Annotated in this window: 54 protein-coding genes and 1 riboswitch (1 of these 55 running past the window's edge); of the genes, 10 read left to right on the top strand and 44 right to left on the bottom strand. The window is 48.4% G+C overall.

The features are described 5' to 3' along the window. From GGC63_RS05675 to GGC63_RS05665, 3 genes are all read right to left on the bottom strand, one after another. On the bottom strand, positions 1-91 hold the beginning of the coding sequence (locus GGC63_RS05675; RefSeq protein ID WP_225948025.1) for an ABC transporter transmembrane domain-containing protein. Its footprint begins 2,048 nt before the window's first position; the window shows 91 of its 2,139 coding nt (coding positions 1-91); it begins with the start codon at positions 89-91; its stop codon lies off the left edge, out of view. Positions 92-257: 166 nt separating this feature from the next. Further along, on the bottom strand, positions 258-815 hold the full coding sequence (locus tag GGC63_RS05670; RefSeq protein WP_192701489.1) for an NADAR family protein: 558 nt from the start codon (positions 813-815) through the stop codon (positions 258-260). A 224-nt stretch (positions 816-1,039) separates the two neighbouring features. Further along, positions 1,040-1,606, bottom strand: a complete 567-nt coding sequence (locus GGC63_RS05665) for a TetR/AcrR family transcriptional regulator (protein WP_192701488.1) — start codon at positions 1,604-1,606, stop codon at positions 1,040-1,042. Between the two features lie 226 nt (positions 1,607-1,832). On the opposite strand from GGC63_RS05665, the gene GGC63_RS05660 reads away from it, so the two are divergent. Further along, positions 1,833-2,819, top strand: coding sequence for an ABC transporter substrate-binding protein (locus GGC63_RS05660; RefSeq protein ID WP_192701487.1), 987 nt, complete (start codon positions 1,833-1,835; stop codon positions 2,817-2,819). 187 nt (positions 2,820-3,006) lie between these two features. On the opposite strand, the gene GGC63_RS05655 is transcribed toward GGC63_RS05660, so the two are convergent. Then, positions 3,007-3,561, bottom strand: coding sequence for a nucleoside kinase (locus GGC63_RS05655; RefSeq protein ID WP_192701486.1), 555 nt, complete (start codon positions 3,559-3,561; stop codon positions 3,007-3,009). 333 nt (positions 3,562-3,894) lie between these two features. Between GGC63_RS05655 and GGC63_RS05650 the strand changes: the two genes are divergently transcribed. Further along, positions 3,895-4,626 (top strand): TylF/MycF family methyltransferase, encoded by a 732-nt coding sequence (locus tag GGC63_RS05650; protein ID WP_192701485.1) that lies wholly within the window; start codon positions 3,895-3,897, stop codon positions 4,624-4,626. A gap of 103 nt (positions 4,627-4,729) precedes the next feature. Here the strand turns inward: GGC63_RS05650 and GGC63_RS05645 are convergent, their stop codons facing one another. The 13 genes from GGC63_RS05645 to GGC63_RS05585 form a co-directional block, all read right to left on the bottom strand. Then, complete coding sequence (locus tag GGC63_RS05645; RefSeq protein ID WP_192701484.1) at positions 4,730-5,227, bottom strand: DUF1854 domain-containing protein; 498 nt, start codon at positions 5,225-5,227, stop codon at positions 4,730-4,732. Continuing rightward, entirely contained in the window at positions 5,227-7,416 is a 2,190-nt protein-coding gene (locus GGC63_RS05640) for an ABC transporter ATP-binding protein (RefSeq protein ID WP_192701483.1), read from the bottom strand. Before GGC63_RS05640 ends, GGC63_RS05645 begins: the two co-directional genes overlap by 1 nt. A gap of 418 nt (positions 7,417-7,834) precedes the next feature. Then, a complete protein-coding gene (locus tag GGC63_RS05635; RefSeq protein WP_192701482.1) occupies positions 7,835-8,377 on the bottom strand; it encodes a hypothetical protein in 543 nt (180 codons plus the stop codon). A 70-nt stretch (positions 8,378-8,447) separates the two neighbouring features. Next, entirely contained in the window at positions 8,448-8,843 is a 396-nt protein-coding gene (locus GGC63_RS05630) for a DoxX family protein (RefSeq protein ID WP_192701481.1), read from the bottom strand. A gap of 104 nt (positions 8,844-8,947) precedes the next feature. Beyond that, positions 8,948-9,298, bottom strand: a complete 351-nt coding sequence (locus tag GGC63_RS05625) for a VOC family protein (RefSeq protein WP_192701480.1) — start codon at positions 9,296-9,298, stop codon at positions 8,948-8,950. Positions 9,299-9,349: 51 nt separating this feature from the next. Beyond that, positions 9,350-9,754: a GNAT family N-acetyltransferase gene (locus tag GGC63_RS05620; RefSeq protein ID WP_192701479.1), complete on the bottom strand. Its 405-nt coding sequence runs from the start codon at positions 9,752-9,754 to the stop codon at positions 9,350-9,352. Positions 9,755-9,760: 6 nt separating this feature from the next. Continuing rightward, on the bottom strand, positions 9,761-10,486 hold the full coding sequence (gene thyX, locus GGC63_RS05615) for an FAD-dependent thymidylate synthase (protein WP_192701478.1): 726 nt from the start codon (positions 10,484-10,486) through the stop codon (positions 9,761-9,763). 412 nt (positions 10,487-10,898) lie between these two features. Continuing rightward, a complete protein-coding gene (locus GGC63_RS05610) occupies positions 10,899-11,546 on the bottom strand; it encodes a DUF1266 domain-containing protein (RefSeq protein WP_192701477.1) in 648 nt (215 codons plus the stop codon). Between the two features lie 22 nt (positions 11,547-11,568). Next, positions 11,569-13,545 (bottom strand): J domain-containing protein, encoded by a 1,977-nt coding sequence (locus GGC63_RS05605; protein ID WP_192701476.1) that lies wholly within the window; start codon positions 13,543-13,545, stop codon positions 11,569-11,571. Beyond that, the gene (locus GGC63_RS05600; RefSeq protein ID WP_192701475.1) at positions 13,545-15,245 is read right to left on the bottom strand and encodes a molecular chaperone HscC; all 1,701 of its coding nucleotides are present in this window, start codon (positions 15,243-15,245) and stop codon (positions 13,545-13,547) included. Before GGC63_RS05600 ends, GGC63_RS05605 begins: the two co-directional genes overlap by 1 nt. Before the next feature lie 155 nt (positions 15,246-15,400). Next, positions 15,401-15,910, bottom strand: coding sequence for a hypothetical protein (locus GGC63_RS05595; protein WP_192701474.1), 510 nt, complete (start codon positions 15,908-15,910; stop codon positions 15,401-15,403). Then, positions 15,903-16,328: a histidine phosphatase family protein gene (locus GGC63_RS05590; RefSeq protein ID WP_192701473.1), complete on the bottom strand. Its 426-nt coding sequence runs from the start codon at positions 16,326-16,328 to the stop codon at positions 15,903-15,905. Before GGC63_RS05590 ends, GGC63_RS05595 begins: the two co-directional genes overlap by 8 nt. Positions 16,329-16,484: 156 nt before the next feature. Next, on the bottom strand, positions 16,485-16,952 hold the full coding sequence (locus GGC63_RS05585) for a DUF2306 domain-containing protein (RefSeq protein ID WP_192701472.1): 468 nt from the start codon (positions 16,950-16,952) through the stop codon (positions 16,485-16,487). A 131-nt stretch (positions 16,953-17,083) separates the two neighbouring features. On the opposite strand from GGC63_RS05585, the gene GGC63_RS05580 reads away from it, so the two are divergent. Beyond that, complete coding sequence (locus GGC63_RS05580; RefSeq protein ID WP_179135890.1) at positions 17,084-17,254, top strand: hypothetical protein; 171 nt, start codon at positions 17,084-17,086, stop codon at positions 17,252-17,254. A gap of 33 nt (positions 17,255-17,287) precedes the next feature. On the opposite strand, the gene GGC63_RS05575 is transcribed toward GGC63_RS05580, so the two are convergent. After that, positions 17,288-17,461, bottom strand: a complete 174-nt coding sequence (locus GGC63_RS05575; RefSeq protein WP_179135889.1) for a hypothetical protein — start codon at positions 17,459-17,461, stop codon at positions 17,288-17,290. A 32-nt stretch (positions 17,462-17,493) separates the two neighbouring features. Continuing rightward, positions 17,494-18,195 (bottom strand): PIG-L deacetylase family protein, encoded by a 702-nt coding sequence (locus GGC63_RS05570; RefSeq protein ID WP_225947983.1) that lies wholly within the window; start codon positions 18,193-18,195, stop codon positions 17,494-17,496. Positions 18,196-18,326: 131 nt separating this feature from the next. Between GGC63_RS05570 and GGC63_RS05565 the strand changes: the two genes are divergently transcribed. After that, positions 18,327-18,581, top strand: coding sequence for a hypothetical protein (locus GGC63_RS05565; RefSeq protein ID WP_192701471.1), 255 nt, complete (start codon positions 18,327-18,329; stop codon positions 18,579-18,581). A gap of 40 nt (positions 18,582-18,621) precedes the next feature. Here the strand turns inward: GGC63_RS05565 and GGC63_RS35310 are convergent, their stop codons facing one another. Further along, positions 18,622-18,786, bottom strand: a complete 165-nt coding sequence (locus GGC63_RS35310; protein ID WP_225948024.1) for a DUF3973 domain-containing protein — start codon at positions 18,784-18,786, stop codon at positions 18,622-18,624. Positions 18,787-19,005: 219 nt separating this feature from the next. On the opposite strand from GGC63_RS35310, the gene GGC63_RS05555 reads away from it, so the two are divergent. Beyond that, a complete protein-coding gene (locus GGC63_RS05555; protein ID WP_192701469.1) occupies positions 19,006-19,620 on the top strand; it encodes a nitroreductase family protein in 615 nt (204 codons plus the stop codon). A gap of 321 nt (positions 19,621-19,941) precedes the next feature. Beyond that, positions 19,942-20,172: a hypothetical protein gene (locus GGC63_RS05550; protein ID WP_192701468.1), complete on the top strand. Its 231-nt coding sequence runs from the start codon at positions 19,942-19,944 to the stop codon at positions 20,170-20,172. Here GGC63_RS05550 and GGC63_RS05545 read toward each other — a convergent pair. From GGC63_RS05545 to glgB, 5 genes are all read right to left on the bottom strand, one after another. After that, positions 20,167-21,006, bottom strand: a complete 840-nt coding sequence (locus GGC63_RS05545) for an HAD hydrolase family protein (protein ID WP_225947982.1) — start codon at positions 21,004-21,006, stop codon at positions 20,167-20,169. The genes GGC63_RS05550 and GGC63_RS05545 overlap by 6 nt on opposite strands. A gap of 91 nt (positions 21,007-21,097) precedes the next feature. Beyond that, on the bottom strand, positions 21,098-22,528 hold the full coding sequence (gene glgA / locus GGC63_RS05540; protein ID WP_192701466.1) for a glycogen synthase GlgA: 1,431 nt from the start codon (positions 22,526-22,528) through the stop codon (positions 21,098-21,100). Between the two features lie 63 nt (positions 22,529-22,591). Then, on the bottom strand, positions 22,592-23,692 hold the full coding sequence (gene glgD / locus GGC63_RS05535; RefSeq protein ID WP_225948023.1) for a glucose-1-phosphate adenylyltransferase subunit GlgD: 1,101 nt from the start codon (positions 23,690-23,692) through the stop codon (positions 22,592-22,594). Positions 23,693-23,707: 15 nt separating this feature from the next. After that, the gene (locus GGC63_RS05530; RefSeq protein WP_079909018.1) at positions 23,708-24,874 is read right to left on the bottom strand and encodes a glucose-1-phosphate adenylyltransferase; all 1,167 of its coding nucleotides are present in this window, start codon (positions 24,872-24,874) and stop codon (positions 23,708-23,710) included. 4 nt (positions 24,875-24,878) lie between these two features. Continuing rightward, positions 24,879-26,804, bottom strand: a complete 1,926-nt coding sequence (gene glgB / locus GGC63_RS05525; RefSeq protein ID WP_192701464.1) for a 1,4-alpha-glucan branching protein GlgB — start codon at positions 26,802-26,804, stop codon at positions 24,879-24,881. Positions 26,805-27,134: 330 nt separating this feature from the next. Between glgB and GGC63_RS05520 the strand changes: the two genes are divergently transcribed. The 3 genes from GGC63_RS05520 to GGC63_RS05510 all read left to right on the top strand — a co-directional run bounded on the left by GGC63_RS05520 (position 27,135) and on the right by GGC63_RS05510 (position 29,953). Further along, positions 27,135-28,259: a peptidylprolyl isomerase gene (locus tag GGC63_RS05520; RefSeq protein ID WP_192701463.1), complete on the top strand. Its 1,125-nt coding sequence runs from the start codon at positions 27,135-27,137 to the stop codon at positions 28,257-28,259. A gap of 125 nt (positions 28,260-28,384) precedes the next feature. Continuing rightward, positions 28,385-29,248: a class I SAM-dependent methyltransferase gene (locus GGC63_RS05515; RefSeq protein WP_192701462.1), complete on the top strand. Its 864-nt coding sequence runs from the start codon at positions 28,385-28,387 to the stop codon at positions 29,246-29,248. Between the two features lie 3 nt (positions 29,249-29,251). Further along, positions 29,252-29,953 carry an RluA family pseudouridine synthase gene (locus GGC63_RS05510; protein ID WP_192701461.1) on the top strand — a complete coding sequence of 234 codons (702 nt, stop codon included), beginning with the start codon at positions 29,252-29,254 and terminating at the stop codon, positions 29,951-29,953. 408 nt (positions 29,954-30,361) lie between these two features. Here the strand turns inward: GGC63_RS05510 and GGC63_RS05505 are convergent, their stop codons facing one another. From GGC63_RS05505 to GGC63_RS05490, 4 genes are all read right to left on the bottom strand, one after another. Then, complete coding sequence (locus tag GGC63_RS05505; protein ID WP_079909013.1) at positions 30,362-31,111, bottom strand: ABC transporter permease; 750 nt, start codon at positions 31,109-31,111, stop codon at positions 30,362-30,364. Next, positions 31,104-31,865, bottom strand: a complete 762-nt coding sequence (locus tag GGC63_RS05500; RefSeq protein ID WP_318780988.1) for an ATP-binding cassette domain-containing protein — start codon at positions 31,863-31,865, stop codon at positions 31,104-31,106. The genes GGC63_RS05505 and GGC63_RS05500 overlap by 8 nt, the downstream gene beginning before the upstream one ends. 230 nt (positions 31,866-32,095) lie before the next feature. Then, positions 32,096-32,932, bottom strand: coding sequence for a bifunctional 5,10-methylenetetrahydrofolate dehydrogenase/5,10-methenyltetrahydrofolate cyclohydrolase (locus GGC63_RS05495; RefSeq protein ID WP_192701460.1), 837 nt, complete (start codon positions 32,930-32,932; stop codon positions 32,096-32,098). 63 nt (positions 32,933-32,995) lie between these two features. After that, positions 32,996-33,077: riboswitch (ZMP/ZTP riboswitch) on the bottom strand. A 38-nt stretch (positions 33,078-33,115) separates the two neighbouring features. Further along, positions 33,116-33,523 (bottom strand): MarR family winged helix-turn-helix transcriptional regulator, encoded by a 408-nt coding sequence (locus GGC63_RS05490; protein WP_079909011.1) that lies wholly within the window; start codon positions 33,521-33,523, stop codon positions 33,116-33,118. A 260-nt stretch (positions 33,524-33,783) separates the two neighbouring features. On the opposite strand from GGC63_RS05490, the gene GGC63_RS05485 reads away from it, so the two are divergent. After that, a complete protein-coding gene (locus tag GGC63_RS05485) occupies positions 33,784-33,951 on the top strand; it encodes a hypothetical protein (protein WP_179135885.1) in 168 nt (55 codons plus the stop codon). On the opposite strand, the gene gyrA is transcribed toward GGC63_RS05485, so the two are convergent. From gyrA to GGC63_RS34365, 15 genes are all read right to left on the bottom strand, one after another. Then, complete coding sequence (gene gyrA, locus GGC63_RS05480; protein ID WP_192701459.1) at positions 33,948-36,383, bottom strand: DNA gyrase subunit A; 2,436 nt, start codon at positions 36,381-36,383, stop codon at positions 33,948-33,950. The genes GGC63_RS05485 and gyrA overlap by 4 nt on opposite strands. Positions 36,384-36,390: 7 nt before the next feature. Further along, on the bottom strand, positions 36,391-38,364 hold the full coding sequence (parE, locus tag GGC63_RS05475; protein ID WP_192701458.1) for a DNA topoisomerase IV subunit B: 1,974 nt from the start codon (positions 38,362-38,364) through the stop codon (positions 36,391-36,393). A gap of 61 nt (positions 38,365-38,425) precedes the next feature. After that, positions 38,426-39,418: an ABC transporter permease gene (locus GGC63_RS05470; RefSeq protein ID WP_192701457.1), complete on the bottom strand. Its 993-nt coding sequence runs from the start codon at positions 39,416-39,418 to the stop codon at positions 38,426-38,428. Further along, a complete protein-coding gene (locus GGC63_RS05465) occupies positions 39,411-40,373 on the bottom strand; it encodes an ABC transporter ATP-binding protein (RefSeq protein WP_192701456.1) in 963 nt (320 codons plus the stop codon). Before GGC63_RS05465 ends, GGC63_RS05470 begins: the two co-directional genes overlap by 8 nt. A gap of 46 nt (positions 40,374-40,419) precedes the next feature. Continuing rightward, positions 40,420-41,244 (bottom strand): GDSL-type esterase/lipase family protein, encoded by an 825-nt coding sequence (locus tag GGC63_RS05460; RefSeq protein ID WP_192701455.1) that lies wholly within the window; start codon positions 41,242-41,244, stop codon positions 40,420-40,422. A gap of 262 nt (positions 41,245-41,506) precedes the next feature. Next, positions 41,507-42,880 (bottom strand): peptidoglycan DD-metalloendopeptidase family protein, encoded by a 1,374-nt coding sequence (locus tag GGC63_RS05455; RefSeq protein ID WP_192701454.1) that lies wholly within the window; start codon positions 42,878-42,880, stop codon positions 41,507-41,509. A gap of 102 nt (positions 42,881-42,982) precedes the next feature. Continuing rightward, a complete protein-coding gene (locus GGC63_RS05450) occupies positions 42,983-44,827 on the bottom strand; it encodes an ABC transporter ATP-binding protein (RefSeq protein ID WP_192701453.1) in 1,845 nt (614 codons plus the stop codon). Then, positions 44,824-46,671 (bottom strand): ABC transporter ATP-binding protein, encoded by a 1,848-nt coding sequence (locus tag GGC63_RS05445; protein WP_192701452.1) that lies wholly within the window; start codon positions 46,669-46,671, stop codon positions 44,824-44,826. Before GGC63_RS05445 ends, GGC63_RS05450 begins: the two co-directional genes overlap by 4 nt. A 336-nt stretch (positions 46,672-47,007) precedes the next feature. Continuing rightward, positions 47,008-50,685 carry a dynamin family protein gene (locus GGC63_RS05440; protein WP_192701451.1) on the bottom strand — a complete coding sequence of 1,226 codons (3,678 nt, stop codon included), beginning with the start codon at positions 50,683-50,685 and terminating at the stop codon, positions 47,008-47,010. Positions 50,686-50,818: 133 nt separating this feature from the next. Then, entirely contained in the window at positions 50,819-51,091 is a 273-nt protein-coding gene (locus GGC63_RS05435; RefSeq protein WP_028548615.1) for a hypothetical protein, read from the bottom strand. Between the two features lie 38 nt (positions 51,092-51,129). Further along, positions 51,130-51,795, bottom strand: a complete 666-nt coding sequence (gene nth, locus GGC63_RS05430; protein ID WP_079909001.1) for an endonuclease III — start codon at positions 51,793-51,795, stop codon at positions 51,130-51,132. 222 nt (positions 51,796-52,017) lie between these two features. Next, positions 52,018-54,753: an S-layer homology domain-containing protein gene (locus tag GGC63_RS05425; RefSeq protein ID WP_192701450.1), complete on the bottom strand. Its 2,736-nt coding sequence runs from the start codon at positions 54,751-54,753 to the stop codon at positions 52,018-52,020. A gap of 52 nt (positions 54,754-54,805) precedes the next feature. After that, positions 54,806-55,348 carry a GerMN domain-containing protein gene (locus GGC63_RS05420; RefSeq protein WP_192701449.1) on the bottom strand — a complete coding sequence of 181 codons (543 nt, stop codon included), beginning with the start codon at positions 55,346-55,348 and terminating at the stop codon, positions 54,806-54,808. A 13-nt stretch (positions 55,349-55,361) separates the two neighbouring features. Continuing rightward, positions 55,362-56,990, bottom strand: a complete 1,629-nt coding sequence (locus GGC63_RS05415; RefSeq protein WP_225947981.1) for an N-acetylmuramoyl-L-alanine amidase family protein — start codon at positions 56,988-56,990, stop codon at positions 55,362-55,364. Positions 56,991-57,293: 303 nt separating this feature from the next. Continuing rightward, the coding region (locus GGC63_RS34365; protein ID WP_318780987.1) for a group II intron maturase-specific domain-containing protein at positions 57,294-57,671 on the bottom strand (378 nt) is incomplete at its 5' end.

Here is a 57,671-nt window from a genome sequence, read left to right as displayed (position 1 = left end):
CTACTGCATAGGCGACTTCTATGATTATACTGAGAATAAAGATTACGCTCAGCAGCTTATATTTCATTACATACTGCAGTAATGTGGACATAACGTTCAATCTGGATCGCGCCTCCCCGTTATACTAGATTACCGCAGTTTAAACTGGCTGTAAACGGCATTACAGGTAATGATAGGCTGATGGCTCCGGAATTACTATATGGAAGAGAAAAAGATCTTTGCGGATTAGCACAAAGATCAGGTATGTTGGCCTTGATTTACACTAATTGCTTGGACAAATGGTCCCGCACCTCGGTTAAAGCAAATCCGAGCAAATTTTTGCCTTGCCAATTCATTGGATTATGCGCACGGGGATCATCCTTGGCTATCCCGATTCCCCAGATCCGGTCGACGGGGCTTGCTTCCACCAAGATTCGATTGCCCGTTGTTTTCATGTAATTCCAAAGCTCCGGATTTTGCTCAAACTTCGCCATATTCCCGCGTTTAACAATCTCATAGCATCGACTGTCCCAAACCCTGGAATCAAAAGATTTGACTGCCCGGCCGTACGCTTTCATCTCCTTCGGATAGATTGTGTTCATTATGGCTTCTAACATGTTATTGTCTCCGAATAATCGCGCCTTCTCCGCCATCATATACTGCTCTGTACAGCAGTAGGTCACACCTTCCACAGTAAAATGGCTGCTCCACCACTGGCTAAAGCAGCTTGCATTCACAGTGCCGTTTGCCGCCGGAGTATGCCCCCAGAAGAACACGAACTTTGGCTTTTCCCCTGCTTGCCAAGCCTTTTGTAAATCCTCCATATTGTAGATCATCAAATCTCCACTCCCTTGCCATAACTCGATCGACCCGCTGTCCCTATATCTCAACAAACACTAGCACTAACGAAACAGTTTTATTCAACTTATGGATATTTATTATTTCTAAATTGTTATTATCATATTGTTAATATCAAAATATAGGATTTAGCGAGTTTTGTCAACAGGTTTACACCGCATTTTTCCATTGGCTCAATAAATCCAAACATATCACCTTAGATCTATAGATGCTTCCGAATCGAATCGGTGAAATGACTTACCATCCGTCCGATTTCCTCCGGCGCCAGGTGAAATTGATTCAAGGTCCACTCCATCAGCATCATATGAACCACAGAGGATAGCGACTTATGGGCATAGAACCGGTAGGCACCTTCAGTGACCTTGGTGTTCTCCTGTATCATTTGTTCAGACAACTCGTCAAAAAAATCGCATATGCTTTTATACATAAGCTGTCTGATTTTGCGGTCCTTTAATTCTATGTTATGCAGCAGCGAGGAAGGAGCATTGGCTTTCCAATGACGGAACAGAGTGACGAACATCTCCTCGTCGAAAGCAGCCGGTTTTGCTGCGTTATCCCGCATTCCCTTCCATAATCCATGCAGGTATTGAAGGAGAATCTCATCCTTGTCCTGGTAGTTCCGGTAAAAGGTTTGTCTGGCAAGCCCGGCTCTTTCTGTAATTTCTGTTACCGATATCATGGAATAGGGCTTCTTCTCCATAAGCTGGAATAAAGCCGTTTGCATCCATTCCTGTGACCGTAAAGCCTGTTTGCCGGTTTGTTCATTCAAAGTGTGACACTTCCCCTTATCTGTCCATTTTGATAAAAATCCATGCAGCAAGCATTGCGTGATCATTATTTTTATATTAATGTTACAACTATACCATAAGTTACACGTGTAACCTTGTGCTTTTTCGTAAACGACTGTTCCGTTAATCCAAGGGCTTCGTCTGCGTATTTTTAAATGATAATGATTATCATTATAAATTAAAGGGAAATGAAAGGGGATTTTTCTGTTGTTACGTTCAAAAAAATGGGTGTCGCTAACCATCATTCTTGTCTTGTCCTTGCTGCTTTCAGCCTGCGGCACCCCATCAAGTCCGACAGCAACCAAAGCACCTGAAGACAACAAAGCCACAGCATCCACACCGGTTACACGCACGGTCAAGCATGCTATGGGAGAAACGGCCATTACCGGTACCCCCCAGCGCATAGTCGTGTTGACGAACCAGGGAACGGAATCTTTGCTCGAGCTTGGGATCAAGCCAGTCGGGGCTGTTAAATCGTGGATTGGTGATCCGTGGTTCGATCATATCAAGGACCAAATGACCGGGGTTCAGGTTGTAGGGGACGAAACCCAGCCGAATCTGGAGCTTATTGCAAGTCTCAAGCCGGACCTCATCCTCGGAACCAAGGTTCGTCAGGAAAAGGTGTACCCTCAGCTATCCAGCATAGCTCCTACCGTGTTTACAGAAAATCTCGGCGACAGCATGGTTGAGAATTTCAAGCTGTATGTTCAAGCCTTAAATAAGGAAGCGGAAGGCAAAGCAAGCCTCGACAGCTATAACCAAGCGATCCAGCAGGCCAAAGCGGCGCTTGGCGATAAAACAAAAATGCGCATTTCATTGGCGCGTTTCCAACCTGGAAAGGTTCGCGTCTATTACAAAAATAATTTTGCCGGGGTCATATTGGAGCAACTGGGCTTTGCGCGACCCGAGTCGCAAGATAAAAATGATTTCTCCGCCGATATTACTACGGAGCAAATGTCAGTGCTGGATGGTGATGTATTCTTCTATTTCACTTCCGATCGTGAAGGAGAAACCGGGGCAACCAAGACAGCTGAAGAATGGCTGAATAGTCCTCTCGGCAAAAACCTGAACGTCGTCAAAAAGCAGCGGGCCTTCAATGTCAATGAGCCTATATGGAACACATCTGGCGGCATCCTGGCAGCGAAGCTGTTAATAAAGGATATTACAACCAGATTCGAGAAGCTGAGCCTTTGATTTTCTACAACCCAGGCTTTCTTCGTGGGAATATTCTTCTCATCGAAGAAAGCCTTTACCGAGAATAAAGGCGAACGTAATCGCTCCTCCAAAGGATCCCCCACCTATTACCTTTCGCATTTTTCTGTACGATAGGGTTTCTCGACAGCCTGACCGTTTTTTTAACAAGGAGGTTTGATTAACTATCTTATCCCTCAACCTTATCTTCTGTATCCCTTTTGCGACCATCCCATTTACTTAAGACGTATCGTTTAATTTGCTCTGCTACTTGTAAGGGCGGAGTCGATGTAGTATCAATCGTGGGCATGGGCGGGTTGTATGCAGTTTCTGCGTTATGAATAAGCCACTGAGCAAACTCTTCATGCTCCTTTAGCTTATCCTCAGTCCAAATTGCTTTATCAGCCCGGTTACGCAAACGGTGGTTACGGGTAGCATCGTCACAATGTAAGTTAATAAAGCATACTTCACTGAATTTACTGTAAGTATCACACTTCTCAGCTGCCCAAGGCATCAGCGTGCCGCAAATGATTGTTCCTCTTCCGGATTTTGCAACCGCGTTGGCAAAATGGAACAAAATGTTAAACCTATCCTGGTGTTCCAGTTTGGAAGCTGTTGTTCCGAAATTATCAAGATCCGTGCTGAATACATCAAATTCAGGCATTATAATACGCAGTTCTTGCATAACCGTTGTTTTTCCAACTCCACTTGCTCCAGTGACAATAAACAAAGGAATTTTCGTCATCAACTGCCCCCCTAATGATTACATAACAATAGTTTATATCCATAATCACTCCTCTGGAAGGGAAGGTTTGATTTAAGCTATTCATTCCCTATGCTTGGGTGATGCTCTCCAACTATTCCAATCGGCTTAACAACTGCTGACAATATTTCATTTCTCCTTGTAGAGGCTCTCCGGATTATGACAAGTTCTCCGGCAAGCCTTTTTATGTTTGGTATCGTTTCCCGTCAATCAGCATAGCTTTTTGTGACTTTATACGGCAATAGCTTATACACATTTGGAAATAACGAATATATTGGTTTTATCGTAGCGAAATGTGGAGAGGATGTTGCCTGCATGACCGCTGTTTCAGCACAAGAGCTTTACTTGGAATTATTAAAGAAAACCATTTTATATGAAATATGGATCGAGCATGAACAAGGGGCTACCCCGGAGAACCGAAGACAAGGGCTTGATTGGCCTGCTATAGCTCACAGTATGATAGGCCGAATCCGGATGGACCAATTGCATGAATGCATGAAGTCGGTCATCGCTGATAACATTGAGGGAGATTTTATTGAAACGGGTGTCTGGCGAGGCGGCTCCTGTATCTTTATGAGGGGGTTCCTCAAAGCCTACGGTATTACAGACCGAACCGTATGGGTTGCCGATTCCTTCGAAGGGCTGCCTGCCCCGGACCTCGTAAATTATCCTGTAGATGAAGGCGCCATCTTCCATACCATTGACTACCTGAAGGTATCCCTTTATGAGGTTTGCAGCAACTTCCACAAATATGATCTCCTCGACCAGCAGGTTCGCTTCCTCAAAGGATGGTTTAAAGACACCTTACCTACTGCACCCATCGAAAAGCTGGCTATTGCCAGATTGGACGGAGATATGTATTCGTCTACGATGCAAAGCCTAACAAGCCTCTACCCAAAACTGTCTGTCAGCGGCTACCTTATTATTGATGATTACGGCTTACCCAACTGCGCGGCAGCCGTTCACGACTTTAGGGCACAGTATAACATCGTCGAACCTATTGTCCCTATTGATTATTATGGCGTGTATTGGAGAAAATCGAGATAACACCTACCAGAAAATGGAAGGATAATCAACGTGAAAGAATGCAAAATGTAAAAGCTATTGCCTCCTTAAAGAGAGCAATAGCTTTTTGGCATTTGAACCTGACCTACAATATTTTGCTCCACTGCTTACGGCTATGCGAGTCCAATGCGTTGATATCCTCAATCTCGCAGCGGCGGCCCTCAATGTCGGAGATTAAATAGCGTCCCGGTGCAGGTGATTGGAGATGCTCATGAAGATTGCGCAGAGCCAGTGTCATCGGTCCTAGCGTGGTCTCCACCTTCCAAATCCATAATGCCGGCTTCTGGGCTATTTTCTCAATATGAGTTATTCGGGGAATCAAATACCGCAGATTCAACTCTCTCTCCGCCTCTTCCCTGCTGCCCGCTTCAAGCTCGCTAAGCTTATGAATGATGCCGATTTCTTCCTCTTTGGGGGTGCGTACGGAGATGTATTCGGTCGGCCTTGAGAACGGGTAGGCACGGTATAAGAGAACTTCCGGATATTCTACCCCATCGATAACAGCCATCAGGACGCCCCCCGCGCTTCTTCCGAGCCAGACGTTACGGGAATCCAATAGAACAATTTCATATGGATCGCGCATCAGCTCTGCACCCCCTTAATTTTGGACAGCTCTCTCTGGGCTTCTACCAGCTTGTAATAGGCTCCCTTTTTTTCAATCAATTGCTCATGGGTACCTATCTCGACAATTTGTCCTTTATCCAGCACAACGAGCCTGTCAGCGTTTCTTAACGTAGAAAGCCTGTGGGCAATCGCAAACGTGGTGCGACCCTTTACAAGGCGGGAAATGGCTTCCTGAATCTGCCTTTCGGTCTCGGTATCGACCGAAGCTGTCGCTTCGTCCAGAATAAGGATCCGCGGATCATGCACAATGGCTCTCGCAATGGCGATACGCTGCTTTTCACCACCGGAAAGACGATGCCCCCGCTCCCCTACCTTCGTATCGTAGCCATCGGGCAGCCGGACGATAAAATCGTGGGCATTGGCGATTTTGGCCGCTCTCATGATCTCTTCCGGCGTAGCATCCGGCTTGGAATAGGCGATGTTCTCCGTGATGGTTCCATCGAACAGAAAGGTCTCCTGCAGGACCACGCCGATTTTTTTCCGCAGATCCTCCTGCTTAATCTTCTTAAGCGGGATCCCGTCTATTGTAATATGTCCCTGGTTCGGATCATAGAAGCGGCAGATCATATTGATTAACGTTGATTTCCCTGCACCGGAATGACCGACCAGACCGATCATCTCGCCGGGGGCTACGTTCAGGTCGATATTTTTCAGTACCGGATGATGAGCCTCGTAGCCGTAAGATACTTGATGAAGCACCACTCGCCCCTCTACCCAATCCATCAGAACCGGCTCAATATCGTCCGGTACATCCGACGGCGTATCCATAATCTCGAAAACGCGGTCTGCGGCAGCCATTGCTCTGCTGGTCCAGTTCAACGCTTGACTGAACCATTGAAGCGGTCCGAACAGCATGCCGAGATAAGCGGTAAAAGCCATCAAGGTACCGAGCGAAATCTCATCACGGAGCACCATCCAGCCTCCAAAATACCACACCAATATAGCGCCAGAGGTCGAGATCAGGGCAAATAAAGGAAATACCCCCTGCCACATGCCGTCGGCACGAATATTTTGCTCGACCAGATCTTTATTGGCATCACCGTATCGTCTCATCTCCGTCGGCTCTTGACCAAACGCTTTCACGACGCGAATCCCCTGCAGCGCATCACCCACCAGCATATTCAGCCGATTAATGGCTCTCCAATGCCTATACCAACGCGCGCGGATTGTCGGCCAAATGATCATGGAGGTTATGACGATCAGTGGAGTAGGAATAATCGCATAAATGGCAAGCTTCCAATCCAGGCTGGCCATCATCGTAATGATCGCGGCGAGCATCAGCACCTGGCCTGTAATCCACATGACTCCGTCCGTTAAAAATTGCCGCATGGCCTCTGCATCGCTGTTAACCCGGCCGATAAACTGCGAGGTTTGTCTGCGATCGAAGAACCCTAGGGACAGCCGCATGAGCGAGGAATAAATATCTTTGCGGATATCCCCCATCAGCTTGCCTCCGACCCATACTCCCATATAGCCCCTGAGGGTTTGCATCAAGGACAGCATGACTCTGGCTCCTGCGAGTCCAAGCACAAACCAGAGAAGCGCGAGTCCGAAGCTCTTGGGCTGCAGCACATCGTCCACTATGATCTTGGTAAGAAATGGCGGTATTAGCTCCATTAAAGTCGCCGCAATAAGCATTAGTGCAGCCGTCGTCATCTGTACGCGGTAAGGCTTCGCATAGCTGAGAAGCCTCGCAGCCACCTTGCCTTTATCGGTACAGACGGAGCATACCTGTGTTCCCTCTAGCAAAGGTGTTCCGCATTGGGAGCATCTTCTGGGCAAATCCTTCACGGATGCCACTGGAAGTTCCTCCTGGTTTGACAGCGCTTTAATCAGCTTCGCTGCGAATCCGAATTTTCCCGCATGGCTGGAGGTATACCGGATAAGGGCTATCGGCCCTTTTGCCGTATCGGCAATTAAGGTGCCACCTCCTATCGCCGACACAAGACGGCACTCGGTTATCCCCGATATGGGCAACTCCTTAAGACCCACTCCTTGCGCATTGAAAACCCTTACTTCATCATCCATAACAATGAGCCAACGCTCACCGTAATGACCTTCCTCATCCACATCAGCCAACGCGGCGAATAAGGGCTGTGCCGGCAGACTGGCTTCAATGGCCTGCGGAAGCTTTTCCAAAATGGACATGAATTCTTCTCTCCTTTACCTGAGCGCATCTGGTTTGAAACCGATTCTGATGTCTCTGCAGGGAGCTAATCTTCGAATCGCTGAGAGTCATTGACTCCTCTGACCTTACTTATCTTATGATGCCGGCTTGCAAAATACCAAGGGAAAGATCACTTATAACAAAATACCCCAAACAAATAACAAACATACGTTCCCCATCGAGTATTTTAACAAAACGCCTTGGGGTTGTAAACCATTATTTTCCTTATCTTCTTAATTAGTGCATCATGAACCCCTATACATGACCCATGCCTTATGGAATAATAAGGGAAATATGTCTAAATGTCGGGAGGATAAAAATGCCTTAGGGAGAGTTCAATGAGGCTGGAAACGATTCGGGTTATCGTGGACCGAATATGAGCCAATACTGGACTGAATCTTATCTTAAGGCATATTTCCCGATGACTGCCTCATCCCATATCTGAACCTCGATATATCTCTCCGGTCCGCAGGTGCCGTCCGCATTCCATTCCTGGGGAAATCCGAACTCCTGAATCAAACCGAATATTTCTGATTTGGTATAGACGTTTCCTCGGTACGGCTTGCCGTCGTTATATCTCATAGCAGGAAATAAGTCCCCATAAGTGAAGCTTATGCTGCGATCATCAAATTCTCTCAAAGCGATCCGGAGCTCGGCCCCGCTTTTATACCATTCCTTGATCCAGTTACACGGACCTAGCGTCATATAATGAGGATAACGATTTAGCGGTTTTCCGCCTTTCGCTATAAACAGTTCTCTGGCTTTATGCTCCAATTCACGTCTAACGGCCAAATAGGAATCCGAGCGCCGACTAGCGAACAACGCGGGGTCCTGTTTTAAGTCATTCATGACTTTATGCGCCTCTTCATCGCTTAAGCTGGATAAGTTACGAAAAGCCCCCCTATCCGCTTCGTAATAGTGATATAAATAATGGTCGTTCATGGCAAGCCCCCCTTTGTTAATGGTAACTATCTGCAAAAAGGACCTCTCCAGTGGAGGGTCCTTAAGCTTTTTATGCTTGAATGAAAGGAAGAAGCTTTCGCACTTTGTCATCCCTTAACCAAATGCCCCCCCAGGTCAGAACTGCCAGATAGATAGGGAATAAAGTATGGGTGAACAGAGGCGCATCCATCCGTATATGTGTCGCAACCACACCGCCAAAATAAGCAGTCAGCAGCAATGCACCCAAAACCGATGTGCGCGGGATCGCGTATAAAATAGTCGGAATCAGCCCCAAAATTCCTATTACCATAATATGATGCTCGGCATAGCCCAGAGTGACGGTTCCTTCAATAACCGGAGCGGGCTTGATCAATTTGAACACACCGTCAAACAGCATAAACAGAATCGTTACCCAGCTCAAGATTCTCCCCGTCCACAGCCGGCCTTTTGAGATCGTTACATTCATGGTCATCAACCTCTCTTACAATTTTGATAAACCCATCATAGCATGCAACTATCGTCCGTATTTCTTATGGATTGCGGTTTTTAAGAATCAGGGCAAAAGTCCACTTAAGTATGAGTGAGTATATTAATCAGTTTGCCGAACGGATCCCTGACATAAAAGCGGCGGACACCCCAAGGTTCATTGGCAGGCCCGTATTCAATACGAAATCCCGCTTCCTTCATCAGGCCATAAGCAGCATCAACATCATCGACCTCGATGGATAAATCAGGCGTTGGTGTCGAGGAGCCCCCTGAGGATGCAACACTAATCTGAACATTCATCTCCTGATTGGATCCATAGGTCGCAATCCAGCCATGATCCATCCATAAATCAAGACCAAGAATGTCGTGATAAAAGCTCTTGGCCGCAGCAATATCCTGAGCAGCTATATTGGCTACAATACGTTTGACGATCATTCTAATCACCAGCCTCCATTCATTGGCAACTTCGTATGAACCTAGGGCACTCTAGTTTTTCTTCCTTTTTATTACAAAAGCCTTATCGGCCCGTTCAAAGCCTATTTTTTCATAAAATCCGACTGCCTTGGGAGCCGAGGTCAGCACATACTGAATTTCTTCTTCCCCCAGCTTCTTTTTTAACCTCTCGATAAGCTGTCTGCCGATCCCCATTCCCTGATAGGCGCGGTCTACAGCCAAGTCCGAAATATAGCAGCAGTACGCATAATCAGTTACCGCTCTAACTATACCGACTAGCTTGGAGCCATCCCTTACGGTCAATATTTCATCTGCATAAGCTATCATCCGTTGAATCCGTTCCAAATCATCAACCGGCCTGCGAATACCGGAACGCCTGAATAGCTCCGCGACCTCTACAGCGGTACATCCCGCATTATCTTGGAAGCTCAGCTCCATCCCTGATTACTCCTGGCCGGTAGCAGCATGTTGCTGCATTAGCTCTGCTACGGAATAAGGAAATAACGGCTTACTCAGCTCCAAAATAGCTTTTGCATATTCTTGAATTTCCTTCTGAGCGTCATGCTCCAGCCTTTGATTCAGAAAATGACACACGGATTGCAAAGAAGCCGTCCAATACCAACGAACATAAATACCGTACGATGGCAAAAATAACCGTGCCTGCTCTGCACATACTCCGTTATTGAGCGCCTCTTCATATTTTTGAATGCCCAGCTCGATATAATCGATTAATTTCTGTGTCATCTTCATGCCGATTTCTTTATCTATCGGTTCGCCGCTTCCTTGCTTGGAATTGGCCGGCTTGCTTCTCCATTCATCATCCCGGGGAATATAGAAGGTCGGCTCCTCCGTAATATATCTTCGACTGGATTCATTCCAGCCTTCCAGGCTGTCACCCGTCCCTTCCATATGAGCGGAACCGACAACATACTTCCACCATTGTCTAGCCACCATTAACGGGGCGTAGACCTCAAACTGCAGCACTACATGTCTGAAAGGCGACGTGTGGCCCTCTCTTGCCAAAAATTGAAGTAACCGGATATCCTTAGGCTCCAGCTCCTTCGATTCTTTGGCATACGACACGCGCGCTGCGTTCACGACCGATAAATCCGATCCCATATGATTAACAAGCCTTACGTAACCTTTATCCAGCACTTGAATAAACGACATGAAAATATGCATCTCCTTCTTGACGGTTGATAAGTCATGAATAATCGATGTCAGAACAGGGAGATTATACCATACTCCTCTTGCTTTGTGTCCATGCTTTCTTTTATCTCCATCTTGCCTTTCTTTTCCTATTTTCCCAAAAAACAAAGAGAGGCGGTAATCCGCCTCCCTGGTTGTTGAGGAACTTTATCATACGAAAAATGCAAAGGTTATAGGTGGGGTGTCCACTGTAGGAGCGATAGCGTTCGCCTTTGTTCTCGGGGAATTCCCGCTATATGGCGAATATAATCAAAATTTCCCGAGAACAACAGCGACCGGAGGGGGATACCCTACCGGGGTACCGACGCAATTTTTCAAGCCTCCCAGGTTTTTCAACAAACCCAGAAGGTAACCCGCCTCCTTTGTTCCCCCGCTACTTTAAAATCGCCTGCCGCAACGGACTGTAATCAGACACCAGCAGCTTAGTGATAATCGCCTGGTTTTCACCGATATAATCACTGCTTTGAAGCGTGGAATTAAAAGCGCCGCCAACGGTAAAGCTGATCAGATAGTCTTTCCAATTCGAATATTGATTTTTAACCAATTGGATAATGTCTCCTATATAAGTCCATTTTTCATCCTCGGTTAAATAATCCATCTTATGTCCCGCGCAGCATTTAAAGACAGCCCACGTATAGTCGTTCGCCGCTATACCTCCAGCTGGCATTCTCCCAAGATAGCTGTTTACGATGGACAGCTTAAAGCTTTGGGCCGTATCCCCTTTTTGCGATTCCAGATACCGCCTTCTGTCCGTTTCCGAAAGGGAGGACAGCAGAAGGGCCATATCATCAAATTCTTTTCTTTGACCCGTTGCTATGGACCATTCTATATTTTTTTTAAGCTCATCTGAGCTTCCGACCCCCCAGTGGGTAAGCATGTTGCGCATAAAGCTTCTTTTCGAATAAATCCATTCCGGATTCTGTACATGGTAGTCTCCGTCGCGCCCTACAATGCACATCGCCGTCAAGGCCTCTACATAAGGCTGGGAAGCTAATTTGATTTGCTCAGCAGCAGGGTTCATTGTCGATCCTCTCTTTTAACCATTAAGTATAGCGGAGGAACCTCCACACTCTTCTTACTTCTTTAGATAATGAAATGTAGTACAGAAGCAAAATAAAAGTATATACGTAGATGCGGAACGGAAGAATGGACCGGGTAGGAACAGGCTTCTTCTTTTTTGAATCCAAATATTTTTCATATAACGGATTCTGTACCGCTTTAGGGAATTTCTTTTTCCACTTATCGTATTCTCTCAGCATCTCATCCGATTCCAGCGGACGGACAGTTCCACTGATTTCAATCGATTTGTTATCATAGATGTCTTTGGCCTGCCTATAATTGCTGACGATAAGAATAGGGTCTCCATTCAAATAACCGATGTTCAGGTAGCCTTCCACCTGGGATGACAGCCCCTCTTTTTCTACCTCGGCTGTTGAAAGGTACAACGTTTGAGGCTTTCCGTTAGCGTCCTTCGTCACCACTTCATTAATCCCCATGTAAGCCGCGTTGGACAGCTTCACCTTCACGGCATTGACTTTCGGAGGAAGAAGCTCCAGATCGGCTGTTGAGGTAATGGTCTTTAGTTCCACAGGCTTTACGAGATTGGCTATAAAACCAAGGGGAGTTTCCCCCGTATGCTTCACAAAGGAAGAATAAATGAAAATATGAAGCGCAAGGATCGCAATCAGAGTGAACCACTTTCCTCCGATGAGCAGGAATGCGCTTCGCTTCAGTCTAAATCCCAGCGGAGTCCTTCCAAGCTCCACCTTAAGCCGCTTCAGCTCCGCTCTCTTGCCGCTTCCTCCCTTCCTTCGCAGCTCTTCTGTTTTTTGCGCCTGAATTTCCGCTATGGAAAGCATAGCTTCGATATCATTAGGATCCGCTTGCAGAAGCCTTTTATAGACTTCCAGCGCCTTGTCAGGCTCCCCAAGCTTTTTGTATGAATTCCCGGCAAGGGAAAGAGCGAGTGTGTGGCTTGGAGCTTGCTCGAGAACCCTGGAGAGATCCTGCAATGCCTCCCTGGCATGTCCCTCTTCAAGCCTAACCCGATCCCGGCTCAAATACGCTTCCAGCGAATCCGGTATTACCTTCATTAATTGGTTGCATGCATACAACGCATTTTCCCAATGACCTAACCGTATAGAGCATTCCATTTGCAGCCGAATGACATCGGGATCGGAGTCGAACCGTTCCTCCGCTTGGTTTAGCAGGCTTGCGGCCAAATGATAATTTTGCTCCAGAAAAGCAAGCAGCCCTTTTTCCCTATAAGCCAGAAAAGCGTCATAGTCCAGATCCGAAGCTTGGAGAAGAACCGAATATCCCCTGTGCAATGGCTGTTCATGTGCTACAGCGTAGGCATATACTTTGGGGTAATGCCCCTGAAACCAATCCGGATCCTGGGCGGCCTGCTCCTTCCAATGAAACGCCTGTTCGAGAAGCCTCCATACGTCTTCCGGCAAGTAATAATGCTCTTCCTCCAAAAAGTCAAGCAAGCTTTGGGACAGGCTGCTTTGTAAATTAACGTTCCATACGACATCCGCATTCAACAGCTCTATCCAAGCATTCGTATCTACCCGCGAGTTAAAGTTCTGGTATAATGACTCCACCTGCGATAAAAACGATTCTACCGGACTTTTGGCATTCAGAGATTCATTCCGTTCAATATAGGATAATAGCCTATGAACATGATAAGGCTGTTCCGATTCCTCATCATATTCCTCGTCCTCATCGTCGTCCTCCTCCCATTCGTCCTCCTCAGGCTCTTCATTCCTTCCATAGGCTTCTGCTTGCTCGGTATCCAAGGCTGCGGAGGCCTCGAGCTTATGTTGTTCCTGTTCGGAGCTGCGCTCCTTGCTTCGCTTTTTAGCCCATTTTACGGCTTGATCATAAGCCTCCCTGAGCCTTTGATAGCCCTCCGGGTCTTCTTCGGGATGATGCAACTTCAGCTTGGCAGCATACGCTCTCTTGATGGCAGCTACATCGTCCGTCGGCTCCACCCCGAGTATGTCCCACAATTGCATTAAAAGTCACGCCACCTCTCCAAATGCTCTAACTGCTTCTTGAGTGTTGAGGCAGCCTTTTTAACCTCCTGCTCGTTTTGAGAAGCCAGAACCCGTTCGAATTGCTCCAGCAAAAAGGCTATTTCCGCCCGCTTCTCACCCAGCGCTTCCTCATACAGCCTTTCTCCCATGGCAAGAAGCAGCCTGTTCTCCGTTCGTTCCCGGGGGTGAATCTTGATATCCTGCAGCTCCTTCAATCTGTTCTCGATTTCCTGCTGCGTCAGCTTGCCCGGATTTTTCTCTATGATGGTCTTCTGCTTGACCCCATTGCTAACCGAAGTCACCTCCACCTCCAAAATCCCGTTAATATCATAGGTGAATCTGACATCGATCGCTTGCCTGCCCGCTTCATCCGGAGGTACTTGAACAGACAGCTCGCCAAGCTTTATATTCTGATCAACTTTACGGCTTTCCCCTTGGAATACAACGACCTGGATCGCTTTTTGCTGATCGTGTATAGTGTAGAACCTTTCCACCTTGCTCACGGGAATAGGTGTGTTGCGTTCAATGATCGGACTGAAGTGACCGTCGTCAAAGTGGCCGTTCCCCAATCGCTTCGTTATTTCGATACCTAATGTATAAGGGCACACGTCCGTCAGAACGACTTCCTTCAGCGCTTCGTTTCTTTCCTTAAGCGCAACCTGGATGGCAGCCCCGAGAGCTACTGCTTCGTCCGGATTGATCTGGCTGAACGGCAGCCTGCCGAATATTTTGCTGACAACCGATTTGATAATAGGCATTCTCGTTGCCCCACCGATAAGAATGACCGCATCCAACTCATCCGGCGAGAGGGAAGCGTCCCGCAGCGCGCGTTCGATGGGATGCCGCAGACGAAATATGAGCTGGCCGGCAATTTTCTCAAAGCCGGCACGATCCAAAGTCAGCTCGTACTCCTGATCCTGCCAGGTAAAGCTCATTTGTCCCGTTGGATTGCTGCCCAATGCACGCTTGCACAGCTCCGCCTGCTTGAATAGCGCGGAACGCGCCTTGAAATCCAGCTCCTGGTAGTCGATACCCTTGGTTTCGTAAAAATAGGAAACGAGGAGCTGCGTAAAATCCTCGCCCCCCAAATAGTTATCCCCAGCTATGGACTGCACCTCCATAACCCCTTCGAAAAACTCCAATATCGATACATCGAAGGTGCCTCCGCCTAAATCAAAGACAAGGAACTTTGTATCCGACCGTTCCTGGTGCAGTCCGTAGGCAATGGCCGCCGCTGTTGGCTCGCTGATAAGCCGCTCTACCTTAAGACCGGCAATTTCCGCCGCTCTCTTGGTAGCCTTCCGCTGCGTATCGTTAAAATAGGCGGGAACACTGATGACCGCCTCTGTCACCTCTTGACCTAGGAACGCTTCCGCATCGGATTTCAAAGATTTGACGACGAACGAAGACAGCTCCTCAGGGGTAAAGGAGTACCGGCCAAGACGAAATATTTTCTCCGTCCCCATGTACCGCTTAAAGGCGGCTGCTGTAAGTTCCGGATGTGTGATTAACCGTTCCTTCGCGATTTGCCCAACCAGAATTTCTCCATTTTCATCTACACTGACTATGGAAGGGGTCAAATTTTCCCCGAGCACATTCGGTATAATCTTGGGCCCTTCTTCAGTCCAATAGGCAACCAGACTGTTCGTGGTTCCCAAATCAATACCAATCATTGTCATTGCCTGTTACCCCGTTTCAAAATTTTGTTGTATTAGGAAAACTCTCTCGTTTCCATAAAGATGTTTATCGGAATTTGAAGCTTGTTTTTAAAGTCTGCCTACCTGGGGAGCCTATTTTTTAAGGTAATCGGCTTTGGATCGAATTTCCTCTTGGCCTATACATGACTTACTCTATGCTTCACAATGCCTCCAATCCAATAGCCCAAGCAGATAAATGCCGCCCCTAAGATGGTATCGGCAATATGGTATTCCGTTATGTAACTTCGGCAGTAAAACGGAAGCTCCTCACACATGAGGTTGTAGCCTGCATACGGAAATCCCCATCCGTACCATGACTGCGGGAAGCCCTGAGCCAGCAGGGTTGCCAACAAGACAATCAGAAGCTTGTCCGCCACGGTCGTCACGATAACAGCATGAACGAAATCCTTCCAGGTCGCTCTCTTGCACATGCCGTTCAACATGAGACCTGTGACGGTATACGGAATCAGGCAAAAGATAAAACCATAATAAATCCATGAGACTGACCGTGAATGGTCTGCCGGGATCGGTGAAATTAAAGAATAAGAAGTGCCGGCTATAAAGTAAGCAGGAACATAAGCAAACAGGAACAGGCTTCCCAGCAAGAAGGATCTGACTATAATATCCTGGATCTTGATCTTATTCATGAACGCTACTCTCCGTCATATGTGAAATCAATAAGCTTGCCTTGGTCTCCCATAGCCGCGTTTCTCCCTTTGGCCAGCAACCGTCGTGAAGCATATAATCCTTCCACAGCTCGTGAATTTCATCGGCCGAAGCTGCCTCCCATTGATCCGGTGTCCATTCGTAAAGGTCAAATTCTACCAGCAAAGGCTTGCCCAACGTTCGGTTCATGATGGCAGCTGTCTGAAGCGCCCGCGTATACGGTGAAGATAGGAACAGATCGCACTCTCGTAAATACGGATGACAGTTCATCACTTGCTCAGCTTGAAGCACTCCAGTCGCTGTCAACGGAACGAAGTCTCTCATCGCTCCTTGCAATTGCTTCTCCTCTTTCAAGCCCCAATCCGGCTCTCCATGTCTGACGAGATAAAAAACTGCCATAGCTCGTTCCCCCTTATTAGGCTTATACACCCTATCATAGCACATACCAGAAATGGTCGTAATATCCAGCAGCGACAAAACCGCAAGGTGGGCCTAGCCTCAAAGCCGATTCGGCTGCTTTGCGGGAGCCCCGAAACGAAAAAAAAGCCTGATTCCTCAAGCCTTCGTCCTTCGTTTATATCGTCTCCCCACCATAACAATAAGCGGGGTTCCTATAATGGTGGGCAGGAACCAGATGGCCAGAATAGGCAGCTGATTCAGCACAGGAATGTGATGTCCGTTAACGACTAGTACAGCGGTTATGATCCCGATATATGAACCGAGCATCCCGCCGATATGTTGTCCTATCCATCCGGGACGTCGTCTTTTTTTGGCGATATACCCGTAATAGGCCAGCCCGTATGAAAAAATGGCGATGTAAAACAAATAGGCGCTCTCCGCCCAATGCATGATAGCCATGATAACGGAGCTTAGAAGAATAACGACGTAGCAAGCGTGATAAAGCTCACCCACGGTGGTATGCAGCCCTTTTCTTTTTTGGGCGAAAGCAGATATCGCGCCCGTTGTAAGGCATATTGTGCCTGCTACGATATGGAGCGTCAGGATCAAACCATAGGTATTCACGTCTAATAACTTCCTCATTTCTTATGTCGGTTCGCTGGTATTCCCTTGACCTTCCAGTTCTATTCTTGAATTGGCTGCAATTAATTGCTACGATAGTGCTCTACGCAAATTACATACATCAGGTGAAATCAATGGATTCGGAAAAATTTTACGAAGAACTGAAGCTTTATCGCGGTGAGGACAGGGCCAAGCTGTTGATGCAGCAGGTAAGGTGCATTCTGAACGAGAATCAGCACCAAAAATGGTGGCAAAAAATATCGCTGTTCAAGAAGCCGAAGACGGAACCCAAGGGATGGGAATAGCAGGAGGGGACCCCCTCCTCTCCTGTACTTCCATCAATTTTCAATGCTGAATACAACCGATCTATTCAGTTCGTCTTTATTTCTGGCAAATTCGTCTTGATCCATAACAACATATTCGTTCGAATCCGGAAACCATATGACGTAATGGGACTTCTCGGTTTCCCTAAATAATTTTTTTGCCATATCGATAGCATATTGTCTTGTCAATTGAATCTTCTCCCCTTTTGGTTCAGCCTCTATCAGATGATCCCATCATAAATCGACTGCTCTAATCTTGCAGGGTACCAAGCACCTCTTTCCCACGCAAGAACAAAGGATTCATACCGGCGATTCTCCGGAAACGACTCCAGATCGCCGAAATATCTCTGAATCGCATAAATTTGCGATTGATGCGCTCGCAGCGCTTCTGCTTTCATGGACCAATATGGTTCCGTATCCAACGTAATAGAAGGATGATGGCCGCTCTCTTGCAGCGTGCTGGAGGCTATGTAATAAAGCTTCTGAACCGATGGGCATCGCCCGCTTAGAACGGCCGAAGTCGCTATTTTGGAAATCGTCATATGGTCGGGGTGAAAGTTGCCTCCGTCCTTCGGAAAGGTGACGACCACTTGAGGCTGATGCTCTTGAATAAAATCAACCACACGCCCCACGAACTCGTTCTCCTCTACCTCCTTTAATTTCCCGTCAGGGTATCTCAGGTGCTCGACTTTGCTTATACCAATAATGTTAGCCGCACCAGCCATCTCCTGCTCCCGAAGCGTTCCAAGCTCCTCATTCGTCAAATGGGCTACATCGCCATTCTTTTTTCCGGCATCGCCTCGGGTAGCCAGCAGAAGTACAGGATTCTCCCCGTTCTCTGCAAGCTGTTTAATTAAACAAGCGCACATAAAAGTCTCATCATCCGGATGCGCAAAAATAAAAGCGGCCGTTCGACCCATCATCATCATCTCCTCACACTTATTATATCAATTCTGCTCGATAGAAATAAGAGTAGAAGAGCTATATGAATCCCGAACCTTCATTAATAGAATCGCATATAGTATATCATGTCCCGCTAGAAAGGAGGGTTATTATGTCCCATTCCCATACCTATAACCAATGCAAAAAGTATATGCATCGAAACGTCCGGATCACAACCGTACAAGGAGATACCTATGAAGGCAAAATCATGAAAGTAACACATGATAAAGTATATATTCAAGCCATTCGTCCGAGCGGACGCAATCAAGCTACCATTTCCTTTTTCCCGTTCATCATTCCATTAGTATTATTTGATTTGCTGGTTATCGCTTTATTGGACAGACCCCGCTTCGGTCCTATCTATTAATAGCACGAAAGTCCCTCTTCGTGAGGGGCTTTTTTGATTCTTATGCAGTTGCAGGCTGATCTTCTTTCGCGTAAAGCTTGCCTAATCCGCAAAATCCTGCAGGATACAGGTTGGATTGTACATAGTGAAACCCGCTTTTAAATACAACTTCTTCCTTTGTATGGTGAAAGGAATGCAAATATTTACAACAGATACAATAATACATGGCCGCACCTCTTTTTTTCTTTATCACTTCCATTTACACATACTTTTATGAAGAAAATATGATAATTATGCAGATTTTTGTGAAATATCTGTAAATCATGGCAAATGGTTCTCGCTGTAATGTATAGTTTACTATAAGAAGTTATTATTGTGCGGTTGCTTACTAATGATAAGTATGTTATATTACATATAATTCCTATTGGAAAGGTGGTATTATTGTATGAGTCAATCCAGTTTGGTTCTTAATCAGGTTCAAGAAGAGGTTCAAGCCCATCGGCAATCCGAGTATCCCATTAACCCGGTGTTTCTGAATCGATGGTCGCCTCGTGCCTATTCCAATCAGCAAGTTTCGGATACCGACCTTTTCACCGTTTTGGAAGCCGCTCACTGGGCTCCGTCATCCTATAACGATCAGCCTTGGCGGTTTATCGTAGCTAAAACAGAGGAGCAATTGGCCGTATTCCACCAATTTCTAAATGAATTCAACCGTTCGTGGGCCGATAAAGCCCCTATCCTGATATTGGTTGCTTCCGACAAAACAAGAGCTAATGGAGATGCGAATCCGGCTCACACTTTCGATGCCGGCACAGCCTGGGGTTACTTGGCGCTGCAAGCCAAATTGCTCGGTCTGGCTACCCATGCTATCGGCGGCTTCGATAAGACATTGGCGCGTTCTTTATTGAATGTTCCGGAAGAATTCGAACTGCACGCCGTAGTAACGCTGGGCTACCAGGGCGACGCGAGCTTACTGCCAGAGCCTCTCCAGCAGCGCGAGGTACCTAATAACCGCCGGCCGCTTCAAGAGGTTATTTTTGAAGGAAGCGTGTCTAAATAAAATATCACCGCAAAAGCGATTGCCTTAGCATTGAAGCTGATACAGGCACGTTACGCGAGCCCCGAAAATAAGAATTCTATCATGGTATACGAAAGCGGAGCATAGGCTGCTCCGCTTTTTTTCATTCATTACGGCTATTTATCTTTCAACCTCTCATTTTTAAGTGCTTGTCTACACCATACCACAAAAGAAAAAATTTGAAGCTTCCATACAAGGCTTGCTCTATTACGAAGACATATTTGTGAAAAAGAAATCATATAATGAATATCATGTCCAATTATGGAACAAGCATGAGCCTATAGCAAAAAAAGGGGAGCGTGATTGCACGTGTGGGAAAGCGTACTAAAAAAAGACCAATGGGAAATTCAAGTCGATCAAGATCACAAATCCATCCTGCTTAACGTTTCGACCCATCCGTCGAGTGAAGAAACCGTGTCTTTGCAATTGGATCAATCCGAGCTCTTCGAGCTCATCCATACGTTTTTGTCTATCAATCGTTCGTTTAATAATGAAACGATGTATTATGATGACCTGGCTGCCGATCATTCATGACGGAATCAAGCCCATCACATAATTAGCTACACCGTCTTCCTCATTCGAACCAATAATCTGATCCGCAATCGCTTTAAGCTCCTTCTGGGCATTATCAACGGCAATGGCGGTTCCGGCTGCCGCAAATAATCCGATATCGTTCAAATTATCGCCGAAGACAATAATATCCTCCGGGTCGCAGCCTAACCGTTGCGCCCACTTCAGCAGCCCCTCCTTTTTATTAGCTTTGGGGTGGCTGACTTCAAGAAAATAATGATCTGCAATATAGGCATCCGGCATGAAATGAAGATGAACAAAGTCCCCAAACTGTTGGCGGATCGCATTCATCAAAGGCTCGAGCTCTGCTTTATACCCAATATAGGTAAGAGTTAGCGTAGAATACCGATCTGAATGATGTAGCTCCGGAAGCTCCCGGAATCTCGGATCATTAGGACGGCTGGAGACGAACTGCAATTCTCCCTTGCGCTTCAGCGGTTCATGAAACACCCGCTCCTCGAACGGTTCGTCTAAGGCGAACCAAAGAGGACTTAAATCAAACGACTTGCCTAACCGGATCACCTGCCCGGTCAAGCTTGGACTAAGAAACGCTCCATCCAGCTTCTTCATGCCGACAGGATCGAATAAAAGGGCGCCATTGTATAAGATTAACGGATATTTCCAATCCACATTCCCTGCTACGGTTGTAGAGCTCTTATAGCTTCTGGCTGTTGCATAGGTAATGATAATGCCATGATCCAACGCCTGATTCAGGGCGTTCGTGGCAAAGGAAGACAGCACGCCGTCCGAACGAAGCAGTGTACCATCCAAGTCGGTGACTACATATTTGGTTTTCAATCGGAATCCCCTCTCCGGTTTGTGCAGGAACAAGTAAACCAACGCCATGACGGCGTTGGTTTAAGGTCGTTGCATTATTCCTCGTCTTCACTTATGTTTCTACCAGCTGGTCGTATAGGGCAGCGTATTGCTGCGCAGACTTGCGCCAGCTGAAATCCTTCTTCTTAATGTTTGCCATGATTCGGGTCCAAGCCTCTTCGTCATGGTACAGCTGTACAGCTCTTTCTACCGTATACAGCATATCATGAGCGTTATAATGCGCGAAGCTGAACCCGGTCCCTTCCCCTGTAGATTCATTATAGGGCTGCACGGTATCCTTCAACCCGCCGGTTTCACGGACTATAGGAACCGAGCGATAGCGCATAGCTATAAGCTGTCCAATCCCGCAGGGCTCGAACTGGGACGGCATCAGAAACAAATCTGAGCCGGCATACATTTGACGAGCTAATCCTTCATCGAACAGAATATTCGCCGACAGCTTGTCCGGATAACGGTCGGCTGCCCACCGGAACAGCTGCTCATAACGATGTTCGCCGGTACCCAGAATAACCCATTGCGCATCCAGCTGGATTAATTCTTCAATGACGCGGTCGATAAGCGCAAGGCCCTTTTGCTCCACCAGACGCGTTACCAGAGCGATCAACGGCACATCCTTGTTGACCGGCAATCCCAGCCTCTCCTGCAGCTTGACTTTGTTCATTTGCTTCTTCGGCAGGGAGTCACGGTAATTGACCTCCAGATGCGGATCGGTCATCGGATCGAATTCTTCGTAGTCGATTCCGTTTATGATGCCAAGTAGTCTTCCGCTCTGGCTTCGCATAAGACTGTCCAAATATTCTCCATAGAACGGTGTCTGTATCTCCTGAGCGTAGGTAGGGCTAACGGTAGTAATAAAGTCGGAGTATAACAGCCCGCCCTTCATAAAGCTAGCGCCTCCATACTGCTCTAACGCATACCCGGTGAAATGCTCGTCCCCTAGAGCAAAAAAGTCTTTGAACTGCTCCTTGGCGAACACCCCTTGATATTTTAAATTATGAACGGTCATGATCGTCTTGATGTTCGCATATTCAGGCTGATAGCTGAAGTGAACTCTGTGCAGCACAGGAACCATCCCCGCTTGCCAGTCATGGCAGTGAAGAATATCCGGAATGAAATCGATGTGCTGCATCGAATCCATAACCGCCCTGCAGAAGTAGGCATAACGCTCTGCATCATCGCCATATCCGTAACAGCCACGGCGCTTGAAATAATATTCGTTATCGACAAAATAAAAGATAATGCCGTCATGCTCCAGCTTCAGAATCCCGCAGTACAGCTGCCGCCATCCCATCTCCAGAGTAAAGGTCGCCACGGTCTCCATGGCTTTGGTGTAGACCTCTGGGATATCCTCGTAGTTCGGCAGTATAACTCTTACGTCAATCCCTTGCTTGGCCAGCTCCTTCGGCAGAGATCCGATAACATCGGCCAAGCCTCCGGTTTTGGCAAAAGGTACGGCTTCCGACGCAGCGAATAACACTTTCATGGCTTCCTACCACTCCTTTATTATATTGCGTGCTGGAAGTCTTCTTCCAACACGCTGTTTTTTCTATATAACCTTGGTCTTGGAAGCGATAAACGGTGCTTGTTTGTCTCCAGTCAGTACACGACCTCTACTAATAAACACATCTTTGTCCAGAATCGCATTCTCTATAATGACATTTTCTTCAATTTCGCAGTTTTGCAAGATGATGCTGTTCTTTACATAAGCCCCTTTGCGTATTTTTACGCCCCGGAACAATATGCTGTTCTCTACCTTGCCTTCAATTGTGCACCCATTGGCAATCAGAGCATTGCGAGCATGAGCATTCTCCGCATACCGCGCCGGAGGCTCATCCTTAACCTTTGTATATATCAGGTGCTTCTGGAAGAACAGCTCGCGCCATACCTTCGGATTCAACAGCTGCATGCTATGTTTATAGTAACTTTGAATCGTATTCACTATGCCAGTATGCCCTTGATGCATATAGCCGTAGACGCTCAGCTTATCGATATTTTTCATAATACCGTCTCTTACCAGATGATCGTATCCTTGCGCCAGGCAGGATTCTACCATATCAAGCAGCAGCTCCTTGCTCATGACATACATTTCCATAGAAATGCTGTCGTTACGCAGGCGGCCAGATTGATCCTCCATTACAGTGACCTGGCCGTCTTCTTTGACGGCAAGCCGGCGGAATTTGGCGAATTCCTCATCGTCCGCTTGCTTATACACAACGGTAATATCCGCATTGCTCTCCAGATGCTGATCCAACACGTCGTTCAAGTCAATATTACACACGATATGGCTGCGTGAAATAACGACATACTCTTCCCGGGCGCGGTAGAAATAATCCCGATGGCTATAAAATTGAAATAAATCGCCGCGCGCCATGCCTGTCGTCTCATGAAGAATCGCAGGCAGCAGGAATAGTCCGCCCCGCTTGCGATCCAGATCCCATTCCTTGCCTGAGCCCAAGTGGTCCATCAGGGAGCGGTATTTATGCTGCGTAAACACTGCAACATTCTCGATGCCGGAATTCACCATATTAGATAACGTAAAATCGACCAATCGGTATCTCGCTCCAAAAGGCACGGAGGCCACGCAGCGAGAATAGGTCAGTTCTTCCAGATCATCCGGCTCGTTCACCAGATTGATTACGCCCATCATACGCTTCATAAGAACTCACCCTTTCAAGTTGGCCATCGTTGCTGCCATTGTGATAGTCTCGTTACTGCCGATCAAAATAATATTGGATTGCTCGTCAGGCTCGCCAATAACGCAGCCGTCTTCTATCGTCGTGTTTTCGCCAATGATAGCCTTGTATATTTTTACGTTGCTCCCGATGCGTACATTCGGCATGATGACAGAATCTTTTATAAAGCTTCCTTCCCCGACCTGCACGCCATAGAACAAGACGGAATGGTCTACTTCTCCGAGCACGCTGCATCCTTCATTAATCAGGCTGCGGCGGATTTGTGCGGTTGGAGCCACATACTGTCCGGGCTGGCACGGGTTGACGGAATAGATACGCCATTCCGGATCATTCAGATTAAATAACGGCTGGTTCTCCAATAAATCCATATTGGCTTCCCACAGGCTTTCTATCGTGCCCACGTCTTTCCAGTACCCTTCGAATGGATAGGCGAACATATTTAACCGCTCCCGCAGCATGAGTGGAATGACATCCTTGCCGAAGTCTTTGCTGGAATCAGGATTCATCTCATCCTTGCCCAAATACGATTTGAGCACCTGCCAGTTAAATATGTAAATGCCCATCGAAGCCAGGTTGCTCTTGGGCTCCTTCGGTTTTTCGGCAAATTCGATGATCCGGTCATCATCGTCCGTACTCATAATCCCGAAGCGGCTGGCTTCCTCCCACTTCACCTCGATGACGGCGATCGTTGCGTCGGCGCCTTTTCGTTTGTGGAAATCAAGCATCATATCGTAGTCCATCTTATAGATGTGATCGCCTGATATCACCAGCACATACTCCGGATCGTATTGTTCGATAAACGATATGTTCCGGTAAATGGCATTGGCTGTTCCTTTATACCAATCCCCGCCTTGCTGCTCCATATAGGGAGGCAGCACCGTAACGCCGCCGTTTTTGCGGTCAAGGTCCCAAGGGGTTCCAATGCCGATATATGTATTTAAAACCAATGGTTGATATTGTGTAAGTACACCAACGGTGTCGATTCCTGAATTCGTGCAGTTGCTAAGCGTAAAATCGATGATCCGGTACTTCCCTCCAAAATGAACGGCAGGCTTAGCCAATTTACTGGTCAATACGCCTAAACGACGTCCTTCTCCCCCTGCAAGCAGCATGGCCACGCACTCTTTTTTTCGCATCAACCTATCCCCTTTCTCTTTTACCAGCGATTGCTTTACGTCGAATCTTGACAGGCTCTATAAAGACGGTTGCTAACGGTGGAATCGTGATATGCAAACTGAAGGGCTGTGAATGCCACTCCACCTTCTCGGTTTTCAGCTTGCCCGTATTCAACTGTCCGGACCCGCCATAGACAGGGGTATCACTGTTAAAGAGCTCCCTATATTCTCCTGCATAAGGTACGCCGATTCGGTATCTGGCGTGGGTTACCGGTGTAAAGTTACAAACGGCAACTAAGAAATCTTCCGGGTCGTTGGAATGTCTGATAAAGGTAACGATGCTTTGGTCGCGGTCATGCGGGTCGATCCAGGTAAAGCCCTCGGGCCTATGGTCCAGCTCCCATAGCGCTTTCTCCTGCAAGTAAAGGTGGTTTAAATCGTGGACGTATTGATGCATACTGCGGTGGCTGTCATAGGTGAGCATCTCCCAATCCAAATCCTCGAGATCCTTCCACTCATCGAACTGACCGAATTCGCCGCCCATAAACAGCAGCTTTTTGCCGGGGTGCGCCATCATGTAGCCGAACAGCACCCTGAGGTTAGCGAATTTTTGCCAATAGTCACCAGGCATCTTGTTGAGTAGTGATTTTTTGCCGTGAACCACCTCATCATGCGATAGAGGCAGCACGTAATTTTCGGAGTAAGTGTACATAAACGAGAAGGTAAGCATATTATGCTTGCTTTTGCGGAAATACGGGTCAGTCTCCATATAGCGGAGCATATCGTTCATCCATCCCATATTCCATTTGTAATTAAAGCCAAGACCCCCGGAATAAACCGGAGCAGTTACAAGCGGCCAATCGCTGGAATCCTCAGCCATCATGAGCGCGTTAGGGTAGTGGGCAAACACGGTCTGGTTCAGCTTTTTCAAAAAAGCGATCGCCTCCAGATTTTCATCCCCGCCCTGCTCATTCTTAATCCATTCATTGCGCGGCTTGCCAAAATTCAAGTACAGCAGGCTGGCTACCGCATCGACGCGCAATCCGTCAATATGGAACACATCCATCCAAAAGAGGGCGTTGGAAATAAGGAAGCTAACCACCTCAGGCTTGGAAAAGTCAAACGACATCGTCCCCCACTGAGGCTTCTCCGCTCTCGAAGGATCCTTGTGCTCATAGAGAGGTTGGCCGTCAAAATGGCGCAGTCCGTGATCATCCTTGACAAAATGACCCGGAACCCAGTCCATAATAACGCCGATTCCGCACTGATGGCATCGGTCCACGAAATACATGAAGTCCTTCGGAGTTCCGAATCGGCTCGTGACCGAATAATACCCGGTAGCCTGATATCCCCATGAGCGATCATACGGATGCTCGGCCAAGGGAAGCAGCTCCACATGCGTGTATCCCATATGCACGACATAGTCGATCAGCTCATCAGCCAGCTCCCGATAGGAGTAATACTGGTCTTCAGGCTTCTTTTTCCATGTTCCCAAATGGACTTCATAAATGTTCATAGGCTGTGCATAGGGGGACTGCTGCTTGTGCTGCCACTCCTGATCATGCCACTCATAGCCCTCCAACGATGTCACACGCGAGGCCGTACCCGGTTTCAGCTCAGAGTAAAAAGCATACGGGTCCGCCTTCCATACCAATGTGCCCTGGGCGGTTACGATTTCGTACTTGTAGTACTCGCCTTCCTTGACTCCCGGAACGAACAAGCTCCATACTCCCCAGGTACTCACCTTACGGAGAACGTGGCTGCTTCCGTTCCAAAAGTTAAAATCCCCAATGACTCGGACTTCACGGGCATGCGGCGCCCAGACGGTAAACCGAACGCCAAGGGTGCCTTCATGTTCCGTAAAATGCGCTCCCAGCACCCGGTAACTGCGGAATAAGCTCCCCTCATGGAAGAGGTAAAGATCTTCCGGACCGGGGATTACGCTCATCATAGGTCATACATCCCCTTTTTGTTCAATTTTGCGGCCTCTATTAATCAAATACTACATCGGGCTGCAAATTCCTTTCCGTACTTTTCAAATTCTACAGCAATTCTGAAAACATCCTTATTTTCCACTACATGGTAAATTTTTATTTCATTTCCTATGTATTCTCGAAGAAAATCTTTATTTTACAAGCTCCGCTAAAAAGCGATCGGATCTCTATAAAATTGACATTAGTTGACCTTTTTCTAACGGGTATGCAGGAAATTGCCGCTTGAGCTTGAATATCTTCTACTGGACTATATCATGAGTTAGTAAAAGAGAGGATGAATTCCCCCAATGAACGACAAGTTTAAAGGGCTCGTGCTTGGACTATCCCTTGGCGTCATGCTGACCGGATCGGTCGCTTATGCGAGCGGGACACAGATTGAAGTATATTTTCAAAACATCAAATATATGTTTGACGGAATCGTGAAAACGCCGACCGAAGAACAGGGTCAAGGGTTTATCTATAACGGGACCACGTATGTGCCGCTTCGTTTCGTCAGCGAAGCCCTCGGCAAGGAAGTCCAATGGGACGGCGATACCCAAACCGTATGGGTCGGCAAAAAAGTCGATATGGCTGCCGTTGTGGCCACCTATGAAGGAGGCCAGGTAACCCGCGGGGATTACGAGAAATTCGCCTACATTCTTCGTATGACCAATCCGCAATACGGTGCCAAAGAACCTGACGATGCATTCAAACAATATGTTATTAACCAGATTATCGCTTCCCGCATCATCAACAGTAAATTAAATGAAACGGACCGCGCGGAAGCTCTCGAGTCCGCTGAAAAGCAAGTCGCGGAAGCCAAATCATTTCTTGACGCTCGTGCGGCTGACATGAGTAAACAAGGAATTACCGAGTCGGATATCCGTAACTATGTTCAGGGTGTGGTAGCTACCCAGACATGGCTCGATTCGACGGCGGACGAGCCTACTGTCAAAGCGGCTTACGACCAGGCGGTGGCAAATAACGACGAGTCCATTATCAGCGCCTCGGTACGTCATATTCTGATTATGAAGGAAGATGACAACGGAAAGGCACGCACGGAGGCCGAAGTTTCCCAAAAGCTTAAGGAGGTTCAGGATAAGCTGAAAAATGGCGGGGATTTCGCTGCATTGGCCAAACAGTACTCCGAAGACCCCGGCTCCAGCGACAACGGAGGCTTGTACACGAACGAGCCTGTAGTCAAATGGACGGATGCCTTCAAGAAAGCGACCATCTCTCTCGAGCTGAACAAAATCAGCGATCCGGTAGAAACCGAGTACGGATACCACATCATCCGCGTAGAGTCTCGCACCACGCGTTCTTATGACGATGTGAAGGAAACCATCAAAAATCAGCTCATTGATAAGAACTACAATCAATTCATGACGAAAGAGCTGCCTGCGTTGATTGAGCATGTAGATTTGCCCAAATAAATAAACACTCCAAAAGACCGGGGACGCTCCCCGGTCTTCTTGCATGGCATTGTGCAAGCAATTAGTGTAAAATGTGGTAGGATCAAAGATATGCATGGGTATAGCCCTAGAAGGAAGGTAACGTCATGTTTGCAGCACACGATTGGAAAGATTATGAATTAATCGATACGGGTAACGGGGAAAAGCTGGAGCGTTGGGGACAAATCGTTCTTCGGCGTCCTGACCCGCAAATCATTTGGCCGATTGGCAAGGAAACCGGTCAATGGCGAAACGCCGATGCCCACTATCATAGAAGCTCCAGCGGCGGCGGTCAATGGGAATATAAACAGGATCTTCCGGAGCGCTGGACCATCTCCTACGATAAGCTGAAATTTCATATCAAGCCGACCAGCTTTAAGCATACCGGTCTTTTCCCGGAGCAGGCGGCGAACTGGAATTGGATGATCGATAAGATTCAGGGGGCCGGACGCAGCATTCGCGTTCTGAATTTATTTGCTTACACCGGTGGAGCCAGCGTAGCCTGCGCTTATGCCGGCGCGGAAGTATGTCATGTGGATGCATCGAAGGGCGTAGTTCAATGGGCCAAGGAAAACCTGCAGCTGTCCGGGCTCGGCGACCGTCCTGTCCGGTTTATTACGGACGATGTCTTCAAATTCGTCCAGCGGGAGCAGCGCCGCGGCAGCCGGTATGACGCCATTATTATGGACCCGCCTTCCTATGGCCGTGGTCCTAGCGGAGAGACTTGGAAGCTCGAAACCAACCTCTACCCATTCGTAGAGTCCTGCATGCAAATTATGTCGGACAAGCCGCTTTTCATGCTGATCAACTCTTACACAACGGGGATTTCGGCAACCGTGCTGAAAAATATTTTGGCCATGTCCATGGGCAGATCCTATGGAGGCAATATTACCTGCGGCGAAATCGGACTCCCGATTACAGCATCCAAGCTTATGCTCCCGTGCGGCATTCTAGGACGCTGGGAGGCTTAACCTATGGGTCAGGCCTCTCTCCCCTCCATTCCGGTATTATATGAAGACAATCATGTAATTGTCGTCGTTAAGCCGGTGAATGTCCCGACCCAAGAGGACCAGTCACAGGATCCGGATTTGCTTACGATGATTAAGCAGGACTTGAAACACAGGCATCAGAAGCCCGGTAACGTCTATTTGGGACTCGTTCACCGGTTGGATCGGCCTGTAGGCGGCGTTATGGTATTTGCCAAAACCTCCAAAGCCGCCTCGCGGCTATCCGATGCCGTTCGAACCCGTTCCATACGCAAAATCTATTCGGCCGTGGTGAATGGCAAGCCGAAACAGCCGCAAGGAACCTTGACCCATTACTTGCTCAAGGACTCCAAGACGAACACCGTTTCCGTAGTGCCGCCCAACAAGCCTGGAGCCAAAGAAGCTATATTGGATTATACGGTTGTCGATCATAGTGAAGGACTCTCTCTTGTCCGGGTTGAGCTTCACACCGGGAGACCTCATCAAATCCGGGTTCAATTCTCTGCGATAGGCTGTCCGCTCGTTGGTGACCAGCGCTATGGCGCTCACCTGACGAAGCCCGGGCAGCAAATCGCTCTTTGGTCAACCGAGCTTAGCTTCGAGCACCCTACTACAAAGGAAACGCTGCGCTTTCGCTCGAATCCGCCCAAAGCGTACCCTTGGTTTCTTTGGGGCGATAGATTCCAGTAATGAGCTAATCTGATCCGCATTGCGGCATCCTTTTTTCATAGCTCAATGAGAGCTTTCCTACTGCATGACATTATGACCAATCACTAAAACAGCGGTTTCCGCTGTCTTCAGGTTGTTTAGAAACCGTGTTTTGTTTGAACTATGCCACATATGGAGGTGGGGTATGCCTCGGAGGAGTTTACGTCCGCCTTTGAAACCCGTGAAAATACCGCTAAATATAGTCTACTTTCACGGGTTTCAATAGCGGCTGGAGGGGCATACCCCACCAGAGTATATTGGCAGTAGTTCAAGCTCTATTGGTTTCCCGACAAACTCAAGACAGCGGTCTCCGCTGTCTTTTTTAACCTCTCCAAGGTCCAAACGGGCAGCCGCCGTTCTTTCCACTTTCAACAGCCGGATCAACCGGACTTATAGCGATCGAAGTCTATCATCTTTCGTAAACCACAGCTTATAGCTTAGTAAGCTTAGTATAATACTAGTTAATGCAGCCGACGATACGAGAGTAAACATAATTAGAATTTGATATTTAACGGCTTGAACCGGATCCGCTCCCGCGACTATCATCCCGGTCATCATCCCGGGCAGCTGGACCAGGCCCACTGTTTTCATTCCGTCAATCGTAGGGATCATGCTGGATTTGACGGATCGCTTCAGCGGTTCGTGTATCGCCTGGCGCGACGTCGCTCCAAGCGACAACAGCACCTCAATTTCCCCCTTGGACGCCTGAACCTCACGCTTCATTTGATTAATGAAGAGGCCGGATACGACCATTGCGCTTCCTATGGTGATCCCGCTGATCGGAATAATATATTGAGGGGTCTTCTCTATGATTCCCAAACCAAGCAGCAGTGCCATGGTTAGCCCTTCCGTCGTAGAAATCGCAATGGCGATTCGCCATCGGATGCCGGAGAGCCCTTTTCCCCTCGAGCCTGCATTCCAGGAAGCTACGGCGATCATCATGCACAAGATGAGAATTAAAAACACTGGCTGCCGGGCGTTAAATACGAATTGAAGCACATAGCCGATGAACAGCAGTTGTACGGCAGAACGGACCGTACCGATAGCAATTTCTTTGCCCAAGCCTAGCTTTTGCCACATCGAAATCAGGATCGTTATGGCAATAAATACAAGCGTGAAGCTTAATGCCACATTATTCATAAGTGCCTCCTTCACCGCACTTTGTGACCTGGAGAAATTTTTGCCCGATTTCCGTATCCGGTCTCTCAAAGAAATCACTGGTTGGACGGTCTTCCAGCAAAGTGTGGTCTGCCATAAACCATACTCTGTGACTCGTTGCACGCGCCTGCTCCAGATCATGGGTAACCCAGATCAGGGAGGTTCCGTATTTCTCATGCCACGCTTGCAGCAGCTTCTCCACAGCCTGTTTGCTGTGCAAATCCAGGGAAGCCGTAATTTCGTCCAGCAGCAGTAGTTGCGGCTGCATCAGCAAGGAACGGACTAACGCTACTCTTTGTTTCTCTCCTCCGGATAAATCCTGCGCGTTCTTGCTCCAATCCATTTCCTCCAGACCAACATTCCGCATCAATTCCATGGCTAATGGCGCATTGAAGGACTGCCGATGCAAAAGACTGACCGTCTTCAGATTATGCTCTACAGAGCCTTCCAGCATGACTGCATGCTGTGCAACGAAGCCAATTTTCTTACGCCAAGCCTGCGGATTCCACTGCGTCGAAACACGCCCCTCGTACCGAATCGTGCCCTCCTCCGCGGCATCCAGCATCGCGATAATCCTCAGAAGCGTGCTTTTTCCTTGACCCGATAACCCTAGCAGTGAGATGATCGAAGGCTCCGCTACGCGTGTGCTAACATTGGAAAATAAACATTTCCATCCTTCCTGCTGCTGGATGCTTTTTTTCAAGCCGTTTATTTCTAAAACCGGATAATCGTTCACTAAGTACCCCTTCCTGCCGCCCAAAAATAAATGTCAGACCGATAACAAAAACTCTATATATTATAACTTTTTCCATAAGGTTTCGCACAGCCCAAACTAATGAGCCCCCTTAAGGTTGGCTTGGCCACGAAGTAGATTCAGGCGCCTTGCGTGAAGCCCCAAAATGTAAATCCTCTATAGATATTGAAAAAACCGTCCAGGAGCATCCTCCCGAACGGTTTTAACCCATCTTATAAGTCGCATCTCTCCGCCGCGTCTACCGTATGCTTCAGCAGTGTCGCAATGGTCACAGGACCTACACCCGCAGGTACCGGAGTTATGGCACCGGCGATACCGAGGCAGGCCTCGTAATCAACATCGCCGACATTCATTTGGTTGTAGCCTGCATCGAGAACAACGGCTCCCTGCTTGATCCAGCTGCCTTGGACGAACCTCGGCTTTCCTACCGCTGCAACGACGATATCCGCCGATCTTACGATGTCGGATAATTGGTTCGTCTTCGAATGACAGATCGTAACTGTGGCATTGCGGTTCAACAGCATCAGGGAGACCGGCTTGCCCAGAATAGGGCTTCGGCCAATTACAACGGCATGTTTGCCTTCGATCGGAAGCTGATACGCATCCAGAATCGCCACAATGGCCGCAGGAGTACAGGACGGGTACAGGCCGAACCCGAATGCCGTCTGCGCAAAACCAAGCGTCGTTACCCCATCTACGTCCTTCTCGATACGAATTGCCTCAAAAGCCGCCCGTTCATCAATATGATGAGGTACCGGATGCTGAAGCAATATGCCGTGGACGGTCGAATCCTCATTCAGCTGCCGAATGACTTCTACTAACTGCTCTGTAGTTGTGCCCGGTTCAAGGTGAATGCGTCTTGATTCCATCCCGAGTCTTCTACAGGCATTTCCCTTCATACGGACATAGGTCTCCGATGCCGGGTCGTCACCTACCAGAATCGTCGCTAAGCACGGGGTTACTCCCCGTTCAGTCAATCTCCTAATTCTTGGTTCCAGCTGCTCCTTGATACGTGCTGCTACACTTGCGCCATCCAAAATGATGCTCATGTTCCGTCATCCTTTCCATTTGGAAGTGGTAAAAACGCAAAAAGGCAAGAGGAGCATTCCTCTTACCTTAGCCCAGGCGTACGGCCACAAATATCCTATGTGCTCCCTCATGGTTCCCCATGTTCCGCCAGTTACACATAGCTCAGTTATCCCTATAATACCCTTAATTTCCCTAGAAGGCAACTAGGCGTTAGCCACTTTTCCGAGCAAATAAACGAGCAGCTGCTGATTATGAGCGGAAATACGGCTCAAATAGCTCTGTAAAAACCGTTCGCGGATAATAACTCCGCGCTCGCACTCCTGTTTCCCTTTGTCCGTCACCTGCACCCAAACGATGCGCCGATCCTTGCCGTCGCGTTCCCTGCTTATTAATCCGGCCTTTTCCATCCGGTCCAGCAATGTAGTGATCGCTGCGGGTGTCGTATCCAGGTATTCTATAAAATCCGACGGCTTCATCCTCTCGTGACCGGACAATAGCTCCAAAACCGTTAGCTGCCCTTCCGTCAAGGTAGGTGACAGCTCGGTTTCCATATGATTGCGCAAATCCTTGGATAATTTCCACCACAACTTAGCAAATTCCTGAGTAATCACTGATCATCACTCCTGCATCTACTATTCTTTGAATCGATTCTCTCTATTGCTTCGTGCTCTGCTATATTAGATCCGAGTTTTCTTGGCTAGTAACCTTATTATACCATTGTCATCGTGCGGTTTAAAGGTTAACAGCATAAATACTTTAAGACATTAAACGATAAAAAAGAGGAACATTAGACCCTATTCAACATATATTGCTACATGGGCTTTTCAAGAGAAGCGGAGCTTGTCAATTCATGCGGAGGAGTGATATGCGAATGGAAACGTGGAAGCAGTTGATTGGAGAAAAGGCGCTGCAAAAAGGAATAATAAACGACCCACAATGGCTGGATAAATTGGATGAGCCCATGCCTGTGTGGGTCGTATTGGAGCTTATGTTGAAATGCTTGGAGCGTTTGGACTCCGATTACAGCAGCTACGATTAATCGATCTTGAGCAGATCCGTAATCATATCCGTTTTGGAGATAGGAACGGCTTGCCGTCCGGTTGATTTACGCTGTTCAATCGGCGTGCTTTCCGACGAGAAGGATACCCGTTCACCGCTTTGCAATACCGCGGTAAGCAGAATCTCTTCTTTCACGGCATATGCCTTCACCAATGCTGTTCCGTTAGGCTTGACCCGTTTGCCGTCCTTGAATTCGAACGTGATTATTCCTTTACCGCCCCGGCCTTGAACCGGATAATCCAGGATCAGTGAACGCTTGGCATACCCGAGATCGGTGACGACAAGCAGTTCGCCCTCCTCCCCATCAATCCACTCAGCGCTGATGACTTCGTCATCATCCTTTAACTGAATTCCGCGAACCCCGGCTGCGGCGCGTCCCATCGGGTTCACTTCATCCTCTCTGAAACGGATAGCCATTCCTTGCTTCGTTACAAGAAGAATATCTTGATCATTCGTACTGACGCGAACGTCCAGGATCGCATCGTTCTCTCCTACCTTGCTGGCTACGATGCCGATCGAGCGATTCGTCATGTATTCCTTCAGCTCCGTACGCTTCACCTGTCCCCGCTTACTTACGAATACAAGCGATTTGCCCGGTTCGTCAAAATCCCGTACCGGAATGACGTTGACGATCCGATCCTCTTTAGGCGTAGGAATGACATTGACTATGGCCGTTCCGTTTTCCTTCCATTTATACTCTGGGACCTGATGCACCGGCAGGAGGTAATACTGGCCTCTCTGCGTAAAGATTAACAGGTTATCCAGTGTGTTCACTTCCAGCAAATAACGTACATAATCGCCTTCCTTCAAGCCGGTCTTCTCCAGTTCCCCACCGGAACGGGTAAAAGAAAGCTTGCTCGTCCGTTTAATATAGCCTTCGTTGGATAGGGTAACAAAAACATCCTCGGCCGATACCATGACCTCCAGATTGACCTTCAGCTCCTCAACCTCGTTCTGAATGTCGGAACGGCGGTCGATGCCGTATTTATTACGAATTTCGGTCATTTCATCCTTAATGACCGCCATGAGCTTCTTCTCGCTGCCCAGAATACCGCGCAGCTGCGCGATCGTCTTCTGTACGTCCTTCAATTCCTTTTCAATCGCATGAATCTCCAGATTCGTCAAGCGGTACAGCTGCAAGGTAAGAATGGAATCCGCCTGGCGCTCGGTAAAGCCGAATTGGGAAACCAAGTTGTTTTGTGCGTCTTGACGGTTCTTCGACGCTTTAATCGTCGCAATGACTTCATCCAGGATGTTTAGCGCCTTGGCTAGGCCTTCGAGTACATGCGCGCGGTCTTCAGCCTTCTCAAGCTCATATTGGGAGCGAAAAGTCACAACTTCCTTCTGATGCTGGATATAGGCTTGCAGAATCTCTCTGACACCCAGCTGCTTCGGCGTTTTGTTTACAATCGCCACCATATTGAAGTTATAGGTGACCTGCAAATCCGTCTTTTTGAACAAGTAGGCCAAGATACCTTGCGCATCGGCCTCCTTCTTCAGTTCCACTACGATGCGCAGACCATCGCGGCCGCTCTCGTCTCTTACGACGGAGATGCCCTCGATTTTTTTCTCCAGACGGATATTCTCCATCGCGGTGACCAGCCTCGACTTCACGACCTGGTACGGAATCTCCGTAATAACAATCTGCTGGATGCCGCCGCGCAGCGTCTCAATCTCGGTCCGTGATCTTAGATGTATGCGCCCTTTGCCCGTTTCAAATGCCTCGCGAATTCCCTCGGAGCCCATAATAATGCCGCCTGTAGGGAAATCCGGACCTTTCATGACCTGCATCAGCTCGTCGATCGGCATCGCAGGCCGATCCATCAAAGCTATGCACGCATCAATAACCTCTCGTAAGTTATGAGGAGGAATTTCCGTTGCAAAGCCGGAGGAAATCCCGCTGACTCCATTGACAAGCAGGTTCGGATAGCGTGCAGGAAGGACTACAGGCTCCTTCGTTGTGTTATCGAAGTTGTCCTTGAACAGCACCGTACGCTTCTCGATATCCCGCAATAACTCCATCGCGATTTCTGACAGTCGGGCTTCGGTATAACGCATGGCCGCGGCCGGATCATCATCGATCGAGCCCCAGTTGCCATGGCCGTCAACCAGCATATGGCCCATCTTCCACGGCTGCGCCATCCGTACCATACCTTCATAGATCGCAGCGTCTCCGTGGGGGTGATAGTTACCCATAACGTCACCGACCGTTTTGGCCGACTTGCGGTACGGTTTATCCGGGGTGTTGCCCGAATCATACATCGCATACAAAATACGTCTTTGCACCGGCTTCAAGCCGTCCCGCACATCGGGAATCGCACGGTCTTGAATAATATATTTAGAATAGCGACCGAACCGGTCGCCAACGACTTCTTCCAAAAATGCGGGTAAAAAATTTTCCAGTATCGTCACGACTCACCTACTCCTCGAACTCGGTAAAGTTGACATTCTCGACAATCCAACGCTTCCGCGGGTCTACTTTTTCCCCCATTAGCGTCGAAACGCGCCGTTCCGCTTTAGCCGCGTCCTCAATCTTCACCTGCAGCAGCGTCCGGGTTGCCGGGTCCATCGTCGTTTCCCACAATTGATCCGGATTCATCTCCCCTAAGCCTTTGTAACGCTGCAGTTCCACGTTTTTGCCCAATTCCTTGGTCAGTACATGGAGCTGCTCATCCGTCCACGCGTAGCGGACTGTAGTATTTTTCCCTGATTTCTTCGTCAGCTTATACAGCGGCGGCTGAGCAATAAATACTTTGCCTGAATCGATCAGCGGCTTCATATAGCGATAGAAGAACGTAAGCAGCAGCACTTGAATATGAGCGCCATCCGTATCGGCATCCGTCATAATAATGATCTTCGCATAGTTGCTTTCCGATGCGTCGAATTCCGGTCCTACGCCAGCCCCGATGGTGGCAATGATCGCCTTATACTCGTCGTTCTTCATGATGTCGAGCAGCTTGGCCTTTTCCGGATTCATCGGTTTTCCCTTGAGCGGCAGGATCGCCTGATGCTTCGAATCCCGCCCCTGCTTGGCAGAGCCGCCGGCGGAATCACCTTCCACGATAAACAGCTCATTACGCGAATAATCCTTGGATTGAGCCGGCGTCAGCTTGCCGCCCAGATTGGAGCTTTCGCTCTTTCCTTTCTTGCCGCTGCGCACTTCTTCACGCGCCTTCCGCGCGGCTTCGCGGGCCTTGGCGGATTGAACGGCTTTTTTCATAATCATTTGCGCTACTTGGGGATTTTCCTCCAGGAAAACCGCCATCTTATCCGATACGACGGAATCGACTACGCTGCGGGCCGAAGCGCTGCCCAGCTGATCCTTCGTCTGGCCGACAAATTCTACTTCCCCCATCTTAATGTTGATTACGCACATCATGCCTTCGCGCAGGTCCTGGCCGTCAAGGTTTTTATCCTTTTCCTTCAAGATGCCCGATTTTCTGGCGTAATCGTTCATAACACGGGTATATGCCGTTTTGAAGCCCGTTTCATGCGTACCGCCGCCGCGGGTCGGAATCGAGTTCACGAAGGAAACGATCGTTTCGGTATAGCCGTCATTGTACTGCAGCGCCACTTCGACCTCGATATCGTCCTTCTCGGCGCTAAAATGAATCACTTCATGCAGCACATTTTTTTCTTCATTCAAAAACTTGACGAACTGGCTGGCGCCGCCCTCGTATTGAAACGTCTCCTGTTTATCGGAACGCTCGTCCTTAATCGTCACCTGCAAGCCGGAATTAAGAAAGGCAATCTCTTGTAAGCGCTCCAGCAGCGTATCGTAGTTAACAGACGTTCCGCCCTGGAACACCCTTTTGTCCGGTTTGAACGTTACTTTGGTTCCTGTCTGCCGGGTGTTGCCAATGACCTCAAGACCGGTTGTCGGCTCGCCGACATGCTCTACGCCTTTGTCGTCAACCCAATACTCAAACCGTTGACGATGAGTTTTACCTTCCCGATAGATAGTAACCTCCAGCCATTCAGACAACGCGTTCGTAACGGAAGCACCTACGCCGTGCAAGCCCCCCGATTTCTTGTATCCTCCTCCGCCAAACTTGCCTCCGGCGTGCAGAATCGTAAAGACGACTTGCGGCGTAGGGATTCCTATCTTGTGCATGCCTGTTGGGATCCCGCGGCCATTATCCTGAACCGTTATCGATTGGTCCTTATGTATCGTCACGTCGATTTTTGTACAAAATTTGGCAAGATGCTCATCGACGGCATTATCGACAATTTCCCAAATCAAATGGTGCAAACCCGAAGTGCTTGTACTGCCTATGTACATTCCCGGTCTTTTGCGGACCGCCACAAGTCCTTCGAGTACTTGTATATCATCGGCGCCGTAGTCCGTGCGCTCGGTGGTGGAGTCGGTAAACAAATCTACCTGTTCCGTCATCGAAGCCCCCCCTTTACTCCTGAAGCTCTAGTTCTATTGTGCATTATAACATCTCGTTGTGTTAGTTCAATATATCTTTTTTCGTGAAAACCGTAAAGGATACGATAATAGATACGAATCCCCAAACGGTCAAAACCATTAAAGAAAACGGTAAATCCATGCCCTTTATCGGCGGCAGACTGCCCGTTAAATAGTCGGTCAAACGCAAATTGACCATAAATAAATATTTTGCCGTCTCCCAAGAGGATACCATATTTGTCAAGATGGTGCCGGAGATCAGCACGGCCAGCATAAGTCCCATTCCCGCGGCGGTGCTGCGGATTAGCACGGAAACCATCAAGGACATGACAGCTACAATGATCGCCGCATACCACACCAGGCCGAACTCCATGATTAAGTACAGCCATTGCTGCACCGGCCGAACGTAGGAGGTGTCCACCTCGGATCCGACAATTTTAAAGCCGAAAAATACAGGCATGTCCCAGCCGCCGTAGCCAAACACAATGCCTGAAATCAAATAACAAAGCAGTGCGGTACAGGTAACAACCAGCGATGTAAATAAAACTAAACTGATCAGCTTGCTCAGCAAGATTTTCCATCTTCCGACGGGCCTTGTCAAGAGAAGCTTTATCGTACCCGTCGAATGCTCGGAGGACACGAGGTCTGAGGCGATAACCATAACCATGAGCGGAATGAACAGCCCCACTGCGTTTTTAATAAATTCTCTTGTAAAGGTTACCCCGTTTGGCGACGCCGGATTCACATCTTTATCCAAGTAGTATTGAGCGAGCATAACTTCAACCTTGCGGAACTGCTTCCATTCTTCCGGAACACGCGCGCTTCCGATGCTTCTCGTATAGTCGACAATCTTCTGCCTTTGCTCCGCCCGCCAGTCGGTAGTACCGAACTGCTTAAGATTATTCTGGGATACTTTCAGCTGGGCATAAGTAAACATCGGGATGAGGGCGGCCAAGATGAGCAGCACGACTAACAGCCGCTTCTTTTTTATAATTTTGATACATTCGTTTTTCACTAACGGATATACGCTAACCAATACGTTTCCCCTCCGTTAAGCTTAAGAATAAATCCTCGAGCGTCGGGCTTTTCGTTTCGACCCCGTACAGCTGGATACCGGCTTCTACCATAGCACGTGTCAATGCAGGAATGTCATCGGGATTCAGCTGCGTAATAATATCGTGTACAGCCGCATCTTCTCCGCCCGTCTCTTCCTGCTTCAGAACGATTTCCAGCACCTGAATATCCGGCTTCGCTTCCAGCAGCTGAACGGCCTTCACTACCGGCGCTACACGCCAAATCACACGGCTTGCCGACTCATCGATCAGTGACTCTACCGCGCCGACCTTGATGACCTCCCCGTGCGTAATGATCGCTACCCGATCGCACATCTGTTGGATTTCACTCAGCAGGTGGCTTGAAACGAACAAGCTTAAGCCTGTTTGAGCCAGCTTCTTGATAAATTCCCGCATCTCCTTGATCCCCTGAGGATCAAGACCGTTCGTGGGCTCGTCGAGTATCAGCAGCTTCGGACGGTTCAGCAGCGCCTGGGCGATTCCAAGCCGTTGACGCATCCCGAGCGAGTAGGTTTTCACCTTATCGTGAATCCGCGCATCCATCCCGACAATATCGACCACTTCTTGAATCCTTTGTTCATCGATTCCAGGAAGCATCCGGGCAAAGTGCTCCAGGTTCTCCCATCCGCTTAGATAGGAGTAGAGCTCAGGGTTTTCAACGATACAACCGACATATTGGAGCGCTTCGTCATGATTTTTATGTACATCATGCCCGCATATCGTAATCGACCCCTCCGTCGGGGTGATGAGATCGACCAGCATGCGGATTGTCGTCGTTTTCCCCGAGCCGTTAGGGCCAAGAAACCCGAAGATTTCGCCTGCGTACACCTCAAACGAGATTCCTTTGATAATCTGCTTTTTCTTAATCGTTTTTTTGACATTATTGACTGACAGGACAACTTCCAGTTGGCTTCCCATTGCTCTGTTCTCTCCCTTATCTCATGGTCCGGTGATGCACTTTTGGCTATTTGACAATTTGGACGATTCGATCGGCTATCCGTTCATAGCCGTCCTGATTAGGGTGAAAATGATCCGTATACAAATATTTGTTGAGATTCAGCTCGAACAAATCCGCCGTAGGGACAACCACCATATGAGGATAGCGGTTCGCGATTTCGAATGCCGCCTGATTCCATTTTTGAATCAGCAGCGAGCCTTCTCTTTTCTCATCCAAATCAAGAAACGGATGGTATAGCCCGACATAGCAAACAATAGCATTCGGATTTTGCTTGGCGATCGTATCCAGAATCTGTTCTAGCCGCTTTAACGCTTCCGGCATTCTGTCCAGCGCGGCTTTAGGGTTAAAGCCCTCATCCTTCTGCCCCGTGAAAATCACTTGCCCGCCTTCGAACAAATCGTTGCCTCCCGCCGTTAACAGGATCAGATCGGCTTGGGCGATCGCGGTGCTCATGTCTTTTTTCGCTGCCATATCCTTCAAAATATCGCCGGTTCGAAATCCCGGTATGGCAAAATTATTGAGAATAAACACCGGCTTACCGAGCTGCTTCTCCAGCTTTTCCTTTGTTTGACCGACATAGCCTCTTCCCGATAAATCGCCGGTTCCCGCACTTAAGGAATCGCCTAAGGCGACGATTTGGATCTTATCCTTCGAAACAAGCGACGAGTCCTGGGGCTTGGCCGCCTCCTGCGGGGGTGCAGCCTCCGTCTGCTCTACCTTCTTTGGATAAATAATCTGGTTGATTGCATAAACAAAGCCAAATACGCACAGCAAAGTGGACAATAATGCGGCCAACCCGACGGTTCGCCACAAAAATCGAGTGGATAGCAAGACAACTTCTCCCCTTTACCAACATTCGACATATAAAAGTCGCTTTCATTTTAGAGTAGCGGTTTATGAGCAGATTTGCAAATGTGCGTCCCGTAAAAAGGTGATTCATGCGAACGCAATAGGTATAAGCCTTGCAGAGTTTCCGGAAACAGCAAAAAACCGGGAGATTTCCATCAAATCCCGGTTCCTGCATTCTATTATAACCCCAGGCTTCCCGCTTCAAACTACGTGTTGCCTGCATTTCTTTTCCGTTCCAACAACGTTAATCAGATAGTTTCCCGAGATATTTTAACGGATTTTGCTGTACGTCACCTTTCCGCACCTCAAAGTGCAGATGGACCCCCGTTGCATTCCCCGTACTTCCCATGATTCCGATTTTTTCGCCTTTTTGCACGTTTTCCCCTTCTGTAACCGCTAGTTTGCTTAGATGCCCGTATAACGTGCTGTATCCGTTCTGATGATCGAGGATGATGCAGTTGCCATACCCGGTCTTCCATCCGGCAAAGCTGACAGTCCCATAGTCTGCCGCCATAATGTTCGACTGTTCGGATACCATATCCGTGCCCGGGTGAAACGAGCCCCACCTTTGACCATAGTCACTGGTCAGCTTGGGACGATAAACCGGCCATATGAACGTACCGGTGCCAACTCCCGGAATGATTTTCGTCCCTTTCTTCACCACGGCTTTCTTGGCCGGCTGAATCGTTTTTTCCCCGGAAAGACTCTCCCCAACAAGCTCGCCGTTAATTTTGGTGATCAGGTAGCTTTTCTCCATTAAACCGTTTTCACCAATCTCCAGCGTCTCCTGGTTTCCGGCTTTCATGGTGCTATCCTCTATGTACTCAATATCATAAGGTACATCGATCGTTTCGACATGCCGCTCAACCGTTTTTACGGCAAGCAAAGGCTGAAGTACCGTAAGATTCAGCACGTCTCCGACATGAATAACTGAATTTTTGATAAACGGGTTGTTATCATAGATTACTTTCTGGCTGATATGGAACTTATACGCGATGCAAGACACACAGTCCCCGCGTTGAACGGTATATTGAATCGGCTGGGCACCTCCCGTTTCGATGGCCGCAAGCAGCTCGTCACTGTTCGCGACTTCTTCGGGCCGGATTTCCAGCTTCGCCAGCTCCACCTGTTGAACAAACTCTACGGATTGGAGATTCGACGCAGAGTCAGGGGACACAAATTTAGTTTTATACCGGTTCAGCAGCGCGTTCACAGCCTCCTCATCCTTTAAAACGCCAAGAGGCTTGCCGTCGATAAGAATCTGAACGCCGCTTGTCCGAACGGTCGCTCTTTGTTCGAGCTTCTCCAATACCTGCGCATTATCAAATGCCGCCTTGTATTCGCGTTCCCGGACATAATGAATATCTCCGATACGAAGCTCCGTCTGCACGGCAGGAAACGAGAGCCTGGCCTGCTCCTGCTTCCGGAGCAGCCAGTCGCGGACGACGTCCGTCGAATCAACGGCTCCGATTCTTTCCGTTCCTACAAAAACTTGATAACGAGTTACCATATGGTTCAGCATATAGACATAAGCAGAGGACAAAAATATAATGAGCACCGTCATAAAGCTAAAGCCGACGACCAACCATTTATTCTTCCAGCCTACTATGTAATCCACATGTACCTCCCGCAATCAGGTTTTGAAATGTCCACCTCCCTATCCTATTCCTGACGCTCGTCAAATAGCACAAAAAAGGCACCTTGTAGGGTGCCTTCCTCGTTATCCGACCTCGCGCAGGAAACGATACTGCGCTTGAATCAAGCCGTAGTAGATGCCTTTTTGCTTCATCAATTCCTCATGATTGCCCTGCTCCATAATGTTCCCATGATCGAGAACGACGATATGATCGGCATTGCGGATTGTCGATAACCGATGCGCGATAATGAAGGAGGTTCTACCGGCCAGCAGCGTCTTCAGTGCCTCCTGGATTTTCAGCTCGGTCTCCGTGTCGATACTTGCGGTCGCCTCATCCAATATCAGCACGCGGGGATCTGCGAGCAGCGCCCTGGCAAAGGAAATTAACTGCCTTTGACCCATTGACAGCACGTTGCCGCGCTCCTGTACTTCCGTATCGTAGCCTTGAGGCAGGTTAACGATAAAATCATGCGCCCGGACGGCTTTAGCCACGAATTCGATCTCTTCATCCGTCGCGTCTAAACGTCCGAAACGAATATTATCTTTAATCGTTCCCGAGAAAATAAAGGTATCCTGAAGCACAATCCCCACCTGGGATCTCAGGCTGGAAATCGCGACATCCCTGATATCATGGCCGTCTATCGTAATAGACCCTCCAGTGACATCGTAAAAACGGCAGAGCAAGTTGATAATCGTACTTTTACCGGATCCGGTATGGCCGACGAGCGCTATGGATTGGCCTGCTTTAACGCTGAGATCGATGCCTTTGAGCGCAAGTCTGCCCGGCTCATACTCGAATTCGACTTTTTTAAGCTCAATATCCCCTTGAACTCGTGGTAGTACTTTAGCCTCTTGCGCTTCTTCCACATTCGGCTTTTCATCGATGAATTCAAAGATCCGCTCGGAGGAGGCCATCGCAATCAGCATTTGGGAATACATTTGTCCAAGCCGGTTGATAGGCTCCCAAAAGTGCCCGATATAAGTTGCAAAAGCTACCAGCAAGCCTACCGTAATCTCCCCTTGTTGAATCAAATGAGCACCATACCAGAACAAAATACAATAGCCGATGGCTCCCGTCACTTCAATAATCGGGTTGAACGACTGGTTTAAGGTCGAAGCCCGGTTCCAGGATTTATGGTTGTCAAGATTCATGTTATCGAAGAATGCGATATTTTCCTTTTCCTGCGTAAAGGCTTGCGTTACCTTGATGCCTTGAATACATTCGTTCAAATGCGCGTTGATTCTCGATTGCTTCGTCTGCACAACCTGCCAGGAACGGCGGATATGGACGCGAAGCTTCGTCGAGATGACGAACATGATCGGAACGGTAACAATGATCGCGGTGCCCAGCTTAATGTTATAGAACAGGAGAATCACGATAATACCAATAAGCTGAACACAGTCAATAAGCAGGTTGACAACCCCGTTTGTAAACAAATCCTGCAGGGAGTTGACATAGTTCGTAATCCTTACCAGAATCGAGCCTGCCGGCCATTTATCGAAAAATTTGAAGGAGAGCTTCTGTACATGACTGAACAAATCATGTCTCAAATCATAGATGACCTTTTGCCCTATCATGTTGGTGTAACGAATGCGGTAATTGTTGGCGGCCCACTGAATCAGATACAGCGCCAGCATCCCGCTCACACACAGCAGAAGCAGCTTCGTGTTTCCTTCACGCAGCGCATGGTCGATCGCGTACGCGATCAGCAGCGGATTTAGCAGCTTGGTAAGGGCGCCTACGATCATCATCGTAATGATAACGGGAAGAATTTGCTTCGAATAGGGCTTTATGTACTGACTGAGCCGCTTCACCTGGACCCAGTCGAATTCTTTATCTAACTGTTCGTCGTCCTGATAGACAAACCTTTGACCTTCCTGCCCAGTCGGGTTAGCCTTTGCGGTCGCCGATTTTGCAGACTTGCTCACTGTGCGTACCCCCTCATTTTGACATGTCCTGCTGCTGCCACCTGATTTGCGGCCTGCTGCGGCTCAGGTTGACCTTGTGCGTCCTTTGCTGCGAATGGTTCTTCCGATTCATCGGGATGATCGGCGAATTGGATATGGTACGTATCCAGATAAGGACCTTCCTGCTGCATTAATTGTTCATGTGTGCCTCTCTGCACGATACGTCCCTGATCCAGTACGAGGATTTCATCCGCATGACGCAGCGAAGAGATACGATGGGCAATGATGAATGTCGTCCGGCCTTTCATCACTTCCTGGAAGCCTTGCTGGATCTCATGCTCCGTCTCCATATCCACCGCGCTCGTGGCATCGTCGAGGATCAAAATTTTTGGATTTTTGAGCAGGGCCCTCGCAATAGCGATCCGCTGCTTCTGCCCGCCGGAAAGTCCCAGTCCGCGTTCACCAACAATAGTATCGTAGCCGAGGGGCAGCTCCATAATGAAATCATGGGCCTTTGCCAGCTTGGCAGCGTGAATGATTTGATCCATCGATACATTTTTTACGCCATAAGCGATATTATTGCGAATCGTCGACGAGAAGAGGAATGTCTCTTGGAACACGATGGCCATCTGGTCACGCAGGCTTTCCAAGGTAACATCGCGAATATCCCGTCCGTCCAGCGTTATGCGCCCTTCCTTGACGTTATAAGCGCGAAGCAGCAGCTGAATGACCGTTGATTTCCCTGAACCCGTCCCCCCCAGCAGGCCGATAACAGAACCGGCAGGAGCATCCAGCTCAAAATTTTGCAGTGCCGGCTGTTTATCCGTATAAGCGAACGTTACGTTCTCAAAATGCACATGTCCGCTTACTTGCTCCGAAGTCAGGGCAATAGCGTTGTCCTTATCCTTCACGTGGACGTATTGGTGCAGGATTTCGAGGATCCGCTCCCCAGCCGCCTTGGATTGGGTAAAGTTATTAATATGGAATCCGATTCCCCACATGGGACCAATGATGTACCAAATTAAGCTGAAGCAGGCAACAAGCTCGCCAAGCGAGATTGAATGGTTGATGACCATCATGCCGCCGATCCCTAACAGGACGACGACGCTCATATTGGCAAACAGCTCCATTAAAGGAAAGTACTTTGCCCAAATTCCCGAAGTCGTTACGTTATTTACCTTGTATTCCTCGTTTCGCTCCGAGAACTTGTCGATTTCATGAGGCTCGCGGGCAAACGATTTCACGGTACGAACCCCTGTAATATTTTCCTGAACGGAGGTTGTCATGGAGCTCATCGATTTTCGAATCGAACGAAACGCCGGATGAATCTTGCCTTCAAACCGGATCGCGGTAAAAACGAGAAACGGCATAAAGACCATCGTAACGAGAGTCAGCTTCCAGTTGATCGTCATCATCATAATCGTCCCGAAGGTAAACATCATGAAAACGTTTAAAATTTGCACGAAGCCGAATCCGACAAAATCCCTTACCGCTTGCAAATCCGCCGTCAGACGAGACATCAAATCCCCTGTACGGGCTTTGTCGTAGTACTGAAACGACAAATACTGCAGCTTCTTGTACAGCGCATTCCTAAGATTAAATGCGGTCTTGTTCCCTAATTTCCCGCTGCTCATGCCGTGAAGAAATTGAAACAGCGCCTTACAGCTTACGACCCCGACAACCAGCAAAGACAAGTACGGCACCACGGAAAAATTTTTCTTCGCAATCACATCGTCAATCAAATAACGAAGCAGATTCGGATAGACCAAACCAAGCGCCGTTGCGGTCATTAATGAGAAGATCGATGCGAACAGATACTTCTTCTCTGACCAGTAAAACTCCTTTAACTGCCTAAAGACTTCCATGGTGTCCCCCTCCATTAGCAGCACTAAAGGCCGCTTTAAGCAAAAATTGCTTTCGAGGCAGTTAGTTTCTGCGTTCGAAAGCGTTCGCTTTTTTGAATATTATCATCATCCCTGGGGTACAGCAACATCCAATGCTGTCATAAATCTCCTTAACGGGAGAAAATAACGCATTTCCTCACAAAATGCCAGAACAATCCACTTATATCATAGGATTATTGGCATATCTCGCCAAATGAAAACCCTTTCAACAAAACAGGCAAAATCGGCTGTCCTGACTTGGACAACCGATTTCTTCCACCGCTTTGAAAAAAGATAATGTTTCATTATAACCGTTTTTTACCCGAGTATTTGCTGCAGGCGTCCCAGCTTCTGATGCAGCTCGCCGATATCGATTTGCATCTCCAAAGCGGCCAATTGGCCTTCAGCATACTCTGTCAGCTCCTGCTGCAGCTGAGCAGACATATCCTTATACCAAGCCTGAAGCTGCTCCTGATAGAAAAGCTCCAGCCGATCCGATTGCCGCTGCACATAGCCCGTTAACGGATCATTCAACCTGGCTTCAAGCTCGGTACGTAACTTCTGTTTGCCGTCTCCCTCGAAGAAATGCTTCGCATTCTTATAGAAGCCGGACAGCCACTTCACCGTAACCGCTTCTTGCGCGCCAAATGGCTCGGTTTCCTCAAGCGGCGTGAAAGTATGCGGCTCATAAGCCGATGGCTGGAAATCCGCAAGATCCGCTCCGAAGGACTGCATCCACTGTTCTCTCCGCTTCTTTGCGGTTTTGTTGATCGAATTCTCAACCCGCAAGGTCGTAGCGAGAATTTCCTGGGACAGGTCAAAGGAAATCATGCGGCGCAGATCGTCCCATGCCGCTTGAATCAGGCTCTTCACATCCTTGCCTTCTTCGGCAAAGACGGAAGGATTGAAGGCCAGATTAAACAGCTCTCCGAACCGGAACACTTCGCGCTGCTTCACGTAGTAGAGCAGCTCCTCAATTTCCTTGCGAAGCTCCCGTTCCTCCGGCTCTGTCGAGATTCCTTGCAGGAGCTGCACAGCTTCATCCAACGCCTGACGAATGGCGCGGGCCTTGCTCTGCCGCTCCGATTCGTCGGATTGGGCACTGACGATCCACTGCTTTAACACATCGGCAGCCCGGTTCAGATCACCATGGCCGGATCGGATCGCAATCTCTGTAAGCTCTTCGAGCGAGAAACGGACAAAATCTGTCTCGAACGCTGCGATGCCGGAGGCTTGAATGGTTTCGTCGCTCCGCTGCAGCTTGCCTTCCAAAGCGTAATAGCTTGATAAAGGATAAATTCGCGGATGTCGAATTCCGTGCTGCTGCAAATTGCTCTCCACATGAGCAACCACGCCTTCCAGCTCCTCGGCCGACGATGCAAGATCAGCTGCGTTGACGATAAAGAACATTTTATCCAGCTCAAAGCTATCCTTTACCCGGCCCAGCTGAAGCAAAAATTCCTTATCCGCATGCGAGAATGCATGATTATAATAAGTCACGAACAGAATGGCATCCGCGTTCTTGATATAGTTAAAGGCAACGCCCGTATGGCGCGCATTGATGGAATCCGCCCCAGGCGTATCCACCAGAACAATCCCCTGATCGGTCAAAGGATTGGAATAATACAGCTCAATCAAATCGACAAAGCATGATTTGGATTCATCTGCGGCATAATGGCCGAATTGCTCGGCATCTACCTTCAGCTCGCCACCAATGTCCTGCTCTACCGCCGACCAGCCCCGTTCTACGGCCTTCAAGAACGTATAATGAGGCTTACCCTTGGCTGATACCTGATCCGCCGATAAACGATGAATCGCTTTTAACGCGTCCTGAAAATCCGTGGTCGGTATGCCGAGCACTTCCAGCGAATACCGGACATCGTCCGTCAGACGCTCCATCGATTTCATCTTGACTTTGGCCGTTCCGTGCGGCCAGCCGTTTTCCGGCTCCGGCGGCATGATTTTGTTAATAGCCGCGGTGGTCGGATTTGGAGACACCGGCAAAATCCGCTCGCCGATCAGCGCGTTGGCGAACGAGGATTTGCCCGCGCTGAACGCGCCGAACAGCGCGATCGTGAAGCGATTGTTCTCAAGCCGCTCCGCCTTCTCCTGCAAGGAGCGGCAAATGCTCTGCAGCTGCGAGAGGCCCGCTAGCTCGCGCGCTCCGTCCGCGAGCTTAGCCGCAGCCTCGCGCAAGCGGGCGCGATGCCCGCCCTGCGTGAGCGGAGCAGCGCCGGTGCGCGCGTTGCGGTTCGCCGCGACGGCCACCGCCGCGAGCGCATCGCTCGCAGCAGCGCCGGCATCGCTGGCGGCCTGCGGCGCTGCAGGGGCGCCTGCGGCGACAGCGACAGCAGCCGCCGGGTCCGGCAGCTGCGGCGCAGAGGCATGCAGCGCGGCCAGAGGCGCCTGCAGTTGGGCTGCGTAAGCCTCTTCCGCTGCTGCAAGCCGCTCAAGCTCGCGCAGGCTGCCCAGGCGCCCCTCAAGCGCGTCGAGCTGTTCCTGCAGGCCGCCAATCTTCGGCTTCAGAGCCGCTGCCATAGCTTCCGTCAGCTCATCTACCAGATCAAACGCGCACTTACGGTATAGAAGCTTCACCTCGGATGCGATCTGCTTTGAATAATTTAAAGTATAGTCACCGCCGAAGCCGGCCGACTCGTTCACCTGCTCTGCAAACCATTGCGGTTCGATCTCCACGTGCAAACGCTCAACGATTTCTCTCACTTGATCTGCATGCAGCAAAGCCGTCGCATCAGCTGCCTTGGATAAGGTCTGCTGCAAATGGCGTTCCATCTGCGTGGCGATCTGATTGGAGAAATCACTGTGGAACGCATGCAATCTGCGCTCTATTTCCTTAGCCGTTTTCGCAGCTCCCGCGAAAAATCCCACTTTAAATCCAGGCTTGCGGCTCTGTAAATATTCGTGAGCCAAATCGCGCGTAATCGCAGGCGTAATATTGGCGTTATCCAATATATGCCCAATCTCTTTGCGCAGGGAGGTCCGCAGCGCTTCCGGCTTCGCCTCTGCTTCAGCCAGCTCCTTGCTCAAATCCGCCCATTGCTGCTGCGCATTCCCGGATTCCTCATCCGCGGCCAATTGAGCGCGCAGCTGCTCCTTGACCGGCTCATTGCGCTCGGCCATCTTGCGAGCATGCTCCGAGGCCAAATGCTTCGCTGATTTTTCCAGGCTAAGTGCCGATAGGGGCTTATGGCTTTCGATCAGCTTGCCAAGAAGCCAATCCAGCTTCCCCCATTCGCTGTGCGGGTGGTTCGAAACCTTAACCGAAGTATATAAAATTCCATCCGGCTGAATGTGCCAATTCGCAAAAGCTTCCTTGACTCCCGCTCTATAAGTCTCGAACGAAAGCTCCTGATCCCTGTGTTTATCTACTTGATTAATCAGCAAATAAAGCGGTTTGCCCCACTCTTTCATTTTCTTCGTGAAGGCGAAGTTAATCTCCGATTGGACGTGGTTATAATCCATCACGTAGAATACAACGTCAGCCAAATGCAGCGCCGACTCCGTAGCCAGCTGGTGCGCATCATCCGTCGAATCTATTCCCGGCGTGTCCAACAAAGCCGCATGCTCTCCCAGGAACGGAATCGGATAGCGAAGGTTAACCGTTTCAATATCCTCGCCATTTTTGCAGTATGCGCCGAGATCTGCAAGCGGGACCGTTTGCACTTTAGGCTCGGCATCATCCGCCGCTCTGTGAACAACTCTGGCGCCGGATTCCCCATTGGTAATGGACACAATGTTGGCGCTGGTAGGAATCGGACTTGAAGGAAGCAGCTGATGTCCGCAAAGCTTATTGATCAAGCTCGATTTGCCCGCCGAGAAATGTCCGCAAAACGCTATATAGAAGCTGCCGCTTTGTGCTTTTTGCAGCAGCTGTTTGATCTTCTTCCCGTTCTCTGCATCCTTCTCTTTCTCTACCTGCTCAAGCAGTGCACGAATGGTGCTCTCCATCTTATCCCCAACAACCGTCAAATTGCTCATTCCATTCTCCCCGTATCTCTTTAGTCTACCGTCCTTAATCGCCTTATTTGTTTACAGCATATTTTCCTCCGTGCGATAAGGTTCGTCGTTCAGCATTTCCCAATCAACAAAAAAAACCGAATTTCTTCGGTTTTTAGTGTACCACACTTTCGTTAACAGGAATAAAAATTTCAAACAAATTGCGATGCTGCAAGATCGTAATATCTTTATCCTTCACTTTCATCACGACAACTTCCGGCTTTGTTTTCATGCGGTCCAAATAGTTATCAGGAACGTCTCCAGATTCCATTACCGTTACGCCTTCCACTTGCTTCTCTTCATTTTCGGCCAATGGCGTTTTCAATATTTCTTCATAGATGTCAGAGAACACTTCGAAATTGCTTGTATAAACCGATATGCACTTCATAATAATCCCATCCTTATTGTTTGCTGTGGTAAAGATTGCTACTGTATAGGTTTCCTACGACTACCGGATTTCATACGTTTTTTTCCTTCACGGCATGCATCAGCCAGTGGACAGCTATCGCATTGCGGGTTTTGTGCCTTGCAGTGATATCTTCCGAAAAATATGAGCCTATGATGGGTCAATGTCCATTCATCACGCGGAACCAGCTTCATCAGCTTTTTTTCCACTTCAAGAACCGAATCATTCCAATTCGCCATGCCCAGACGCTTAGACACGCGTTCGACATGGGTATCAACTGCAATGGCGGGAACACCGAAAGCATTGGATACAACCACATTAGCCGTTTTGCGGCCAACGCCAGGAAGCTCGACCAGCTGCTCGTGCAGCTCAGGTACTTCACCGCCGTACTTGTCCAATAAAATGGCGCACAACGCCTGAATGTTTTTCGCCTTATTTCGGAACAACCCGATTCTGCGAATATCCTGCTCCAGCTCTTCTATGGGAACGGCAAGATAATCCTCGGGCCGCTTGTACTTTTGAAACAAATCAGCAGTCACTTTATTGACAGTTTCATCCGTACATTGCGCCGACAAGAGTACGGCGATAGTCAGCTCGAATGGATTGGAGTGATTAAGCTCGCAATGGGCATCCGGAAACATCTCGGCGATCGTATCTAGAATGCTGCGAACCTGCTTTTTGTTCATAGTTACAAGCTACCTCTTTCTAGTAGTATAAAATTCAGTTTACCGAAACATGAGTAAGGAATCAATGACTTCATCCGACAAAATGCGAACATTTCTAGAAAATTTACAAAAAAATTAGTCAGGAAAACAGAAAAAACCGTCAAAGGGAAGATCATTAAAGGCTTCTCCCCTTTAGACGGTGCTCTCTTAAACTAAGTTCCTTTGTTTTAGCAATAGGTAACCTTATTTTTCCATTTCGTAAATTTTATCATCCAGCACATAAATCGTTACTTCATCATTTTCAGCAAATGAACCCGGAGCAACTGTAGTGGTACCTTGATGCAGATAGGCCTTTGCATAAAAATTGTAGTTTGTCTTCTCGTTGGAGCTGCCCGGCTTCAGCTGCATCAGGTTCAGAACCGATTCGTAGGATGCTACCTTGCGTTTTGAAGCTGTGGCTTTCGAGATAATCAGCTGATCATTGGCATCTTTAATGATCTCCACCCGATCATTAATTTTAATCGAGTTCAAATCTGCAGAAGCCGTTCCGTTTTGATTAATGACGAACTTTTTACCGACTGGCAAGACCTGAACACCGCTGTAATAATCTTGTACGGTAATCGTTCCCGAACCAGCATCTACGCCGGTTACTTTACCGCGAACGGTATTCAGCATTTCTACGCTTTCCAGCTTTTTGCCCGTATAGGCTACTTTGATGTATTCATCGATAAGAATATCCTCAAAGCTATGGGTGGCTTTTCCCGGATTTACGATTTTATCATTATTATCAACTGTGAATACAAGCAGTCCGCCGCTCTCGTCTTTCACGCTTAATTGTCTTTCTGTCTTATTGCTGATCAGCGTTTTATATACAGCCGTTTTCTTCACTTGGATGAGTGTAATGAGATCTTGATCCCGGTTCAAAGTGCCGACAACATTGTCGCCAACCTTCAGATCCTTTATTGTCGCTCCCGGCTTGGCCAGAGATTCAACTCCAATAACAGTCATCAAGCCAAAGGTTACATTTTGGCCTCCCGGAGCACGCAAAGTAATTTGGTTAGCCTCCGAATTGATTTGGGTCACTGTGCCTTCCGCGTTCATGGCATATTTAATGCTCACAATCTTATCCTTGGATACCTTGAGATCCACCTTCGTACCCTTGGTCTTAACGAACTTATCCGCAAAATCAGCCAGGTTCATCGGAGCATCCCAATAACTGATTCCCGTTTGATCGGTCATTCTATAAGCATAAGGAGTACCATTGTCATCGGTAACAGTCAAGAGCTTTGTCTCCGCATCGTAGTTGACAATTTTGGCGAAGGCCAGCTGCTTGATGGATCGGCTTGTCACCGAAACTTTCACGACCTTATCATTCACCAGATCGAGCTTAAGCGTATCCCCTACTTCAAGATCAAAGAGACCTGCACTGCCTAGTCCGTCGATGGATACGATGGCATTATCCGCGATATAGTAAGCGCCTAGCGAGTTGTCCTGCTTATTAATCGTCAGTATTTTTTTATCGTCGCTTACGCTGGTCATAGTACCTTCGACAGAGCTTCCAACGTCAGCCTGCTGGTTGACCTTTAAGCCAACGATTTCATTATTTTTAATCTCATAGGAAACAACATCTCCGACACGAACCTTGGACAAATCCCCGGATGCTCCGCCTGCTAGAGTAATTGCCAGTTTTACGCTGAAGGGGAAGGTTTCGTTTTGCCCGGTCGTTTGTTCCATGAACGTAATGGTGCTGGCATTTTTGTCAATGCTTACGATAGAGCCGGATGCATTTTTGCTGATCGGAACCTGCTTAACAATGATTTTGGAATATTTGGCATTAGGAATGAGAAGATTGCGTTTCAGCTCGACAATACTTCCGATAGGAATAGAGCTCAGGCTTAGACCGCCCCCGTCTTTATCGGTAACCGTGACATTCTGCTCCAGTTCCTTCAGGTCCTTGTTACTGCCCTGGGCGATGGAAACCATCATCTTAGGAATGTATAGCTGATCCAGCGTTCCCTCGTAAGATTCCATTTGTTCCGCATCATTCGTGAGCTCTACATAGGCCGCATTCCCTTGGGATTGAATGACGTACACTTCATTCGTTTCTTTCAATTGCGTTGACGGGATTCGGCTATCGTCCTTGGCATTATAGAAAGCCGTGTCGGTAGAAACCGTATATTCCGTCGTCTTGCCCTTCTTATCAAGAATCGTCATCTTGCGATCCTTCAAGCTCATCATATAACCGATCACGACGCGATCGGAGCGAGTCGTCAGCTCTTTATCCGCTCTGCTCAGGAAGGTTGCCATTTGAGCGCGGGTTACATTGCCTTTCGGCTGGAAGTTATTGTCGTCTACTCCATTGACAATACCCAGGCTTACCGCCGCGTTGATATAACCGACTGCCCAGGAAGACATATCCTTCGAGTCACTGAATATGGATGGGTCTGCATTTTTTTGTTTTGCCAGGTCCTGCTTGTTGATGGCGCGTATAACAAGCTTGGCTACCCACTCGCGTGTCGCGGGACGGGAACCCCATGCCGTCTTGGAATTGGATCCGGATGCCTCCGTTTCCTCTTTCACGTCGAGAAGCTCTTTATCGAATGCATAGGCTATGTATGGCTTGGCGTAGCTTTGATCAAGAGTGACAGGCAGGATAGTCTCGGTTTTATTCTTCAACGCCTCATCCTCAAGACCCATCATGCGAATTGCCATAATGACAACGTCTTGCTGGGAGACTTGGGTGTCCGGGCTGAATTTGCCTTTATCCACACCTTGAATGATTCCTAATGCGGCCAATTTCGTTATATGCTTGATCGCCCAGTGATCGTTGCTGACATCCGTGAATGCCGAGCTCGCCGTAGTTGTAACCGTGCTGTTCGACTTGACTGGTTCCGCAGCGTATACAGGACTGCTGGCAAGTACAGATAAGGCTATTAATCCCGCGGCTACTTTTTTCGTATGCTTTTGCTTGTTGCTCATGTGTTTGCTCCTCTCGGTTAACTGATATGCGAAGCCCCCGAAAAAAGCGCGGTTAACCGCGCTTCATCGGATGCGGAAGCTCCATATGTCCCATTAAACTATCAACGGCTTTGCCGTCGAGTAATATATCCAAATTTTGAATCTCTGAAAATTGAAATAAAGTTTTTTTCAAAGCCTGCAGCACCAAATCTTCTCCGCCTGCACCTAATCTGGATTCCGGCGCCATAGACAAATCTACGGTTAACGTCTGGTCCTTCAACGAAACCGTATGGAACGTAAAGCCCTTCAACAACGCAATCCTTTTGCTGTCGGGACTTGTGGTCAAGGCTTTTAGAGCAGAAACATATTTCTCGTTATTGTCTTTATACGAAATAGTGCTCTCTTGCTCTACCAGCTGCTCGCCGTTTTCATCACCGAAATAGACTTTAATCTTTGTCTGCTTCGTCTCGGCTCCCGGAGCCGGTGACTGAACGGCAGCCATGCCGGCCTTGGAATCGCCGGAAGCATTCGGGGATGGCTTGGCTTGTCCGCAGGCGGACAATAAAACTACTAACGATAAACCGACTAGGGCGCCGTGTAGGTACCGTCTCTGCATCGCTATCCTCTCCTTAGTCGATATTCAACTGCTGTTTGATAGCAGCAACGATAGACGCGGCAACCTGATCCTGAAATTCCTCTTGGAACATAGCTGCTTCTTCCGAACGGTTGGTCAAAAAGCCAATTTCCAGCAGAAGTGAAGGCATGGTCGTGTTCTTCACAACATAGAAATTGTTCTGCTTCACCTTGCGGTCGGGAAATTGCGTAGATTTCAGCAATTGCTCATGCATGATTTTGGCAAAAGGCAAGCTTTGCTCGGTATAATAATAGGTTTCTGTACCTGCAACAGATTCTTTTCCCGCAGAATTGGCATGAATCGCAACGAATAGATCCGCCTTCATCTCATTGGCAAATGAGACCCGGTCCGCCAGCTCCACGAACGTGTCGTCCTCGCGTGTCATAACGGGCTCAATCTTGGATTCCTTCTCCAATAACTTGTTCACTTTCTTGCTAAGAGATAATACGAAATCCTTCTCATGGCGTTTCGTGACGGAGACTGCTCCCGTATCCTTTCCTCCATGTCCAGGGTCTATGACCACCTTGTACTTATCCTTGGCCTGTGACAATGTCCATGTCAGCTGATTCGGTGTTTTGGCAGAAGACAGCTTGAAATCTACTTTTTTAAATAAATCTATTATTATTCTAACGATAGACGATTCTTTTGAAAATAGCAAATATCGTACCTGCGAGACATTATTTTCATTCCCTTTGATGGTACCCTCGCCTTTTTCGTTCAGCTTCAGGGATGGATCCAATTGGCTGTACGGGATATCGATAACAATCTGGTTCGGATTAGACATTCTGGTTACGTTAGGCTGGCTCTCCGCCCCGCTTGTTTTGACGACGAACTGGTCTCCTTGAAGCGTAATGGAGCGAACGGTTGTCACAGGCTCCTTGGCTTTTTCTCCTGGCTTAGCCTGACCGGTTTCCTGGGAACCGGATGAGCCGGTTTTATCCGAAGAAGCGGCTGTTTCTTTGCCGGTAGAAGCCCCACTGTTCTTGTCCTTATCCGATGGCTTATCTTTCGATGCATCCCCCTCGCTGGCTTTATCGCCAGGTTTGGCGGCCGGTTTATCCCCCGGTTCATTCGAAAGCTTGCCGTTTACGACCGGCTGCTTGGAGCTATCGCCCGGTGCAGCCACTGCGCCTGAATCCGGCTTAGTTTCTCCACCCTCTACAGGGGATGAAACAACCTCCTTCACGTCCTCATCGGCCTGAAATAAAAATACCGAGCGCGTCAGCTCATCCCATGTGACCTTGACCCCGAGCTGCTCGCTGACAAAACGAAGAGGCAGCATCGTATTGCCGTCAATGATCATGGGTGCGGCTTCAAGTTTAAAGCTCTTGTTGTTCACCAAAGCATCCTGCTTATCTATAAACAGTTGGATATTGGTGCCTGACTTATCTACGGTGACTTTGCGGTTCTTTCCGTCCCACTGGACTTTGGCTCCTGTAGATTCCGCGATAATCCGAACAGGGACGATCGTATTATCCTTTACGATTTGGGGAGCTACTTCCGCCGCGAGCTGCTTACCGTTCAGGTACAGCTGGATCTTGGGTACGGCGGCAAATGCCATCATCGGAAAAGCAAGCAGAGAGACCAGCAAAAAAGACATCAACGTAGTTATTACTCTCATCATACACCTCAGTTTATGTATATAAATTTTTTGTAACGATAGATTCTATTATGACATAAATGATCTCATTATGGCGAAACTTACCATAATTATAGACTTAAAAAAGGGGAAAAAGTTGCGAGAATTGATAGATTTCCCCTTAATCCTCCGCATTTCTTGCCAACAATGAACCTTTATGGAAAACGATGTAAAACAATCCCGTTTCTAGAGTAAAGGGCAGATAAATTTCTGCCCCTCCTCATCAAACCGTACGTGAGGTTTTCCCTCATACGGCTTTCCGATGTTCGTCATTCATGTGCATGCAGATCACAGTAGCGTCTTTAATCCATGAAGCTTCGTCATGTACTTCATTTCTTGAAATGAGCTCATCCATCTCGCTCGCTGTCTTTTCTTTGCGTACCATCTTGTGAACCGCTGAAGGATGTACCAGTCCAGCTTAGCCAGCTTTAACTGGCTGTAGGCGGTGTAGTAATAGTTTCGCCATCCTTGAATCTTTGGGTTTAGCCACGCCACATGCTCTTCCATGGATTTGGATCGCATGCCTGGCGGAGCTAATCGCTCTTTCACCACGCCCCGAATTCGTTCCTCTGCTTTCCGCGTTAGCCACTGTTGAGTGGTGTAGTAGACGCGTCCTTGCGACGTTTCTGCTTTCGTTTTCCGATGGTGCATGCCGAGAAAGTCGAA

It is taken from the genome of Paenibacillus sp. OAS669 (assembly GCF_014873645.1).
GTDB classification, from domain to species: Bacteria; Bacillota; Bacilli; order Paenibacillales; family NBRC-103111; genus Paenibacillus_S; species Paenibacillus_S vulneris.
Note: the sequence above shows the minus strand (reverse complement) of the source record. Positions and strands in the feature narration are given on the sequence as shown.

What these genes read in the sequence shown, in the direction of transcription:
- GGC63_RS05670 (WP_192701489.1), bottom strand. Translation starts at nt 815, where the DNA reads ATGATCTACAATATGGAGGATTTACAAAAGGCTTGGCAAGCAGGGGAA.
- GGC63_RS05655 (WP_192701486.1), bottom strand. Translation starts at nt 3,561, where the DNA reads ATGACGAAAATTCCTTTGTTTATTGTCACTGGAGCAAGTGGAGTTGGA.
- GGC63_RS05650 (WP_192701485.1), top strand. Translation starts at nt 3,895, where the DNA reads ATGACCGCTGTTTCAGCACAAGAGCTTTACTTGGAATTATTAAAGAAA.
- GGC63_RS05645 (WP_192701484.1), bottom strand. Translation starts at nt 5,227, where the DNA reads ATGCGCGATCCATATGAAATTGTTCTATTGGATTCCCGTAACGTCTGG.
- GGC63_RS05640 (WP_192701483.1), bottom strand. Translation starts at nt 7,416, where the DNA reads ATGTCCATTTTGGAAAAGCTTCCGCAGGCCATTGAAGCCAGTCTGCCG.
- GGC63_RS05635 (WP_192701482.1), bottom strand. Translation starts at nt 8,377, where the DNA reads ATGAACGACCATTATTTATATCACTATTACGAAGCGGATAGGGGGGCT.
- GGC63_RS05630 (WP_192701481.1), bottom strand. Translation starts at nt 8,843, where the DNA reads ATGAATGTAACGATCTCAAAAGGCCGGCTGTGGACGGGGAGAATCTTG.
- GGC63_RS05625 (WP_192701480.1), bottom strand. Translation starts at nt 9,298, where the DNA reads ATGATCGTCAAACGTATTGTAGCCAATATAGCTGCTCAGGATATTGCT.
- GGC63_RS05620 (WP_192701479.1), bottom strand. Translation starts at nt 9,754, where the DNA reads ATGGAGCTGAGCTTCCAAGATAATGCGGGATGTACCGCTGTAGAGGTC.
- thyX (WP_192701478.1), bottom strand. Translation starts at nt 10,486, where the DNA reads ATGTCGTTTATTCAAGTGCTGGATAAAGGTTACGTAAGGCTTGTTAAT.
- GGC63_RS05610 (WP_192701477.1), bottom strand. Translation starts at nt 11,546, where the DNA reads ATGAACCCTGCTGCTGAGCAAATCAAATTAGCTTCCCAGCCTTATGTA.
- GGC63_RS05605 (WP_192701476.1), bottom strand. Translation starts at nt 13,545, where the DNA reads ATGCAATTGTGGGACATACTCGGGGTGGAGCCGACGGACGATGTAGCT.
- GGC63_RS05600 (WP_192701475.1), bottom strand. Translation starts at nt 15,245, where the DNA reads ATGACAATGATTGGTATTGATTTGGGAACCACGAACAGTCTGGTTGCC.
- GGC63_RS05595 (WP_192701474.1), bottom strand. Translation starts at nt 15,910, where the DNA reads ATGAATAAGATCAAGATCCAGGATATTATAGTCAGATCCTTCTTGCTG.
- GGC63_RS05590 (WP_192701473.1), bottom strand. Translation starts at nt 16,328, where the DNA reads ATGGCAGTTTTTTATCTCGTCAGACATGGAGAGCCGGATTGGGGCTTG.
- GGC63_RS05580 (WP_179135890.1), top strand. Translation starts at nt 17,084, where the DNA reads ATGGATTCGGAAAAATTTTACGAAGAACTGAAGCTTTATCGCGGTGAG.
- GGC63_RS05570 (WP_225947983.1), bottom strand. Translation starts at nt 18,195, where the DNA reads ATGATGGGTCGAACGGCCGCTTTTATTTTTGCGCATCCGGATGATGAG.
- GGC63_RS05565 (WP_192701471.1), top strand. Translation starts at nt 18,327, where the DNA reads ATGTCCCATTCCCATACCTATAACCAATGCAAAAAGTATATGCATCGA.
- GGC63_RS35310 (WP_225948024.1), bottom strand. Translation starts at nt 18,786, where the DNA reads ATGTATTATTGTATCTGTTGTAAATATTTGCATTCCTTTCACCATACA.
- GGC63_RS05555 (WP_192701469.1), top strand. Translation starts at nt 19,006, where the DNA reads ATGAGTCAATCCAGTTTGGTTCTTAATCAGGTTCAAGAAGAGGTTCAA.
- glgA (WP_192701466.1), bottom strand. Translation starts at nt 22,528, where the DNA reads ATGAAAGTGTTATTCGCTGCGTCGGAAGCCGTACCTTTTGCCAAAACC.
- glgD (WP_225948023.1), bottom strand. Translation starts at nt 23,692, where the DNA reads ATGATGGGCGTAATCAATCTGGTGAACGAGCCGGATGATCTGGAAGAA.
- GGC63_RS05530 (WP_079909018.1), bottom strand. Translation starts at nt 24,874, where the DNA reads ATGCGAAAAAAAGAGTGCGTGGCCATGCTGCTTGCAGGGGGAGAAGGA.
- glgB (WP_192701464.1), bottom strand. Translation starts at nt 26,804, where the DNA reads ATGATGAGCGTAATCCCCGGTCCGGAAGATCTTTACCTCTTCCATGAG.
- GGC63_RS05520 (WP_192701463.1), top strand. Translation starts at nt 27,135, where the DNA reads ATGAACGACAAGTTTAAAGGGCTCGTGCTTGGACTATCCCTTGGCGTC.
- GGC63_RS05515 (WP_192701462.1), top strand. Translation starts at nt 28,385, where the DNA reads ATGTTTGCAGCACACGATTGGAAAGATTATGAATTAATCGATACGGGT.
- GGC63_RS05510 (WP_192701461.1), top strand. Translation starts at nt 29,252, where the DNA reads ATGGGTCAGGCCTCTCTCCCCTCCATTCCGGTATTATATGAAGACAAT.
- GGC63_RS05505 (WP_079909013.1), bottom strand. Translation starts at nt 31,111, where the DNA reads ATGAATAATGTGGCATTAAGCTTCACGCTTGTATTTATTGCCATAACG.
- GGC63_RS05495 (WP_192701460.1), bottom strand. Translation starts at nt 32,932, where the DNA reads ATGAGCATCATTTTGGATGGCGCAAGTGTAGCAGCACGTATCAAGGAG.
- GGC63_RS05485 (WP_179135885.1), top strand. Translation starts at nt 33,784, where the DNA reads ATGGAAACGTGGAAGCAGTTGATTGGAGAAAAGGCGCTGCAAAAAGGA.
- parE (WP_192701458.1), bottom strand. Translation starts at nt 38,364, where the DNA reads ATGACGGAACAGGTAGATTTGTTTACCGACTCCACCACCGAGCGCACG.
- GGC63_RS05465 (WP_192701456.1), bottom strand. Translation starts at nt 40,373, where the DNA reads ATGGGAAGCCAACTGGAAGTTGTCCTGTCAGTCAATAATGTCAAAAAA.
- GGC63_RS05445 (WP_192701452.1), bottom strand. Translation starts at nt 46,671, where the DNA reads ATGGAAGTCTTTAGGCAGTTAAAGGAGTTTTACTGGTCAGAGAAGAAG.
- GGC63_RS05440 (WP_192701451.1), bottom strand. Translation starts at nt 50,685, where the DNA reads ATGAGCAATTTGACGGTTGTTGGGGATAAGATGGAGAGCACCATTCGT.
- GGC63_RS05435 (WP_028548615.1), bottom strand. Translation starts at nt 51,091, where the DNA reads ATGAAGTGCATATCGGTTTATACAAGCAATTTCGAAGTGTTCTCTGAC.
- nth (WP_079909001.1), bottom strand. Translation starts at nt 51,795, where the DNA reads ATGAACAAAAAGCAGGTTCGCAGCATTCTAGATACGATCGCCGAGATG.
- GGC63_RS05425 (WP_192701450.1), bottom strand. Translation starts at nt 54,753, where the DNA reads ATGAGCAACAAGCAAAAGCATACGAAAAAAGTAGCCGCGGGATTAATA.
- GGC63_RS05420 (WP_192701449.1), bottom strand. Translation starts at nt 55,348, where the DNA reads ATGCAGAGACGGTACCTACACGGCGCCCTAGTCGGTTTATCGTTAGTA.
- GGC63_RS05415 (WP_225947981.1), bottom strand. Translation starts at nt 56,990, where the DNA reads ATGATGAGAGTAATAACTACGTTGATGTCTTTTTTGCTGGTCTCTCTG.